The organism is Ruegeria sp. N11 (assembly GCF_056531525.1).
The window spans coordinates 1-56847 of the sequence record NZ_JBQFLX010000007.1; the positions used below are offsets into that span (position 1 = coordinate 1).

The 56847-nt window shown below is 60.3% G+C and carries 55 protein-coding genes; 24 read left to right on the forward strand and 31 right to left on the reverse strand.

Annotated elements, in window-relative coordinates; translation table 11 throughout:
* Nucleotides 1-241: 241 nt before the first annotated feature.
* A complete protein-coding gene (locus ACR0J8_RS08910; protein WP_480524735.1) occupies nucleotides 242-988 on the reverse strand; it encodes an outer membrane protein in 747 nt (248 codons plus the stop codon).
* Between the two features lie 793 nt (nucleotides 989-1781).
* Between ACR0J8_RS08910 and ACR0J8_RS08915 the strand changes: the two genes are divergently transcribed.
* Nucleotides 1782-2462, forward strand: coding sequence for a hypothetical protein (locus ACR0J8_RS08915; RefSeq protein WP_480889762.1), 681 nt, complete (start codon nucleotides 1782-1784; stop codon nucleotides 2460-2462).
* Nucleotides 2463-2515: 53 nt separating this feature from the next.
* Here the strand turns inward: ACR0J8_RS08915 and ACR0J8_RS08920 are convergent, their stop codons facing one another.
* Nucleotides 2516-3592, reverse strand: a complete 1077-nt coding sequence (locus ACR0J8_RS08920; RefSeq protein WP_170678056.1) for a T6SS phospholipase effector Tle1-like catalytic domain-containing protein — start codon at nucleotides 3590-3592, stop codon at nucleotides 2516-2518.
* On the reverse strand, nucleotides 3570-5861 hold the full coding sequence (locus tag ACR0J8_RS08925) for a xanthine dehydrogenase family protein molybdopterin-binding subunit (protein WP_480524739.1): 2292 nt from the start codon (nucleotides 5859-5861) through the stop codon (nucleotides 3570-3572). The genes ACR0J8_RS08920 and ACR0J8_RS08925 overlap by 23 nt, the downstream gene beginning before the upstream one ends.
* Before the next feature lie 115 nt (nucleotides 5862-5976).
* Between ACR0J8_RS08925 and ACR0J8_RS08930 the strand changes: the two genes are divergently transcribed.
* From ACR0J8_RS08930 to ACR0J8_RS08945, 4 genes are all read left to right on the forward strand, one after another.
* Nucleotides 5977-6708, forward strand: a complete 732-nt coding sequence (locus ACR0J8_RS08930) for a dienelactone hydrolase family protein (RefSeq protein WP_480524742.1) — start codon at nucleotides 5977-5979, stop codon at nucleotides 6706-6708.
* 78 nt (nucleotides 6709-6786) lie between these two features.
* Nucleotides 6787-9948 (forward strand): valine--tRNA ligase, encoded by a 3162-nt coding sequence (locus ACR0J8_RS08935; RefSeq protein ID WP_480889765.1) that lies wholly within the window; start codon nucleotides 6787-6789, stop codon nucleotides 9946-9948.
* 137 nt (nucleotides 9949-10085) lie between these two features.
* Nucleotides 10086-11249, forward strand: coding sequence for a benzoate/H(+) symporter BenE family transporter (locus tag ACR0J8_RS08940; protein WP_480524746.1), 1164 nt, complete (start codon nucleotides 10086-10088; stop codon nucleotides 11247-11249).
* A 39-nt stretch (nucleotides 11250-11288) separates the two neighbouring features.
* Entirely contained in the window at nucleotides 11289-11621 is a 333-nt protein-coding gene (locus ACR0J8_RS08945) for a DnaJ family domain-containing protein (protein WP_480524747.1), read from the forward strand.
* Here the strand turns inward: ACR0J8_RS08945 and ACR0J8_RS08950 are convergent, their stop codons facing one another.
* Nucleotides 11622-12404 (reverse strand): crotonase/enoyl-CoA hydratase family protein, encoded by a 783-nt coding sequence (locus ACR0J8_RS08950; protein ID WP_170678068.1) that lies wholly within the window; start codon nucleotides 12402-12404, stop codon nucleotides 11622-11624. It lies immediately after the preceding gene.
* Nucleotides 12405-12531: 127 nt separating this feature from the next.
* Here ACR0J8_RS08950 and ACR0J8_RS08955 point away from each other — a divergent pair, with 127 nt between their 5' ends.
* Nucleotides 12532-13647 (forward strand): pyridoxal phosphate-dependent aminotransferase, encoded by a 1116-nt coding sequence (locus ACR0J8_RS08955; protein WP_480525020.1) that lies wholly within the window; start codon nucleotides 12532-12534, stop codon nucleotides 13645-13647.
* A gap of 98 nt (nucleotides 13648-13745) precedes the next feature.
* On the opposite strand, the gene ACR0J8_RS08960 is transcribed toward ACR0J8_RS08955, so the two are convergent.
* The 6 genes from ACR0J8_RS08960 to ACR0J8_RS08985 all read right to left on the reverse strand — a co-directional run bounded on the left by ACR0J8_RS08960 (nucleotide 13746) and on the right by ACR0J8_RS08985 (nucleotide 22527).
* Complete coding sequence (locus ACR0J8_RS08960; protein ID WP_480524749.1) at nucleotides 13746-14936, reverse strand: pyridoxal-phosphate-dependent aminotransferase family protein; 1191 nt, start codon at nucleotides 14934-14936, stop codon at nucleotides 13746-13748.
* A gap of 50 nt (nucleotides 14937-14986) precedes the next feature.
* The gene (locus ACR0J8_RS08965; protein ID WP_480524751.1) at nucleotides 14987-15622 is read right to left on the reverse strand and encodes a bifunctional 4-hydroxy-2-oxoglutarate aldolase/2-dehydro-3-deoxy-phosphogluconate aldolase; all 636 of its coding nucleotides are present in this window, start codon (nucleotides 15620-15622) and stop codon (nucleotides 14987-14989) included.
* A 3-nt stretch (nucleotides 15623-15625) separates the two neighbouring features.
* A complete protein-coding gene (edd, locus tag ACR0J8_RS08970; protein ID WP_480524753.1) occupies nucleotides 15626-17431 on the reverse strand; it encodes a phosphogluconate dehydratase in 1806 nt (601 codons plus the stop codon).
* Between the two features lie 2 nt (nucleotides 17432-17433).
* Nucleotides 17434-18879 carry a glucose-6-phosphate dehydrogenase gene (gene zwf, locus ACR0J8_RS08975; RefSeq protein WP_480524755.1) on the reverse strand — a complete coding sequence of 482 codons (1446 nt, stop codon included), beginning with the start codon at nucleotides 18877-18879 and terminating at the stop codon, nucleotides 17434-17436.
* Between the two features lie 119 nt (nucleotides 18880-18998).
* Entirely contained in the window at nucleotides 18999-21242 is a 2244-nt protein-coding gene (gene ptsP, locus ACR0J8_RS08980) for a phosphoenolpyruvate--protein phosphotransferase (protein ID WP_480889770.1), read from the reverse strand.
* Between the two features lie 46 nt (nucleotides 21243-21288).
* A complete protein-coding gene (locus ACR0J8_RS08985) occupies nucleotides 21289-22527 on the reverse strand; it encodes an aspartate kinase (protein WP_480889773.1) in 1239 nt (412 codons plus the stop codon).
* A 166-nt stretch (nucleotides 22528-22693) separates the two neighbouring features.
* On the opposite strand from ACR0J8_RS08985, the gene ACR0J8_RS08990 reads away from it, so the two are divergent.
* Nucleotides 22694-23050: a hypothetical protein gene (locus ACR0J8_RS08990; RefSeq protein ID WP_170613206.1), complete on the forward strand. Its 357-nt coding sequence runs from the start codon at nucleotides 22694-22696 to the stop codon at nucleotides 23048-23050.
* On the opposite strand, the gene ACR0J8_RS08995 is transcribed toward ACR0J8_RS08990, so the two are convergent.
* From ACR0J8_RS08995 to ACR0J8_RS09015, 5 genes are all read right to left on the reverse strand, one after another.
* Nucleotides 23044-23682 carry an SDR family oxidoreductase gene (locus ACR0J8_RS08995; protein WP_480889776.1) on the reverse strand — a complete coding sequence of 213 codons (639 nt, stop codon included), beginning with the start codon at nucleotides 23680-23682 and terminating at the stop codon, nucleotides 23044-23046. The genes ACR0J8_RS08990 and ACR0J8_RS08995 overlap by 7 nt on opposite strands.
* A 3-nt stretch (nucleotides 23683-23685) precedes the next feature.
* A complete protein-coding gene (locus ACR0J8_RS09000) occupies nucleotides 23686-24141 on the reverse strand; it encodes a DUF1178 family protein (protein WP_170807785.1) in 456 nt (151 codons plus the stop codon).
* A 51-nt stretch (nucleotides 24142-24192) separates the two neighbouring features.
* Nucleotides 24193-24678, reverse strand: a complete 486-nt coding sequence (locus tag ACR0J8_RS09005) for an NUDIX hydrolase (protein ID WP_170807784.1) — start codon at nucleotides 24676-24678, stop codon at nucleotides 24193-24195.
* A gap of 128 nt (nucleotides 24679-24806) precedes the next feature.
* Nucleotides 24807-25553: an EcsC family protein gene (locus ACR0J8_RS09010; protein WP_170613214.1), complete on the reverse strand. Its 747-nt coding sequence runs from the start codon at nucleotides 25551-25553 to the stop codon at nucleotides 24807-24809.
* 53 nt (nucleotides 25554-25606) lie between these two features.
* The gene (locus ACR0J8_RS09015; RefSeq protein WP_170816797.1) at nucleotides 25607-26101 is read right to left on the reverse strand and encodes a GNAT family N-acetyltransferase; all 495 of its coding nucleotides are present in this window, start codon (nucleotides 26099-26101) and stop codon (nucleotides 25607-25609) included.
* Nucleotides 26102-26174: 73 nt separating this feature from the next.
* Between ACR0J8_RS09015 and ACR0J8_RS09020 the strand changes: the two genes are divergently transcribed.
* On the forward strand, nucleotides 26175-26780 hold the full coding sequence (locus ACR0J8_RS09020) for a flavin reductase family protein (protein WP_480889782.1): 606 nt from the start codon (nucleotides 26175-26177) through the stop codon (nucleotides 26778-26780).
* A gap of 140 nt (nucleotides 26781-26920) precedes the next feature.
* Here ACR0J8_RS09020 and ACR0J8_RS09025 read toward each other — a convergent pair whose 3' ends face one another.
* Complete coding sequence (locus tag ACR0J8_RS09025; RefSeq protein ID WP_480524766.1) at nucleotides 26921-28555, reverse strand: SulP family inorganic anion transporter; 1635 nt, start codon at nucleotides 28553-28555, stop codon at nucleotides 26921-26923.
* A 219-nt stretch (nucleotides 28556-28774) separates the two neighbouring features.
* Between ACR0J8_RS09025 and ACR0J8_RS09030 the strand changes: the two genes are divergently transcribed.
* Nucleotides 28775-29647 (forward strand): S-methyl-5'-thioadenosine phosphorylase, encoded by an 873-nt coding sequence (locus tag ACR0J8_RS09030; RefSeq protein WP_480524768.1) that lies wholly within the window; start codon nucleotides 28775-28777, stop codon nucleotides 29645-29647.
* Between the two features lie 2 nt (nucleotides 29648-29649).
* Here ACR0J8_RS09030 and ACR0J8_RS09035 read toward each other — a convergent pair whose 3' ends face one another.
* A complete protein-coding gene (locus ACR0J8_RS09035) occupies nucleotides 29650-30510 on the reverse strand; it encodes an alpha/beta hydrolase (protein WP_480524770.1) in 861 nt (286 codons plus the stop codon).
* Between the two features lie 222 nt (nucleotides 30511-30732).
* Here ACR0J8_RS09035 and ACR0J8_RS09040 point away from each other — a divergent pair, with 222 nt between their 5' ends.
* Nucleotides 30733-31749 (forward strand): DUF418 domain-containing protein, encoded by a 1017-nt coding sequence (locus ACR0J8_RS09040; RefSeq protein WP_480524772.1) that lies wholly within the window; start codon nucleotides 30733-30735, stop codon nucleotides 31747-31749.
* 50 nt (nucleotides 31750-31799) lie between these two features.
* Complete coding sequence (locus ACR0J8_RS09045; RefSeq protein ID WP_480524773.1) at nucleotides 31800-32429, forward strand: LysE family translocator; 630 nt, start codon at nucleotides 31800-31802, stop codon at nucleotides 32427-32429.
* A gap of 2 nt (nucleotides 32430-32431) precedes the next feature.
* Here the strand turns inward: ACR0J8_RS09045 and ACR0J8_RS09050 are convergent, their stop codons facing one another.
* Nucleotides 32432-32605 (reverse strand): hypothetical protein, encoded by a 174-nt coding sequence (locus ACR0J8_RS09050; RefSeq protein WP_480524775.1) that lies wholly within the window; start codon nucleotides 32603-32605, stop codon nucleotides 32432-32434.
* Between the two features lie 107 nt (nucleotides 32606-32712).
* Here ACR0J8_RS09050 and ACR0J8_RS09055 point away from each other — a divergent pair, with 107 nt between their 5' ends.
* From ACR0J8_RS09055 to ACR0J8_RS09065, 3 genes are all read left to right on the forward strand, one after another.
* Entirely contained in the window at nucleotides 32713-32847 is a 135-nt protein-coding gene (locus ACR0J8_RS09055; protein ID WP_321251533.1) for a hypothetical protein, read from the forward strand.
* Between the two features lie 80 nt (nucleotides 32848-32927).
* On the forward strand, nucleotides 32928-33467 hold the full coding sequence (locus ACR0J8_RS09060; RefSeq protein WP_170619414.1) for an adenine phosphoribosyltransferase: 540 nt from the start codon (nucleotides 32928-32930) through the stop codon (nucleotides 33465-33467).
* A 170-nt stretch (nucleotides 33468-33637) separates the two neighbouring features.
* Nucleotides 33638-34120, forward strand: a complete 483-nt coding sequence (locus ACR0J8_RS09065) for a fasciclin domain-containing protein (protein ID WP_480524777.1) — start codon at nucleotides 33638-33640, stop codon at nucleotides 34118-34120.
* A gap of 34 nt (nucleotides 34121-34154) precedes the next feature.
* Here the strand turns inward: ACR0J8_RS09065 and ACR0J8_RS09070 are convergent, their stop codons facing one another.
* The 11 genes from ACR0J8_RS09070 to coxB all read right to left on the reverse strand — a co-directional run bounded on the left by ACR0J8_RS09070 (nucleotide 34155) and on the right by coxB (nucleotide 44138).
* Entirely contained in the window at nucleotides 34155-35570 is a 1416-nt protein-coding gene (locus ACR0J8_RS09070; protein ID WP_480889788.1) for an FAD-binding oxidoreductase, read from the reverse strand.
* Nucleotides 35571-35608: 38 nt separating this feature from the next.
* Nucleotides 35609-36427 (reverse strand): MBL fold metallo-hydrolase, encoded by an 819-nt coding sequence (locus tag ACR0J8_RS09075; RefSeq protein ID WP_480524781.1) that lies wholly within the window; start codon nucleotides 36425-36427, stop codon nucleotides 35609-35611.
* 125 nt (nucleotides 36428-36552) lie between these two features.
* Complete coding sequence (locus ACR0J8_RS09080) at nucleotides 36553-37137, reverse strand: GNAT family N-acetyltransferase (protein ID WP_170613774.1); 585 nt, start codon at nucleotides 37135-37137, stop codon at nucleotides 36553-36555.
* A complete protein-coding gene (locus ACR0J8_RS09085; protein WP_480889791.1) occupies nucleotides 37137-38399 on the reverse strand; it encodes a M16 family metallopeptidase in 1263 nt (420 codons plus the stop codon). The genes ACR0J8_RS09080 and ACR0J8_RS09085 overlap by 1 nt, the downstream gene beginning before the upstream one ends.
* Nucleotides 38396-39784: a threonine synthase gene (thrC, locus tag ACR0J8_RS09090; protein ID WP_480524785.1), complete on the reverse strand. Its 1389-nt coding sequence runs from the start codon at nucleotides 39782-39784 to the stop codon at nucleotides 38396-38398. The genes ACR0J8_RS09085 and thrC overlap by 4 nt, the downstream gene beginning before the upstream one ends.
* On the reverse strand, nucleotides 39781-40458 hold the full coding sequence (locus tag ACR0J8_RS09095) for an SURF1 family protein (protein WP_480525022.1): 678 nt from the start codon (nucleotides 40456-40458) through the stop codon (nucleotides 39781-39783). The genes thrC and ACR0J8_RS09095 overlap by 4 nt, the downstream gene beginning before the upstream one ends.
* Before the next feature lie 156 nt (nucleotides 40459-40614).
* Nucleotides 40615-41430 (reverse strand): cytochrome c oxidase subunit 3, encoded by an 816-nt coding sequence (locus tag ACR0J8_RS09100; protein ID WP_170613246.1) that lies wholly within the window; start codon nucleotides 41428-41430, stop codon nucleotides 40615-40617.
* A 22-nt stretch (nucleotides 41431-41452) separates the two neighbouring features.
* Entirely contained in the window at nucleotides 41453-42028 is a 576-nt protein-coding gene (locus ACR0J8_RS09105) for a cytochrome c oxidase assembly protein (RefSeq protein WP_480524788.1), read from the reverse strand.
* Nucleotides 42028-42189, reverse strand: a complete 162-nt coding sequence (locus tag ACR0J8_RS09110) for a hypothetical protein (RefSeq protein WP_170613250.1) — start codon at nucleotides 42187-42189, stop codon at nucleotides 42028-42030. Before ACR0J8_RS09110 ends, ACR0J8_RS09105 begins: the two co-directional genes overlap by 1 nt.
* Nucleotides 42186-43142, reverse strand: a complete 957-nt coding sequence (gene cyoE / locus ACR0J8_RS09115; RefSeq protein ID WP_170613252.1) for a heme o synthase — start codon at nucleotides 43140-43142, stop codon at nucleotides 42186-42188. Before cyoE ends, ACR0J8_RS09110 begins: the two co-directional genes overlap by 4 nt.
* Nucleotides 43143-43226: 84 nt before the next feature.
* Nucleotides 43227-44138, reverse strand: coding sequence for a cytochrome c oxidase subunit II (coxB, locus tag ACR0J8_RS09120; RefSeq protein ID WP_480524791.1), 912 nt, complete (start codon nucleotides 44136-44138; stop codon nucleotides 43227-43229).
* 176 nt (nucleotides 44139-44314) lie between these two features.
* On the opposite strand from coxB, the gene tldD reads away from it, so the two are divergent.
* From tldD to ACR0J8_RS09145, 5 genes are all read left to right on the forward strand, one after another.
* Nucleotides 44315-45736 (forward strand): metalloprotease TldD, encoded by a 1422-nt coding sequence (tldD, locus tag ACR0J8_RS09125; protein WP_480524792.1) that lies wholly within the window; start codon nucleotides 44315-44317, stop codon nucleotides 45734-45736.
* A gap of 240 nt (nucleotides 45737-45976) precedes the next feature.
* On the forward strand, nucleotides 45977-47119 hold the full coding sequence (dprA, locus tag ACR0J8_RS09130; RefSeq protein ID WP_480524794.1) for a DNA-processing protein DprA: 1143 nt from the start codon (nucleotides 45977-45979) through the stop codon (nucleotides 47117-47119).
* Between the two features lie 172 nt (nucleotides 47120-47291).
* Nucleotides 47292-49913 (forward strand): type I DNA topoisomerase, encoded by a 2622-nt coding sequence (topA, locus tag ACR0J8_RS09135; protein ID WP_480524796.1) that lies wholly within the window; start codon nucleotides 47292-47294, stop codon nucleotides 49911-49913.
* Between the two features lie 102 nt (nucleotides 49914-50015).
* A complete protein-coding gene (locus ACR0J8_RS09140; RefSeq protein ID WP_170613262.1) occupies nucleotides 50016-50720 on the forward strand; it encodes a CoA transferase subunit A in 705 nt (234 codons plus the stop codon).
* A complete protein-coding gene (locus ACR0J8_RS09145; RefSeq protein WP_480889798.1) occupies nucleotides 50720-51346 on the forward strand; it encodes a 3-oxoacid CoA-transferase subunit B in 627 nt (208 codons plus the stop codon). Before ACR0J8_RS09140 ends, ACR0J8_RS09145 begins: the two co-directional genes overlap by 1 nt.
* A 41-nt stretch (nucleotides 51347-51387) precedes the next feature.
* Here the strand turns inward: ACR0J8_RS09145 and ACR0J8_RS09150 are convergent, their stop codons facing one another.
* Complete coding sequence (locus ACR0J8_RS09150) at nucleotides 51388-52254, reverse strand: lytic transglycosylase domain-containing protein (RefSeq protein ID WP_480524799.1); 867 nt, start codon at nucleotides 52252-52254, stop codon at nucleotides 51388-51390.
* Nucleotides 52255-52604: 350 nt separating this feature from the next.
* Between ACR0J8_RS09150 and ACR0J8_RS09155 the strand changes: the two genes are divergently transcribed.
* Entirely contained in the window at nucleotides 52605-52838 is a 234-nt protein-coding gene (locus tag ACR0J8_RS09155; protein ID WP_480490470.1) for a Flp family type IVb pilin, read from the forward strand.
* Between the two features lie 71 nt (nucleotides 52839-52909).
* Here the strand turns inward: ACR0J8_RS09155 and ACR0J8_RS09160 are convergent, their stop codons facing one another.
* On the reverse strand, nucleotides 52910-53155 hold the full coding sequence (locus ACR0J8_RS09160; RefSeq protein WP_480490471.1) for a hypothetical protein: 246 nt from the start codon (nucleotides 53153-53155) through the stop codon (nucleotides 52910-52912).
* Here ACR0J8_RS09160 and ACR0J8_RS09165 point away from each other — a divergent pair.
* The 4 genes from ACR0J8_RS09165 to ACR0J8_RS09180 all read left to right on the forward strand — a co-directional run bounded on the left by ACR0J8_RS09165 (nucleotide 53142) and on the right by ACR0J8_RS09180 (nucleotide 56759).
* Nucleotides 53142-53381: a hypothetical protein gene (locus ACR0J8_RS09165; protein ID WP_480524801.1), complete on the forward strand. Its 240-nt coding sequence runs from the start codon at nucleotides 53142-53144 to the stop codon at nucleotides 53379-53381. The genes ACR0J8_RS09160 and ACR0J8_RS09165 overlap by 14 nt on opposite strands.
* Before the next feature lie 250 nt (nucleotides 53382-53631).
* A complete protein-coding gene (gene cpaB, locus ACR0J8_RS09170; protein ID WP_480524802.1) occupies nucleotides 53632-54513 on the forward strand; it encodes a Flp pilus assembly protein CpaB in 882 nt (293 codons plus the stop codon).
* Between the two features lie 192 nt (nucleotides 54514-54705).
* The gene (locus tag ACR0J8_RS09175; protein ID WP_480490474.1) at nucleotides 54706-56112 is read left to right on the forward strand and encodes a type II and III secretion system protein family protein; all 1407 of its coding nucleotides are present in this window, start codon (nucleotides 54706-54708) and stop codon (nucleotides 56110-56112) included.
* A 17-nt stretch (nucleotides 56113-56129) separates the two neighbouring features.
* On the forward strand, nucleotides 56130-56759 hold the full coding sequence (locus ACR0J8_RS09180) for an OmpA family protein (protein WP_170678138.1): 630 nt from the start codon (nucleotides 56130-56132) through the stop codon (nucleotides 56757-56759).
* The last annotated feature ends 88 nt before the right edge of the window (nucleotides 56760-56847 follow it).

Here is a 56847-nt window from a genome sequence, read left to right on the forward strand (position 1 = left end):
CCATCTGCGCATCCGTCAGCCAAAAAAGATCAGACATGGTCACCGCCCGATTTTCGAACCGTGACTCACGCAGCCACGCGGAAATCAATGGTTCCTGACCCTAGCGGGATAAATAGGGGCGCACGTCTTTTCGACGCTATCGGCAGCAACTCCACCAACTTCGAAGCCAATGGCCGAGTTTTGCGTGTCAAAGTATGAAACACTATTGAGAGCGAAACTTATCCACCCCACACAGAAACACTTAATTGAAAGCGTATGTCGCGCCGATCAGCAGGCCGGACTGGCTGAAGTCAAAGTCGTTACCATTCACTTCGTGATCAAACGAAATATGGCGGTATCCGCCTCTGATCATCCATCGGTCGTTTATGGCATAGTCTGCCGTCAACAAAATCTGCCAGGTCTCGCTGCCACTTCGGAACCCTCCGTAGTCCAGAAAGGCCGTACCGGACCAGCGATCAGAAATCGCATAGCGGGCGCGGAGGCCTATGACAGGGTCTGTCCAACTGGCGTCTACGGTACTGGTCGTCCCAGGCAATGCCCCTGGGGACCGCGTGAATTCGGTTTCCGTGTTGAACCACCTGAACCCTCCTGCCAGGTCCAGTTTCAAAGTTGGGTCTTCGTAGACGCGGTAACCAACGTAGCCGCTCAGGAACTGCGTCTTGAGGGACGTTTCCACGCCGGAGAACGCAGGCCCGGACAGGTCGTTGTCAATGGAAAGCTTGGTGTAGTTGTAATCGGTCAACAGGCTCCACCGGCCGTTACTGGCCGCGAAGGCACCCATGAAGGCGAGGTCCAGCTTGCTGAGCGCGTCCGAAAAACTCAGCGTTGCGTCGATGTTGCCGTTCGGGGAATCCAGTGACGTCTTGGTCTCAGGCATGAACAGATAAATCGTAGCTTCGTAGTTCCAGTCGCTCGACTGTGCCGCGACGGGAAGCGCGGAGACTGCCAGACTGAGGATCGCGGCTGTCCATGTGGGTAATCTGTTCATAAATTCCTCCTATCACATGCCGACTGCATGAACTTTCACAGCAGGGAGGGGCCAAAATCGCATTCTGGTATTCTTATGTGAATGATGGCGATGGCGGTGATCCGAGTCAAAAGGATTATCTGATCGTGCTTCGTTCAATCAGCATTTCAACCAATGGCTTATCTGGCGAGCTACTCTTTAACCTGCCTATCTGAGCGGACCCACGGTTATGCTGAAGAAACGGAGAACCAAGAGGGACGTCTAGTGCCCGGAAAGATTCTTTCTGAGCGCTGAGGTTGAAGCTCGAAAGTGTCCGGGATGTTTCGATCGGGCGCAACCTGCAACCGGACGTCCGATGCCTGGCATATACACTTTGGCTTTGGGAAAGGGTTGAGGGGCTGGCATGAGTGAGGGGGTCTATTCGGCCAGCCCCCCGTGTAGTGTTGGACGGAGGTGTGTGTGTGGTTGCTCCGTTGTCTGATAACTAACAAATCGAGCGGGGCTGCGGTATTGGGGGTTCCCCGTAGTTGGGCAATTTAATCCTTCCGACATAATTCAGACAGAGCGCGCGGCTAATCGGCAGATGTGGCGCGTCTTGGTGTGTTCTGCGATTGCTGGTGGGTACGAGTTTGGCGCGTCACACCGCAGCTCCCAGGGCGACATGACACAGCGTGGCAAATTCGCGCGGAAGCCGGAACAGGTCAGCTCTTGGGCGGCGTTGGGCGGGTCGATGCTGGTTGTGGTATTCTGAAGGCATCCACCGGCGGCATTGTATTGAGTCCGTTTGGGATCCGTTCTTGTTTCGGAGTGTCCTATGAAATTTATCAATTCTTCCACACTCATTCTTTGCGCCGCCCTTCTGCCGACATCTTGCAGCACCATTTTTCACGCGGATTTCGAGAGCGGGACACCCGGACAGTCGCCACTGTCCAACCCGCCAGGGCCACCCGCCGGCGACAGTATCAGTGTCGGATCAGAAGAGTTCTTCTTCGTATCCGCCGAAGACGCCATTGCCGGCGATCTTTCCCTGAGTATCCGTGAGCGGCCACCGGCAACAGAGACGTCCGGCGACCATATCACTTTCCGGACGTCACCGATCAGCGACGAAACCGCGCCAATCTACATCACGTGGCAGGGGCAGATTCTGGATGATGGCGGAATGATCGTCGATAGCGGTGTTTTGGGGCGGTATTTCGGCCGGGTCGTTTTCAACAATGGCCAGATTTCCATGTTTGATACACCGGTGGGCAGCTACAGCATCGGCGACAGGCACACGGTTCTGATCTCGATGTTTCCGGACAACATGGTTTATCGCCTCGCCGTCTTTGGTGATGCTTCATTGGAGGCGCCATTTGCCGAGGCGAACCTGCGCGACCTTGACGGCACCCCTGACAACGAAGGGTTCGTCGATGTTTCCGTCAGCGCCTCGGCAGATCAGAACAGGTTCTATGTCATGGATGACGTGACAGTGTCGCTGCGTGATCCAGGCGATTGATTAGGGGCATTCAACATTTTGTAGCGCCGACGGCGGTGGATGGCCGGTCGCGGTTATTGCGCCGGATGAGAAGGCAAGTTGGGCATGGGCACCCAGCCCGGCAGATCATCCGGTGAAACCGACACGTGCAGATGTTCCGAGCGGTCCCGACCGACTTTGCGATGCTTGCGCAGAAGGAAGATCTTGCCCCAGCCCCTCCATGTCCCGACTGATCTGGCGGACGCATCGACCGGGAAACGCTCGCGCCAACCGTCCGGCAAGGGCAGACCATGCAGTTCTGCCTTGTCCAGCATCCAGATCAGGGAGATGTTGCTGAGTGGGCGCGCCTCTTCAAAGCCGTTCAGTTGCCCGCCGACATCGCCATGGGTGCCGCGGAACCAGACCTGTTCGACATGGCCGCGGAACTCGGGCGTACATTTCCACAGGACCGGTTCGAACACTTCGCGCGTCTCATCCAGCGCCAGGGCGTGATAGCCGTGGCGGGTCGAGGGACCAAGCTTGTGGTGGTGAAAGGCATGCCGATCCTCGGCCCAACGCCACAGCATGGGCAGGCGCAGGCCCAGCGCCTTGACCGTATCCCAGACGCCAACCATTTCTATCGCAATTTCGTCATGGCAGAACTTGCGCCGGAAATCACCTGCCGCTGCTCCGCCTGGATTGCATTCATAATGGCGATAAGCCTGTTTGATGTTGCGTTCGGTGGCATGCTCGGCCTTGAGTAGGCCAATCATGTCGATGACACCGGCAAGACTACGCACACCGTACGCGCCACGGGAATATCCGATGAAGTAGATCCGGTCGCCGGGCTTGTACCGCGAGGCAAGATAGCCGTAGGCACGCCTGATCTGGCGATTGATGCCGCGCCCCATCATCACATCCAGCGAGGACTTCCAGCTTTCCCATTGCACACCGGATTCGTAAAAGACCGAGACTTGGCTGCCCATTTCCCGACACAGGCGATAGGTCTGACCGGCATGTGTCTCAAGGCCCGGCTCCAGCGTGGACATGGTGCCGTCCAGAATGATGACATGGCTGATTGGCTCGCGGTGCAGCGCCTCGGCCGAGTGCTCGGAGCGAAGCGGCCGTCCGAGCCATCCCAGAACCTTTCTACTCAGCCGCGACAGAACCATGTGTCAGTATCTCCCATACTCTGTGAGGTGTGAAAGGCATGTCCGCCTGCCGTACCCCATGATCCCAGAGCGCATCCTGAACCGCGTTTGCAACAGCGGCCAGCGCGCCCACGGTCCCGGCCTCACCGCATCCTTTCATCCCCATCGGGTTGGAGGTTGACGGAACCGGCGCCGAGGTAAACTTAATCATGGGTATCCCGGCGGCACGGGGCAAGGCGTAATCCATCAACGAAGCCGTGAGCAGTTGCCCCTGCGCATCATGCACCACACGTTCGTTCAGTGCCTGGCCAATGCCCTGCACCACCCCGCCATGCACCTGCCCCTCGGCCAGCATCGGATTGATAAGGTTTCCGAAATCATCAACCACCGTATAGCGGTCGACCCAGGTTTCCCCGGTGAAAGAATCGATCACGACTTCGGCAACATGTGCGCCGTTGGGATAGCTGCGCGCTTCCAGATCGGCGCGTGCCGTGTGTTGCAACAGGTCGGTACGGCCATCGGCGCGGGCCATCTCGGCGGCCTCGATCAGGGTGGGTGTCAGGTTGGACCCCGGCGCCCGAAAGGTTTCGTGGTCAAAAATCACTTGGGTTTCCTCGACCCCCATCTTACCGGCCAGATAAGGCGTGAATGCGGCGATCATGACGTCGATTGTGGCCAGCGTTGCCGTGTTTTGCACCGTCACCGAGCGGGATCCGCCCGTCCCGCCGCCATGCGCCAGACGGTCGGTATCGCCCTGGACCACCACGATCCGGTCCATTGGTATCCCAGTCTGATCAGACAGGAAGTGAGTGTAGGCCGTCTCGTGCCCTTGCCCATTCGATTGAGTGCCAACGCACATGTTCACCATTCCATCCTCGCGGAACTCGATCTTCGCGTTTTCGGAAGGGTCGCCCAGAATGCTTTCGATATAGTAACAAAGCCCCTGCCCCCGGATCAGGCCGCGTTCAGCATCGGCGGCCTTTCGGGCGGCAAAGCCACTGGTCTGCTCGCCGGCGCGGCTGAGGACCATATCGAAATCACCGACGTCATAGGTTTCCCCTGTTGCGGTTTTGTAGGGGAAGTCCGCAGGTTTGATGAAGTTCCTACGCCGCAGTTCCCACGGATCGACACCCAGTTCGCGCGCGGCGCGGTCCATGACCCGTTCAAGGACATAGATCGCCTCGGGCCGGCCCGCGCCGCGATAGGCGTCGACCTGCGTGGTGTTGGTGTAGAACCCTTCGACCCGCAGATATGTGGTCTGAACATCATAGACACCCATCAGCACCTTGCTGAACAGGCTGGTCTGGATGGCCTGCCCGAAATGACTGTTATGGGCGCCAAGGTTGACCTTGCTGTGGACCCGGTAAGCCGTGATCCTGAGATTGTCGTCGAAAGCCAGTTCGGCCAAAGACGTCAGATCGCGGCCATGATGATCGGACAGCATCGCTTCGGACCGGTCGGACATCCAATGCACGGGTTGCCCCAATTTCATGGCGGCAACGCAGACACAGAAATATTCGGGATAGGGCATCACCTTCATGCCAAACCCGCCACCCACATCCGGCGTGGTGACACGGATCGCCTCGGTTTCAAGCTTCAGTTTCTGCGCCAACTGCGCCCGCATCGCCCAGACACCCTGACCGCCATAGGCGAAGTGCAGCCGGCCGTCCGACCAGCTGGCCTGACAGCCGCGCGGCTCGATCGAGTTGATGATGACCCGGTTGTCCGCCACATTCAGCGCCACGGTATGGGCGGCGGACTGAAAGGCGGCTTCGGTCGCGGTTTCATCGCCCAGCCCCCAGTCAAATGCGCGGTTGTCCGGGGCTTCGGGGTGCAGCGGCTCTCCGCCCGCATCCACATCCAGCTTGGCGGGCAGATCATCGGTCTCCATCCAGATCAGCTCAACCGCGTTCTGCGCCTGAAGCTGCGTCTCGGCAATCACTGCAACAACGGGCTCACCCACAAAGCGCACACGGTCTTTGGCAAGCATGTGCCGCTGTGGCGCCGCGCCTTGCGAGCCATCCCGGTTGGGCATGATCGCCGCGTTCATCACAGTGTCGATCCCGGTTGCGGCCAGATCGTCCAGCGTCATGACTAGGCGGACCCCATCCGCCTGCCGCGCAGCATCCAGATCCAGCGCTATGATCCGCGCATGCGCAACCGGGCTGCGGAAGAAGGCCGCATACATGGCATTGTCCGGCACGGCATCGTCCATGTAGCGCCCCTGCCCGGTCAGAAAGCGGTGATCTTCGGTCCGTTTGACCGGCTGGCTTTTGCCGAACTTTTCCATTGCTGTCCCTTTCAGGCTGCTGTGGCTGCGAGGTTAGCCCCCGCATATGCGATGTCCAGTCGATCGCGAAGAAATTCGATTTCCAGCGGCATCCCAATGGTATAGCGTCGGCGCCATGACCTGGACACATGACGCCGTATTCCCGTTCACCGCCCCGCTCAGCACCGGCACAGAAACCACGCATGACGTTTATGTCGGGGGCGAAGGTCCACCGATCATGATCCTGCAGGAACTGCCGGGGATAGGGCCGGAAACGCTGGAACTGGCGCGGCGGCTGAACGCCTCGGGGTTTCGGGTGTATCTGCCGCACCTGTTCGGTACGTTCGGCAAAACTCAGACGGGCAGGAACTTTGCACGGCTGTTCTGCGTCCGGCGCGAGATCAACATGTTCATGAAAGGGCGTCAAAGCCCGGTTGCGGGCTGGATGCGGGCGCTGGCGGGTCATATCCGGGATCAGGAAGGCAGCGCGGGCGTTGGTGTCATCGGCATGTGCCTGACCGGCAGCTTTGCTCTGACCTTGATGGCCGACGACGCGGTTCTTGGAGGCGTGGCCAGTCAGCCCGCATTGCCGATCTTTGGCGGCGACAAGCTGCATATGAGCGCGCAGGACATTTCGGATGCACGTTTGGGCATGGAACAAAAAGGCCCCGGTCTGGCGATGCGGTACGCCAAAGACAACCTGTCGCCCCAAAAACTGATGCGGGCGCTGAAAAACGCCTTTGGCGAAAACCTCGAAACGATTGAGTATCCGGGCAAGGACCATTCGCTGCTGACGCTGGATTTCCACGATCCAGCCTATCAGCGCGTTGATACCTATTTCAAAGACCGATTTGGGATGGCCGGTTAGCACAGACGCCCTTCCCCTTCCTGCGTGCATTCGCTATTGCAAGCGCTGACCCGATTTTGTTGACGCAGGACGCATCCCATGGCGATGGAAAAGACATTCAACGCGGCCGAGGCCGAGGCCCGCATCTACAAGGCCTGGGAACAGGCCGGAGCCTTCAAGGCAGGCGCGAACCGCTCGCGCGACGAAAGCTTTACCATCATGATCCCGCCGCCCAATGTCACCGGCGCGCTGCATGTGGGCCATGCGTTCAACAACACGCTCCAGGATATTTTGACCCGCTGGCACCGGATGCGTGGCTTTGACACGCTGTGGCAGCCCGGTCAGGACCACGCCGGTATCGCCACGCAGATGCAGGTGGAAAAGATGCTGGCCGCCACGCAGCAGCCGGGTCGCCGCGAGCTGGGGCGTGAAGCATTTCTGGACAAGGTCTGGGAATGGAAGGGCGAATATGGGGGCACGATCATCGAGCAGCTGAAGCGCTTGGGATCATCCTGCGACTGGTCGCGCAATGCCTTCACCATGGCAGGCGCGCCGCGCGACCCGCGCACGGGGCACGAAAACTCTGCGAATTTTCACGACGCGGTGATCAAAGTCTTTGTCGACATGTACGAAAAGGGCCTGATCTATCGCGGCAAGCGGCTGGTCAACTGGGACCCGCATTTCGAGACCGCGATCTCGGACCTTGAGGTCGAGAACATCGAGGTCGCGGGTCATATGTGGCACTTCAAATACCCGCTCGCCGGTGGCGAGACATATGAGTATTTGGAAAAAGATGAAGAGGGGAATGTGATCCTCCGCGAGGAGCGGGATTACATTTCAATCGCGACGACCCGGCCTGAGACCATGCTGGGCGATGGTGCGGTTGCGGTTCATCCCTCGGACGAGCGGTATGCACCCATCGTTGGCAAGCTATGCGAAATCCCGGTTGGCCCGAAAGAGCACCGCCGCCAGATCCCGATCATCACCGATGACTACCCCGACCCCGATTTCGGCTCGGGCGCGGTCAAGATCACCGGTGCGCATGACTTCAACGACAACTTGGTCGCCAAGCGCGGCGGGATTCCGATGTATCGCCTGATGGACACCAAAGGCGCGATGCGGGCCGATGGGGCTCCTTACGCCGAAGAGGCAGACAAGGCGCAGGAATATGCGCGCGGGCGTGTGTTTACCGAGAACGAGATCGACGCGATCAACCTGATCCCCGATCACCTGCGCGGGCTCGACCGGTTCGAGGCGCGCGCGAAAGTGGTGGAAGAGATCACCAACGACGGTCTGGCGGTGATGACCCGCGCAGATGACCCGCGTCTGGGCTCGACGGCGCTGAAGCCCGAGCACGAAGGCGCGGACAAGCTGGTGCCGCTGGTCGAGAGCAAGCCGATCATGCAGCCCTTCGGCGACCGCTCGAAAGTGGTCATTGAGCCGATGTTCACCGACCAGTGGTTCGTCGACGCCGCCAAGGTCGTTGGCCCCGCGCTGGATGCGGTCAAGGACGGCACGGTCAAGATCATCCCAGAGTCTGGCGAGAAGACTTATTACCACTGGCTGGAAAACATCGAGCCTTGGTGCATCTCGCGCCAGCTGTGGTGGGGGCATCAGATTCCGGTTTGGTATGGTCTCGATCTGTCCGCCGAAGACTTCATTGACGACGAGAACGACGGCAACCTTGATCTGGTCGAGATGGGCCGTTTGCTGAACGAAGGCGGCATGCTGCACCGTGGCAACGTTATGGAATGTGCATCCAGCCTTGAAGCGGTAACCGAGAAATTCCTGGACGACAATGCCAACATCCCCAGCCCTCTGAGCCACGCGGCAGTTATTGAAGCCGCCGACAAACAGGAGGCGATTCATCAATTCGCCGAAAGTCTTGCACAATATGCAGTCGAACAGGACCCGACCAAGCTGGTTTACCCGGTTTGGCGCGATCCCGATGTCCTCGACACGTGGTTCTCCTCCGGCCTCTGGCCCATCGGCACACTGGGCTGGCCCGAGCAGACCGAGGAACTGGAACGCTACTTCCCGACGGACGTTCTGATCACCGGCTTCGACATCCTGTTCTTCTGGGTCGCCCGGATGATGATGATGCAACTGGCCGTGGTCGATCAGATCCCGTTCCACACCGTCTACCTGCACCAGCTCGTCCGCGACGAGAAGGGCAAGAAGATGTCCAAGACCACCGGCAACGTCATTGACCCGCTGGAAATCGTGGACGAATTCGGCGCCGACGCGCTGCGCTTTACCAACGCCTCGATGGCGGCGATTGGCGGTGTACTGAAACTGTCGCGCGAGCGCATCACCGGCTACCGCAATTTCGGCACCAAACTTTGGAACGCCGTCCGCTTTGCCGAGATGAACGAAGTCTTCACCGACGCCGTCCCGCAACTGGACGTGGCCGACCTGAAACCCAAGGCCGCCGTGAACCGCTGGATCATCGGCGAAACCGCCCGCGTACGCGAAGAGGTTGACGCGGCGCTGGAAAGCTACCGCTTCAACGATGCGGCCAACGGGCTTTATGCCTTTGTCTGGGGCAAGGTCTGCGACTGGTATGTGGAACTATCCAAACCGTTGCTGCAGGGTGATGATGCTGAGGCTCAGGCCGAAACCCGCGCCACCATGCGCTGGGTTCTGGATCAGTGCATGGTTCTGCTGCACCCGATCATGCCCTTCATCACCGAGGAACTCTGGGGTCTGACAGGCAACCGTGCCAAGATGGTGGTCCACGCCGACTGGCCGACCTATTATGCGGCCGACCTGATCGACGCGGATGCGGATCGTGAGATGAACTGGGTGATCTCGGTGATCGAAAACACCCGCTCAGCCCGTGCTCAGATGCGGGTGCCTGCTGGTCTGTACGTGCCGATGCTGGTGACCGTGATCGACGCGAATGGCCAAGCCGCGTGGGACCGCAACGAAGCGCTGATCAAACGACTGGCCCGCATCGACAGCCTGACCAAGGCAGATGAGCTGCCCAAAGGCACCATCTCGATTGCCGCCCCCGGCGCGTCCTTCGGCCTGCCGCTGGCGGATATCATCGATATCGGCGCGGAAAAGGAACGGCTTGAGAAAGCTAAGGGCAAGCTGGCCAAGGAACTGGGCGGCCTGCGTGGGCGCCTTAACAACCCCAAATTCGTGGCTTCGGCCCCGGAAGAAGTGGTTGAGGAAGCCAAAGCCAACCTCGCCGCCCGCGAAGAAGAAGAAGCAAAGCTGAACGAGGCCCTTGCCCGTTTGGCAGAAATCGCCTGATCTTCATCTTTTCCCAAATACTCAAATCCCGAACCCCGCCACCTGTCGGCGGGGTTTTCTTTTGGTGACACGGCTTTCCCCTTGTTCCCGACTGCTTGCAATTGTTAGCAATTTGCCCAAACAACCCCGAGGCAGAAATGGCGCATTCCCATCCCCCCGTGCAGACGATTTCGACCGGCCTGGTGGTGGCGGTGGTTGGGTTTTTCAGCTCATTCCCGATTGTTTTACAGGGCCTTGCCGCCATGGGTGCCTCGGCAACTGAGGCTGCGTCCGGCCTTATGATGGCTGCGGTTGCGATGGGGCTGGCAGCCATAGTCCTCAGCTTCTGGTATCGGCAGCCGATCAGCGTGGCCTGGTCCACGCCCGGCGCTGCGTTGCTGGCGGTTTCTGCCACCCCTGCCGCCGGTTTTTCAGGGGCTGTCGGCGCGTTTCTGTGCGCCGGAGCGCTGACCGTTCTGGCAGGCCTGTGGCGTCCTTTGGGGCGGTTGGCGGCTGCGATCCCGACAACGCTGGCCCAAGCCATGCTGGGTGGGGTTCTGCTGCCGCTGTGTATTGTGCCATTCAAGGCGGCGGTTGAGCTGCCCTGGCAGGCATTGCCGGTCATCGTAACGTGGTTTGTCGCCGGCCGGATCAATCGGTTGATCGCAGTTCCTGCTGCGGTTATTGCGGCGGCGATTGTCGTTTTTCTGAACGCGGGCGACAGCTCGGTCCGGCCCGAGCATCTGGTGGCTGCCCCTGTTTGGACAATGCCGACGTTCTCAGGGGCCTCGGCCATAGGCATAGGCCTTCCGCTGTTCATCGTGACCATGGCCACGCAGAATATCCCCGGCATCGCGGTGATGCGCAGTTTTGGTTATGCACCCGAAGCTGGCAGGCTGTTCTCGGCCGTCGGCGGGGCCAGTATTCTTTCCGCGCCATTCGGAGCCCCTGCCACCTGTCTGGCCGCCATCACCGCCGCCATGTGTTCGAACGAGGACAGCCATCCGGACCGGGACCTGCGCTACTGGTCTGCGGTCATGGCAGGCTTATTCTACTGTCTGCTTGGCGTTTTTGCCGTGGCGATCACCGGGTTTGCCGCCCATGCCGACCCGCTGCTGATGGGAACGCTGACCGGGGTTGCGTTGATCGGTGTCATGGCAAACGCGACGTTTGCGGCGCTGGAAGTTCCTGCCGAACGGGAAGCGGCGATCCTGACATTTGCGATCACTGCTTCCGGTATCACCGTGTTCGGCTTGGGCGCGGCGGTCTGGGGTCTGGCGGCAGGCGGCATTGCTTATCTGGTTACGAAACGGACCCGGTGAACGCTTTCGTCTGCATCAATGGTCGCGTATAATCCTGCCATGCTTGGATCACTTGGAAAACTGGTGGAACGCCAGATCAAAAAGGCGCAGGCGGAAGGTCAGTTAGAGGGGCTGGACGGCGAAGGTCAGCCCTTGCCCGATCGTTCGACCGAGGCCCAGAGCGATCCGGCCATTGCGGCCGGGCACCGGATCATGGCGCAGGCCGGTGTTCTGCCCGAAGAATTCAGTCTCAGGAAAGAGCTGGACGCGGCCCGACAGGCCTATGCCGGTCTGACCGATGCCGCAGACCGCAAAGCGGCCATGGCGCGCATCGCCGATCTTGAGATGCGCTACAACATGGCCCGCGATGCGCGCCGGGCGTTCATGCGGTGATCACTTGAACTCGGGCTTGCGGCCCTGCATCTGGGCCGAGATGACCTCGATCTGATCCGGTTTGCCGATCAGTTCCACCTGTTCCGCCGATTCCTCCAGCAGCACCTCGGCGCGGGCCTTGCATTCGGCAACTTCGATCAGTCGCTTGGCGGCACGGATGGCCGAGGGGCTTTTGCCAGCGATATTTTCGGCCAGAGCCAGCGCCTCGGTCATTGGATCATCCGACAGTCTGGTAACAAGCCCCCAATCGGCGGCTTGCTGGGCCCCGATGGGGCGGGCTGTATAGGTCAGCAGGCGCAACACGTCCGAGCGGACGAGTTGCGGCAACAGGACCATCCCGCCCATGTCGGGGATAATGCCCCATTTCATCTCCATCACGGCCAGCTTGCTTTCGGGATGGGCGATACGGATATCCGCGCCCAGGGCGATTTGTAAACCGCCGCCATAGGCCACGCCCTGAATGGCGCAGATCACCGGCACCGGCACCCGCCGCCAGATCAGCGCAAGCTCCTGCATCTCGTTGGCGTCATGGTGGCTGCGCGTCATCAGCCATTCAGTCGGGTCCATATGGGCCATCTTGGCAAAGCTTGCCATGTCGAGACCTGCGCAGAAGCTTTTGCCTTCGCCCGACAGAACAACGGCCCTTGCGTCAGAGGCCGCGACTTCCTGACCGGCGGCCAGGATCGCCTTGATCATCGCATCATCCAGCGCGTTCATCTTGTCGCCCCGGGTCAGCGTGACGTGGGCAATGTGGTCTTTGTATTCAACGGATACGCGCGCCATGCGAGGCCTCCCAGATCCTGTTTCGCCGATCATGCCCTGAAAGGCATGGCCAGTTCCACCACGACGTGAGGGCAGATCATCTGACCTGATGCTTGCCCAACCCGCCGCCCTGCGCTTATCTGCGCATATGACTGATCCGCGCTACACCCCGCTTGCCCGATCCCTGCCTGCCACCGTCCCGTTTGTCGGGCCCGAAACGCAGGAGCGTGATCGCGGTGCCCCGTTCGTGGCCCGACTGGGCGCGAATGAGAGCGTGTTTGGTCCCTCGCCCCGCGCCATTGAGGCGATGCAACGGGCCGCGAGCGAGATCTGGATGTATGGCGATCCCGAAAACCACGATCTGCGCCACGCCCTGGCCGATCATCACGCCGTGTCCGTGAAGAATATCGTGGTGGGTGAAGGGATCGACGGGCTATTGGGCTATCTGGTTCGGCTGCTTGTCGAGCCGGGGGATGCGGTTGTGACCTCGGACGGGGCCTATCCGACCTTCAATTACCATGTCGCAGGCTTTGGCGGCGTGCTTCACAAGGTGCCTTATGCAAAGGATCAAGAAGATCCGGTGGCGCTGTTTGCCAAGGCGGCAGAAGTGGATGCCAAGCTGGTCTACCTGGCCAATCCCGACAATCCGATGGGAAGCTGGCATGCGGGTGCCGATATCGTGACCGCGCTGGACGAATTGCCCGATGGCTGCCTGCTGGTGCTTGACGAGGCCTATGTCGAATGTGCGCCGGAAGGAACAGGGGCACCGGTCGCGGCGGACGATCCGCGCGTGATCCGGATGCGGACTTTTTCCAAGGGGTATGGAATGGCCGGGGCACGGGTCGGTTACGCCATTGCAGCACCGGGGCTGATAGCAGCCTTCAACAAGGTGCGCAATCACTTCGGAATGAACCGGGCGGCGCAGGCCGGGGCGCTGGCGGCATTGCAAGATGACGCATGGCTGTCCGACGTTCAGGGGCGGATTGCCGAGGCGCGCGATAGGATTGACGCAATCGCGCGGGAGAACGGGTTGGTGCCCCTGCCATCGGCCACCAATTTTGTTGCCATCGATTGCGGGCGGGATGGGGTTTTTGCCAAAGCGGTTCTGGATGCGCTGGTGGCGCAAGGTATCTTTGTGCGGATGCCCTTTGCCGCACCACAGAACCGCTGCATTCGGGTTAGTTGCGGCGCGGCGGCCGATCTGGATGCCTTTGCGGCCGCGCTGCCCGGGGCGCTTGCAGCGGCTAGGGCGGAACCGGCCTGAAGCGCTGTGCCGGGGGGCTGTCTGCCCCCCAATCGCGCCCTAGGCGCGATCCCCCCCGAGGATATTTTTGGCCAGATGAAGAGACGGTTCTTTTCGGACTAGCCCGCCAGCGTTGCTGCCGCAGCTTCGAGCGCCCCTTTGCCGCGCGGGATATTCAGGGCGGCCATGGCGGTTTCCATTCCGCCCAGCATTGCCATAACCATCTGAGCGTTCACATGGCCCATGTGGCCAAGCCGGAAACAGCCGTCCCAGTCCTCCATCCCCAGACCGATTCCCAAGGTCAAACCCAGCTCTCGCTCGGTAAAGCTGCGCAGCGGCGTGCCCTGACCGTCGGTCAGGCGCAGGGCCGTCACGGCGTGGCTGCGAAAGGCGCGGTCGGCGACATTGAGCTGCAGCGCACCGCCCTGCGCCCAAATCTCACAAGTGCTCCAGATCGCGTGTGCAAGGCGTTCATGGCGGGCCCACACCTGGTCGAGCCCTTCGGCATGGATCAGGTCCAGCGCGGCGCGCAGACCGTAAAGGTGATGCGTCGGCGCAGTGCCGTTGAAATACTGGTAGAACAGGTCGGGGTTGGCCCGCGGCTGCCAGTCCCAGTATTGCGACACGCGAGGCATGGCTGCGCGTTTGGCTTGTGCTTTTTCATTAAAGAAAACAAAACCCGTACCTGCGGGGGTCATCAGGCCCTTCTGGCAGGCCGTGACCATGACATCGACCCCCCAGTGATCCATCTCGAACCGTTCGCAGCCCAGCGAGGCGATGCAATCGGCCATAAGCAGCGCGGGGTGTTCAAGTTCGTCCAGCAGGGCGCGTAGGGCCGGGATGTCGTTGCGCACCGAACTGGAGGTATCGACATGAACCGCCAGCAACGCCTTGTAGCGGTGTTCTTTATCGGCGCGCAGGGCCTCGGCGATCCGGTCAAAATCCCACGGCGAGGCGGTTCCGAAATCGATCAGGTCGACCTGCGCTCCGATGCCCTCGGCCATTTCGGCCCAGCCATGGGTAAACCGGCCCGACGCAGGGGCCAGAACGGTTTCTCCCGATGCGATCACATTGGACAGCGCGGCCTCCCACGTGCCGTGGCCGTTGGCGATATAGATGGCCACGTCATGCTGCGTGCGCGCGACGCGGCGCAGGTCGGCGGTCAGCGCCGGCATCATGTCGATCAGCTCGCCGTCGTAGATATTGGGCGATGGGCGATGCATGGCCTGCAGCACCGCATCGGGCATGACCGAGGGGCCGGGAATGGCCAGATATTCGCGCCCCCGCGCGAGGGAAACTTGCTGTGTCATGGGTCGCCTTGCCTGAATTGGCGCCTAACCTAACGCAGGTTGCGGCCGCGTCAATCCACCAGTTGCGAGGCCTCGCGCGCAAGTGACTCGATACCTGCCCAGTCGCGATTCAGCACCATTTGCTTTGGCGCAACCCAACTGCCGCCAGCGCAGACAACGTTGGACAGCGACAGGTAATCGCGCGCATTCGTGGGCGAGACGCCACCGGTCGGGCAGAAGCTTATCTGCGGCAGGGGCGCACCGATGGCTTTCAGCGCAGGCGCGCCTCCCGAGGCCTCGGCCGGGAAGAATTTCAGCATGTCATAGCCCTGTTCCAGCAGGCGCATCGCTTCGCTGGCGGTGGCAGCGCCGGGCAGCAGGGGCAGACCCTCGACCTCGCAGGCGGCAATCAGGGCGTCGGTTGCACCGGGTGAGACGCCGAACTGCGCGCCCGCCTCTTTCGCCGCCCGCACATCATCAGGCGTGACCAGCGTACCCGCGCCAACAACACCGCCGGGCACCTGCGCCATGGCGCGGATGGCGTCCAATGCGGCAGGCGTACGCAAGGTAACCTCGAGCGCGGGCAGACCACCGGCCACGAGCGCTTCGGCTAGCGGGCCGGCCTGTGCCGCATCGTCGATCACAAGTACCGGGACAATGGGTGCCAGGGCGCAGATTTCGCGGGTACGTTGGGTTTTGGATGTCATGGCTCAGGCTCCGAAAATACTGGCGCCAGCATCGGCTGAGCCGACGTTACCGCGGAACGCCGCAAACAGGTCCCGCCCGGTGCCGTGTTGGTTGGCCGAAAGGTCGGCGGTGACTGGTGTGCGGTCCAGAACGCCGGGCGTCAGAATCTCCAACTCCCCCTTCACGGCATCGACGCGCAGCAGGTCGCCGTCCTGCAGATACGCGATGGCACCGCCATCCAGCGCCTCGGGGCAGACATGGATCGCAGCGGGGACTTTGCCGGACGCACCGGACATGCGGCCATCGGTGACCAGCGCCACCTTTTGTCCCCTGCCCTGCAGGATCGACAGGATCGGCGTCAGCGAGTGCAGTTCGGGCATGCCGTTGGCCTTTGGACCCTGAAAGCGGACGACGACAATGACGTCACCGGTGAATTCTCCGGCCTTGAAGGCGGCTTTGACCTTGTCCTGATCGTGGAACACGCGGACCGGGGCCTCGACCACCTGGTGTTCAGGGGCGACGGCGGAGACCTTCATGACGGCGGTACCCAGATTGCCGGTCAGGCGGGACAGGCCGCCAGTGGGCTGGAACGGGTCTTTGGCCGGGCGCACGATCTTTTCGTTCAGGCTGTGGCCCGCGCCGTCTTCCCAGATCAGTTCGCCACCGACCAGCTTGGGTTCTTTGGTGTAGTTGTGCAGGCCGTGCCCCGCAACGGTCAGCGTATCGGGATGCAGCAGGCCGTCTTCCAACAGGGTTCCGATGCAATAGCCCAGACCGCCTGCGGCGTGGAAATGGTTTACGTCGGCCAGGCCGTTTGGATAGACCCGCGCAACCAGGGGAACGACGGCAGAAATGTCGGAAAAATCCTGCCAATCCAGAACTATACCGCCTGCCCGCGCCATCGCGATCAGGTGGATCAGCAGGTTGGTCGAGCCGCCGGTGGCCATCAGCCCGACGATGCCGTTCACAAAGGCGCGCTCGTCCAGGATCTGATAGACCGGCGTGTAGTTGTTGCCCAACGCACTCAGCGACAGGGCGCGACGGGCGCCTTCTTCGGTCAGGGCGTCGCGCAAGGGTGTGTTGGGATTGACGAAGCTGGAGCCCGGCAGATGCAGGCCCATGAACTCCATCAGCATCTGGTTGGTGTTGGCGGTGCCATAGAAGGTGCAGGTGCCGGGGCCGTGATAAGCGGCCATCTCAGCGGCCATGAGCGCATCGCGCCCGACCTCGCCGGCGGCGAATTGTTGGCGGACCCTGGCTTTTTCGTCGTTGGGCAACCCGCTGGTCATGGGACCGGCTGGCAGGAAGACCGCCGGCAGGTGGCCGAATGACTGCGCACCGATCACCAGACCGGGGACGATCTTGTCACAGACACCCAGAAAGACGGCAGCGTCAAACGTGTTGTGGCTGAGGGCCACACCTGTGGCCAGCGCGATGACATCGCGGGAAAACAGCGACAGCTCCATTCCGGCCTCGCCCTGCGTGACGCCGTCGCACATGGCCGGTACACCGCCCGCGACCTGCGCCGTGCCACCCGCCGCGCGGATCGCATCGCGGATCAGGGCCGGGTAGCGTTCGAACGGCTGATGGGCGGAAAGCATGTCGTTATAGGCCGTAACGATCCCCAGATTCCCGGCGGTTCCGGTGACCATGGCCTGTTGATCCGGTCCCGCGCCCGCATAGGCGTGGGCCTGACCGCTGCAGGACAGGTGTGCGCGGGCCGCGCCTTTTGATCTTGCCTGCTCCATCCGATCCAGATGAGGACCGCGCAGGGGCGCGCTGCGATCAATGATCCGTTGGGTGACATCGGTGATGACAGAGTGAACCATGTTTAACCTCCGATCTGACGCCAGCGGCGACCATCGCGATGCATCAGCATCAATGCTTCCTCGGGGCCAGAGCTGCCCTGATCGTAACGCGCCGGGCGGTCACCGCGGTTTTCCCAGCCCTGAATGATCGGGTCGACCCAGGCCCAGGCGGCCTCGGCCTCGTCCCCGCGCATGAACAGGGTCTGGTCGCCTCGGATGACGTCCATCACCAGACGCTCGTACGCGTCCGGCGCTTGTGCTTCGGCGCCCAGGGCGTCAGCAAAGCTCATGTCCAGCGCCACATCCGACAGGCGGAAACCGCCCGGACCGGGATCCTTGATGGTGGTTCGCAGTGTGATGCCTTCGTCCGGTTGCAGGCGGATCACCAATACGTTGCCGCGCAAGTGACCGACATTGGGGAAAATCGTGTGTGGCGGGTCACGGAAAAACACCGCGATCTCGGATTCTCGGGCGCGCAGGCGTTTTCCGGTGCGCAGATAGAACGGCACGCCCGCCCAGCGCCAGTTGCCCAGATGGACCTTCAGCGCGATGAAGCTTTCGGTGCGGCTGGCGGGGTTGCCGACATGATCGACATAGCCGCCTTTGCCATGAACCGCCCGGTATTGACCGCGGGCAATGTCCGCCGGTGCGACGGGTTCCAGCGCCTCGATCACCTTTACCTTTTCGTCACGTACCGAATTGGGCGAGAATTTCGAGGGCGGCTCCATCGCGGTCAGGCACAGAAGCTGGACCAGGTGGTTCTGGATCATGTCCCGCATGGCGCCGGACTGATCGTAGTACGCACCGCGCCCCTCGACCCCTACCGTTTCGGCCACGGTGATCTGAACGTGATCGATATGGGTGGAGTTCCAAAGCGGCTCGAACAGGGAATTGGCAAAGCGCAGAGCCATCAGGTTCTGCACGGTTTCCTTGCCCAGATAATGGTCGATCCGATAAATCTGATGTTCCTCGAAACAGGCGCGCAGCCCCTCATTCAGGGCGCGGGCCGAGGCCAGATCGTGGCCAAAGGGTTTTTCCACCACGATACGGCTGTCCGGCGTGGCCAGGCCGGTATCCTGCAGCCGCTGCGCAATCCCGGCAAACAGGCTGGGCCCCACCGACAGATAGAACGCCCGGACAACATCGTCGCGCAGGACCTTGCCGAGCTTGTCCCAGCCCTTTTCGCCCAGCGCGTCGACAGGTACGTATTCCACCCGCTCGAGAAAACGATCCAGCGTTTCTGCTTTGAACTCGGGCGCGAATTCCTGCATCGATGCGCGCACCTGATCGCGGAAACCGTCGCTGTCCATTTCCGTGCGGGCGGTGCCGATGATCCGCGCCTCGTCCGGCATCTGCCCGACTTCGAAACGGTGATAAAGGCCCGGAAGGATCTTGCGCTGCGCCAGATCGCCTGATGCACCAAACAGAACAAGGTCGAACGGGTTGACGGGAATTACGCGTGAAACCATGACCGGGCTCCTTCAGAACACATTCGGATCACCTTAGCACCAGATCGCTGCAATACCGGTATCGTAGGTTATGTTATCGCTAACACTCGTGAGGTGAATAGGCAAAATGGGCTCAAAGATCAACCCTGATTTCGCAACCACTCCATAACCGAGGGCCGCACCGACTGTTCGCCGCGATGCCGGGCATCGGCGATGATCTTGCGCACTTCCTGCAGGTTTGCCCGAAGCAGAACGCTTTTGACCGGGCCGATCGAGGCCGGACGCATCGACAGCGACCGGATGCCCATGGCCGCAAGGCACAGCGCCTCAACCGGGCGTCCGGCGTCCTCGCCGCAGAAACTGAGCGGTGTGTTCGAGATGTTGCAACGCTCGACAATACGTTCGATGAAGCTGAGGAAGCTGACGTTCAGCGTGTCATAACGGCGGCGCACAAGTTCGTTTTCGCGGTCGGCCGCAAAGAAGAACTGTTTCAGGTCGTTGCCGCCGATCGAAATGAAATCGACCTCGTCAAAGAATTTTTGCGGGGCGAAGGCCAGCGACGGCGTTTCAAGCATCGCGCCCACTTCAAGCGACTCGGGCAGGACATGGCCCAGACGTTTCTCCCGCTCGATGGTTTTGTTGACCTCCCAGCGGGCTTCGCGGAATTCGTCGGCCTGCGCCACGAACGGGAACATGATGGTTAGCGGGCGGCCGTTGGCAGCGCGCAGCAGCGCCTGCAACTGCATGCGCATCACGCCGCGCTTGTCCAGACCCACGCGGATCGCACGCCAACCCAAAGCCGGGTTCGGTTCGGCCACGTGCTTCATGTAAGGCAGAACCTTGTCGGACCCGATATCCAGCGTGCGGAACACCACGCGCTTTTCCCCCGCCGCATCCAGCACACGCTGATATTGAGTCACCAGTTCCGATCGTTTGGGCATCTGGTTGCGGATCAGGAATTGCAGCTCGGTCCGGAACAGTCCCACGCCTTCGGCCCCGGAGTTGCCCAGCGACGGCAGGTCGGCCATAAGGCCCGCGTTCATCACCAGATGGATCCGCTCTCCATCGCGGGTAACGGTCGGGGTATCGCGAATCGAGGCGTAGCGTTCCTGCGCCTTGGCCTGCATGGCGATCTTGTCGCGGAAGGCGCTGACTACTGTGTCTTCGGGGCGCAGATGCACGACGCCGTTGTCGCCGTCGACCAGAATGTGGTCTCCGTTCAGAGCCTCGGTCGTGATGCGACCGACATGCACCACAAGCGGAATCGCCAGTGCCCGGGCGACGATGGTGGCGTGGCTGCCGACAGAGCCTTCCTCGAGAACGATGCCTTTCAGCGACCGCCCGTATTCCAGAAGATCGCCTGGACCGATATTGCGGGCAATCAGGATCGGATCGGGCGGCAGATCCGCCCCGTTGGTGTTGCCCTGCCCGGTCAGAATGCGCAGCAGCCGATTGCTGAGATCGTCAAGGTCGGCCAGCCGTTCACGCAGGTACGGATCTGTCACCTGCTCCATCCGCGCGCGGGCCTGAGACTGTTCCTTTTCCACCGCAGCTTCGGCGCTGAGACCGCGGGCGATGTCTTCCTCCATCCGGCGCATCCAGCCCTTGGAGTTGGCAAACATGCGATAGGCTTCCAGAACCTGCAGCTGCTCCTTGTCGCCGCCCTGCGAGATTTCGAGCATCTTGTCGACGCCCACGCGCAATTCATCGACCGCTTCGGTCAGGCGCTCGCGTTCGCGGTGGGGATCGTCCGCGATCGGGTTTGTCACGACAACGCGCGGTTCATGCAGCCAGACATGGCCTTCGGCAGATCCTTCCTGCGCCGGACCACCGGTCAGCTGGACCGATTGCTGGTGCAGCGGCGACAGGGCCGCGCCCTCGCCGACAAAGGCGCCAAGCTCGGCCATCTCGGCCAGAACCATCGCGACCACTTCCAGCGCATAAATCTCGTCGGCGGAAAACTCGCGCGCCTCGCGTGATTGCACGACCAGCACACCCAGTTTTTCGCCAAGCCTTTGCACCGGAACGCCCAGGAAGGACGAAAACCGCTCCTCACCCGTTTCCGGCATATAGCGGAAGCCCTTCGCCGAAGGAGCGTTTGCAGTGTTGACCACCTTGCCCGATTTCGCCACCCGGCCCACCAGACCTTCACCCATGCGCATGCGGGTCTTGTGCACCGCCTCGGGCGACAGCCCTTCGGTGGCGCACAGCTCCAGCGTTTCCTGATCGCGGAACAGGTAGATCGAGCAGACCTCGGCCCGGATACTGTCGGCGATCAGATGCGTGATCCGGTCAAGTCGTTCCTGACCGGCGGCCTCGCTCGCCATTTCTTCGCGCAGCCGCCCCAGCAGCTTGCGGGATTCAGTTTCGGTGCCGTCCGCCATGGCCAAACCAATTTACGGTGTCAGGCAAAACCCTTGGCTGAAATGCTCAGGCCGCCTTGTCCAGTTCAAAGGCATCATGCAGTGCCTGAACAGCAAGTTCCATGTATTTCCGGTCGACCAGAACAGAAATCTTGATCTCGGAGGTTGTAATGACCTTAATGTTGATCCCCTCTTCCGAGAGTACCTTGAACATTTTCGCAGCCACACCCGATTGCGAACGCATACCGATACCGACAACCGATACCTTGCAGACGTCATTGTCGGTGACTAACTCAGCGTAGTTCAACTCGCCCTTTTCCTTGATGGCATGCAATGCCTTTTCGGCGCGGGCAACCTGGTCGGTCGGGCAAGAGAACGTCATGTCGGTCCGGCCTTCGTCCGAAATGTTCTGAACGATCATGTCGACATTCACGCCTTCGTCGCTGAGCGCGGTGAAGATGGTCGTGGCGATGCCGGGGCGGTCGGCCACGGACACCACGGTCATTTTGGCTTCGTCGCGGGAATAGGCCACACCGGCCACAACATTGGATTCCATGATATCCTCCTCGTCGCAGACCAGAGTGCCGGCCTCGTCGGATTGTTCTTCGAAACTTGAAAGAACGCGCAGTTTCACCTTGTAACGCATGGCCAGTTCGACCGAACGGGTCTGCAAGACCTTCGCCCCCAGCGAGGCCAGTTCCAGCATCTCTTCGAACGCGATCCGGTCCAGCTTGCGCGCTTTTTCACAGATGCGCGGATCCGTGGTGTAGACCCCGTCCACGTCCGTATAAATGTCGCAGCGTTCGGCATCGAAGGCTGCGGCAAAGGCCACTGCCGTGGTGTCCGAACCACCCCGGCCCAGCGTGGTGATCCGACCCTCGGGGCTGATGCCCTGAAAGCCTGCAACCACAGCAACCTTCATGCCTTCGGCGAATTTCTGGTTGATGTTGCCGGTCGGAATGTCTTCGATCCGGGCCTGACTGTGTGCGCTTGTGGTCAGCAGCGGAACCTGCCAGCCCTGCCAGCTGCGCGCGGGCACGTCCATTTCCTGCAGTGTCAGCGCCATCAGGCCAGCAGTAACGTTTTCCCCTGAAGATACGACCGCATCATATTCGCGCGCATCGTACAACGGCGATGTTTCGTCGACCCAGCCCACCAGTTCGTTGGTCTTGCCCGACATGGCCGAGACAATGACGATCACGTCATAGCCCTTTGCCACTTCAACGCCCACGCGCTTGGCCGCGCGGCGGATGCGGTCGAGATTGGCAACCGAAGTGCCACCGAATTTCATCACGAGTACGGGCATGGGGGCAGGTGTCTCCGCGCCTTTTATTTCTGGTCCCGAGCCTCATAAGCGAGGGGGGGCGCAAGGGCAAGGGCGCAAAGATGTCCTGATTGGCGCGCAGGCCGACTTTACAATGGGTTCCTGCGGTGCCAGCCTGCGTCTGACACATCCTTCACGAGGTTTTTTCATGTACCGTCTTGCTGCTGCCTTTGCCCTTTTGTCCTCGTCCGCTCTTGCTCAATCCGCGACACTGGCCGGAACCGATGGCAAGAACGCACTGGGTACCGTTCCCTGCGCCGCCATTGCCGGTGAACCTCTGCGCTCGTGCAATGCCGAGCTGCGTCGCCGCGACGATGGAACCGCGACACTGGCCGTGCAACTGAGCACCGGCGAAGTGCGGCAGATCTATTTCACCAATGGCGAGCCGGAATCCAGCAGCTCGACATCGAAAATCACCTCCGAAACGCGTGGCGACATGATGGTGATCTTCATCGACCCCGGCGAGGTTTACGAGATTCCCAAGGCGGCACTGGCCACTCAGTAAGGGTGCGCCTGACCGTCATAGGTTTCAAAACACCCTGAACTGTCCAGGTTCAGCGTGTCGAAACGTTCGAGCAGGCCCTCAACGGCCTGATCCACGGTGATGGCGGCCGCCGAGCCACCCATATCGGTCTGCACCCAGCCGGGGTGATAGATGCCGACGGCAATGCCCTCACCCTGCAGATCTGCCGCCAGATTCCGCCCCAGATTCAGCGCGGCGGCCTTGGACGCACGGTAGATGTAGCTGCCACCGGGCGCGCGCGTGTGCGAAGCCATTTGCGAGGACAGAATTGCGATCCTGCCTCTGGCCGCACGCAGGTTCGGCAACAGGGACTGGACCGTCAGAAAGACGCCGGTGACATTGGTCGCGAATGTCTGCGCCCACATGTCTGCCGGATATTTTTCGATGCCATGTCCTTTGTCGAGATAGACGCCTGCATTGCAGATCAGCAGATCAACAGGTTGACCAATCAGCCGTTCAGCCATGGCAGCGTGATGAGCGGGTTCTGCGACGTCCAGCTTAATCTGCGCACTGTCATCGCGCGCGGTTCCGATGACGTCATCACCCCTGTTCCGGTACCTTTCGGCCAGCGCCTTTCCAATACCGCGATTGGCCCCGGTGATCACAACGCGCACCGGTCAGTTCGTCTTTCGGCTGGGAACGAATGGCAGCGGGGCGACCGGAACACCGTCCTCGATCAGGGCCTTGGCCTCTTCCGCCTTGGCCTCGCCATAGATGGCACGGTCGGGCGCTTCGCCGAGGTGGATCTTGCGGGCCTCGGATGCGAAGTCCTTACCGACGTAATCCGAATTCTCTTCTACCTGGCGGCGCAGTTGCGTCAGGATCTTTTCGATCTCAAGCGATGGTTTTGCAACATTGATCGGCGCGGGCTCGGCCGGCGCGGGTTCCGGGCGCGCCACGGCATTGCGGGCGGGCCGGACACGGGGGGTCATGATCGCCTTTTCCACCTGCACACAGCCGCAAACCGCGCATGTCACCATGCCCGCAGCTGCAAGTTTGTCGTAGGCGGCGGCCGATTGAAACCAACTTTCAAATGTATGGCCGTTGCTGCATTTCAATGCGTACTGAATCATGTTTCGCCCAAAATACGTGTTACAAAATAGATACCGACCAATACCGTAATATCAAGCCCTTCCGGCCAGAAGTTGGCAGGGATATTGCCCAAAATCCCGCAACAATACGGAAAGTTCCGGCGAATTGACCCTTAAAGCAGCCTTTTCCGGAACGCACCATTCCCGCTTGCGCTCGTCGCTTTCCGGGAAATCCGAAGCCAGTGAGCTTACCAGCATCGCGAACACATCAACTTCGCACAGAAGTGTCCGTTTCTTGGAACGGTGCTTGATGTAAGTATACCGCCCCATCGCCTTTTTGTCGCACCGACCGACGGCGCCCGCTTCTTCCCACGCCTCCCGCTCGGCGGTTTCTGACGGGCTGAGCCCCAGGATAGGCCAGCCTTTGGGTATGATCCAGCGCCCGGAACGGCGGGTGGTAATCAAAAGGATCTCGGGCCGGTTTTGATGAATCCGGTAGCACAGCGCTGCCGCCTGTGAATGCACAGGACAAGCCCCGGCCTTGCGCCGAGAAGTTGGCGAATGCTTCGCGTTGTTCACGCTACCGCCTTTCAAATGGTATTAACGCCTGTTTTTCAGACCGAATTTCTGCTCTTATTTTGGGTCTGCTGAGGGTAAACATACCACATGATGCGGTACTTACCAAGCGGGACTGCAAAAGTCGGGCGTTATTTCATTCGCGAAGCCAAGCGGCGCACAAGTTCGTCATGCGGGATGTCAGCATCCACCGCCAGTCGGCGCAATCCGAAATGGACACGGGCAATCTGTTGATAGTAACGGGAATAGACATAGTTCGTGCTGCCTCCGGCCAAAGCACCCAGAACCGGAATGGACTGGGCCGCCAGTTTCTGGCCCAGAACCACCGACAGGCGCGGTGCAACCGCCGCGATCAGGCGCTGCATGGCCGGTCCGGTCAACGTCAGGCGCACGGAATAGAACCCCAGATCAGCCCCGTCATCATCTGACAGGGGCCCTGCGGCAGACAGGACCCGGACGCAATCGAATTTCACACCTTCTTCGGACGGGTCAAATCCTTCTCGGGCAGCGGCCCCCTGAATGGCACGCAGCAGCATGGCCGTTGTCGCGGGCAGCTCCATCAGGGCCGTCGACAGACCGCCCATACCACCTGCCGCTCCCATGGCCGTGCTGACGACGGTATTCACCCAAGGTTGCTGGTCGGGTATCGCCCGGCGCGATCCTTCTGCGGCATGCATGGCAATCCAAAGCGCCTGCTCCGTCGCGCCGGTCAGACCCAGACGCACGGGCTCAGGCAACTGATCCAGCAGAGATTCTGCTGATCCGCCAAGCGCATTAAGCAGTTTCACCCCCGCGCCACCGGCGGACCGGTAATGCCCTGCAAGCCGATCCAGTTCAGCGTCGGCATCCAGTTCTTCAACAAGAACCACGTTCTGCATCTGCCTCCTCCTCAGTCAGAAAGATCGGCACTCAGCAGGGCAGTTTCAATAGTTCAGCGGGTCCAGCGTGATACGAGGCCCTGCACCCCGCCCCATTTGCCGGGCACAAGTTCCAGCCCCAAAACACGGTCAGGATTGGTTGGCGGCGGCATTTCCACATGCTTCAGCAGCGAAAAACCAAACCGCGAGTAATAGGGCGCGTCCCCCACCAGCATGACCCGCGCCCAGCCTTTCTCGCGCCCGGCCAGCAACCCCTCGTGGATCAGGAAACCGCCAAGACCCTCGCCCTGATGGGTCGGGTGAACCGCCACCGGACCCAGCAACAATGCATCATGATCGCCGACATGGACCGGCCAGAACCGGATCGCACCGGCCAGAATACCCTGCCCGTCGCGGGCAACAAGCGACAGGCCCGCCACCGGTGGCACATCATCGCGCAGACGATAGGAAGACAGAGCCTCGCGACCGGGGGCAAAGCACAGGTCATAAAGCGCCTCGACCTCCCACCAGTCATCCGGCTGTTCCGGCCTGATCTTGAATTGCTGCACGCGCGCCCTCTTTTCCTTGCTGGAATTCGCCCTAGCACTTCGATACGCCTTGGGCAAACGCTTGGAGACCTTGATGTTCTATCGCCCCGAAGACGGCCACGGCCTGCCGCACAACCCCTTCAACGCCATCATCACCCCCCGCCCGATCGGCTGGATTTCGACGCGCGATGCGGAAGGGGTCAACAACCTGGCGCCTTATTCTTTCTTCAACGGGGTCGCCTATACGCCGCCTCAGGTAATGTTTGCCACAACCGGCACCAAGCACGATCAGGACGGCGGCAAGGACACTATTGCCAATATCGAGGCCACCGGCGTTTTCTGCGTGAACGTCGTGGCGCATGCCGATCAGGATGCCATGAATGCCAGTTCGGCAGGTCTGCCGAAGGAAATTGACGAATTCGCCCATGCCGGGCTGACACCGATCAAGTGTGAAACCATCCCCTGCGCCCGGATCAAGGGCGCGCCTGCGGCTCTGGAATGCCGATTGACAAAGATCGTGACCCTGCCCGGAGAGGCCAACCGGGTGGTGTTCGGAGAAGTCATCGGTGTTCATCTCGATGACGCGCATATCCGCGACGGGCGATTTGACGTCACCTCGTTCAAACCGCTGGCCCGTCTGGGATATCGGGACTACTCGGTTGTTACTGAGCTGTTCGCGCTCGAACGCCCGGACGATTGAGGGCGCAGAACAAGGGGGGCGCTGCCCCCGCCGCGGCAAGCCGCGACTCCCCCGGGGATATTTTCGGCCAGATGAAGAAACGGATCCTTCATTCATCTGGCCCCAAATATCCCGGAGCGCGAGGCAGAGCCTCGCAAAAATTAGTGGCCGCCCAATATGCCGGTACGGACCGAATAGTCGACCGCCAGTTCATAATCCGGGTCGTCGTCGCTATCGACCATCAGATGTCCGGCTTTGTTGAGCAATTTGTGGCAATCCCGGCTCAGGTGGCGCAGCATGACCCGCTTGTCTGCCGCCTCGTATTTGGCCGCGATATTCTCGATGGCCTGCAAGGCGGACTGATCTACAACCCGGCTTGCGGCGAAATCGATAATCACGGTTTCGGGGTCGTTCGGCACGTCGAAGATTTCGAGGAAGCCCTCCGACGACCCAAAGAACAGCGGCCCCTGAATTTCATAGACCTTGGCGCCTTTTTCAGTCTCGGAATCGCGGGTGACCGCGTGGATGCGTTTGGCGTTGTTCCAGGCATAGGCCAGCGCCGAGACAATCACGCCGACGACAACGGCGACCGCGAGGTCCTCCATGACCGTCACGACGGTGACCAGAACGATCACAAACGCGTCTGTCAGAGGCACTTTGCGCATGATGTTGAACGAGTTCCACGCGAAGGTGCCGATCACGACCATGAACATCACACCCACCAGTGCCGCCAGCGGGATCTGTTCGATCAGGGGGGCGGCAAACAGGATGAACACCAGCAGGAACAGGGCGGCCGCGATCCCCGCGACACGTGTACGCCCTCCAGATTTCACGTTGATCATCGACTGGCCGATCATTGCACAGCCACCCATGCCGCCGAAGAATCCGGTCACGACGTTGGCTGCGCCCTGCGCGATACATTCCTGCGATGCGCCACCGCGTTTGCCTGTTATCTCGCCCACGAGGTTCAGGGTCAGAAGGGATTCGATCAATCCGATCGCGGCCAGAATGACTGCATAAGGCAGAATGATCTCGAAGGTTTCCCAGTTCAACGGCACCATCGGGATGTGGAAGGCGGGCAAGCCGCCTTCGATCGAGGCCAGATCGCCGACGCGCGGCACGTCCAGCCCAAAGCCGATCACCAGTGCGGCGACAACCACGATGCCAGCCAGCGGGGCCGGCACAATACGCGTGATACGTGGCATCACCCAGATGACCGCCATGGTCAGAGCAACAAGACCCAGCATGGTATAAAGTTGCATGCCCGACAGCCATTCACCGCCGCCCATGCCGTGACCGGTGTTTTCCATGGTTCCCGGCACCTTGAACTGCCCCATCTGGGCCAGAAAAATCACAATCGCCAGTCCGTTCACGAAGCCCAGCATCACCGGATGCGGCACCAGTCGGATAAACCGCCCCCAATGCATCGCCCCCGCAATGACTTGCAGGATACCCATCAGAACAACCGTGGCGAACAGATACTCAACCCCGTGCTCCGCCACCAGCGCGACCATGACCACAGCCAGAGCGCCGGTTGCACCCGAGATCATGCCGGGACGACCGCCGATCAGAGCGGTGATCAGACCGACAAGGAACGCGGCATACAACCCGACCAGGGGGTGTACGCCAGCAACGAAGGCAAAAGCCACGGCCTCGGGCACCAGTGCCAGGGCGACGGTCAGCCCCGAAAGCAGCTCGATCCGGATACGCGACAGGGTGAAGCCTTCGTCCGGCATCCAGCGCAGATCGGGTATGGCAAGGCGATTGGCAAAACTTGCCAGCAAGGCTCGGGGCATTGGACGGTCCTGTCGGTTTTGATTGGTTCGCGCGAAGCGCGCCTTGTACCCGCCATTTCCCCCGCGAGGTACAGCATCTGGCGGGAACCTGCCATGCGCTGAGCACATAGCGAGATCACGGTCCACAGGGTCAGGCGCACAATCGGTTGAAACCACTTGTCAAATGGCCGCTGGCGGCTCAGAAATTTCAGGAAAGAAATTTTGGATCGGAGAAACGACGTGACCCAGACAAAGATAGCCGTCATTGGCGGATCGGGCATTTATGACATTGACGGGCTGGAAAATGCACAATGGGTCAGTGTCGAAACGCCGTGGGGGGCACCGTCGGACCAGATTCTGACCGGATCGCTTGAGGGGATAGAGATGGCGTTCCTGCCCCGGCACGGACGGGGGCATGTGCATTCGCCGACCGAGGTGCCCTATCGCGCCAATATCGACGCGCTCAAGCGGCTGGGTGTAACGGATGTGATCTCGGTTTCGGCCTGCGGTTCGTTTCGCGAACACATGGCACCTGGCGACTTTGTTATTGTAGATCAGTTCATTGACCGAACTTTTGCGCGCGAGAAGAGCTTTTTCGGAACCGGCTGCGTGGCCCATGTCAGCGTAGCCCATCCCACCTGCCCGCGTCTGGGCGATGCGTGCGAGACCGCAGGCAAATCGGCAGGCATCACCGTGCATCGCGGCGGCACCTATCTGGCGATGGAGGGGCCGCAGTTCTCCTCGCTGGCGGAATCGAAGATGTATCGCGAGCACTGGGGCTGTGATGTCATCGGCATGACCAACATGCCCGAGGCCAAACTGGCCCGCGAGGCCGAGCTTTGTTACGCATCCGTTGCCATGGTCACGGACTATGACAGCTGGCATCCGGATCACGGCGAGGTGGACGTGACCACGATTATCGCCACCCTGACCGGCAATGCGGAAAAGGGCCGCGCGCTGGTCAAGGGGTTGCCGGCCTTGCTGGGGGCCGAGCGTGCGCCCTGCCCGCATGGCTGTGACCGGGCGTTGGAGTTTGCGATTCTGACCGCAACGGAAAAGCGCGACCCGGCCTTGCTGGCCAAACTGGATGCGGTCGCCGGGCGGATCCTCTGACGTCAGTTTTTTGTCAGGCTCTGTTCGACCACGTCCCAAAGGCCGCGCGACCAGAGATCGTTATGTGTACCGTCGGGGATCACATGAAGCTGCGCCGTACCCCCGGCCAGAGCCGCCAATGCCTGGGCGTGATTCAACGGGATGGTTTCGTCCATCGTGCCGTGGAAGATCAGGGTCGGCACAGTAACATCGTCGATGATGTCCCGCGTCGCGAACTGATCTTTCATCAGGGTTGAGACCGGCAGCCAGGGATACCGCTCGGCCGCGACGTCGACCGTTGCAGTAAACGGCGCCTCAAGCACGAGCAGTCTGGCATCCGGGCGTTGTTCGGCCACCGCGGCCGCGACCCCGGTTCCAAGGCTTTGGCCGTGCAGGACAACGGTCTCGCCAGCGCTGCTCAGCCTGTCGAACAGGTGCACCCCGTCGGAAATCAGCGCCCGTTCGGATGGCTCGCCCCCGCTTCCGGGAAACCCGCGATAGCTGGGCGCAAGCAGCCCGTATCCGCTGTTCAGGATTGCGCGAAACCGTTCGGACCGGTCACCAAGGTTCCCGGACTGGCCGTGAAAGAACAGAACGGTCGGCGCGCCGTCGATGGCCGGAGGCGCGGACCAGGCCGTCAATACCGTGCCGTCGGACATCGGCAGCGAGATCACATCAACATCCGCCAGCCCGATCTCAGCAGGTTCGGGCAGTTCGCCCTCGGGCTTGAACAGCAGTGACTTCTGGTTGAGGTACATGTAGCTGACCGCGCCGATATACAGAACGGCCCCGGCCAGAACGAGCCCGGTCAACGCGCGCCGGATCCGGACGATACCCGGTCCGGCGACCTTCCCATCTGGTTTTGCGTGTTGCGTCTCTACCATTGGCCCCTCCGACACTCAGGCTTGCATTACAGGTCTGACGCTTTGAGCCGTATTTCAAGGCTCGGGTACAGTGCTTTATTGAATCTTAATCTGTTGCCACGAAGTCAGCCAGCGCAGGTTTCGCACTTTACATGGTTGAAACGCACGGCGAGCTCTCCATGTTGACGAAGATTATCGAGTGGCGGCAAATATTTAGCCAGCCACCACCAAATGTGAGGACCGATGACACGTCTCAAGGCGCTGGATGCCGCCCGCTACTTGGCCTTTTGCGGCATGGTGCTGGTCAATTTCCGAATTGCAGCCGGCGTGGAACCGGGCCGTGACTGGGCCTCGGCTCTGGTCGACGCGCTTGAGGGGCGCGCGGCTGCGCTGTTTGTGGTGCTGGCCGGGGTCGGCATCGGGTTGTCACAAATTTCTTCCAGTAGGCTGTTGCGCCGCGCCGCATTTCTGTTCGGGCTGGGCCTGATCAACATGACCGTGTTCGACGCGGACATCCTGCATTTCTACGCGCTGTATTTTGTTGTCGGCGCGGCGTTCCTGACCGCCACGACGCGCGGCTTGTGGCTGGGCGCGTTGGGGATTGTCGCACTGTCGGTGCTTGCGATGCTCAGTTTCGACTATGACCGGGGCTGGGACTGGACCACCCTGACCTACACCGACCTGTGGACCTTGCCCGGGTTCCTGCGCAACGCGCTGTTTAATGGCTGGCATCCGGTCCTGCCGTGGGCCGCGTTTTTGCTGATCGGGATGGCGATCGGGAGGACACAGTTGCAAACTCTGTGCATTCAACACCGCCTGATCATCTGGGGTTTCGCCGCCGCCGTTCTGGCGCAATGTCCGCAAATGCTGATCCACGACCCCGAACTGAAGGCCTGGCTGGGCACCGAATCCATCCCGCCCGGTCCGTTCTATATAATGGCGGGCACGGGGACGGCATGTCTGATTATCGGGCTGTCACTCAAACTATGGCCCGTGATCGAGCGTTCAAAACTGGCCCCTGCCCTGGTGGCGCCGGGCAGGCAGAGCCTGACCCTGTACATGGCGCATATCCTGGTCGGGATGGGCATTCTTGATGAGGCCGGATTGCTGGACGGTTCCCTGACCGCGCCGCAGATCGTGGGGTACACACTGCTGTTCTGCGCCGCATCGTCGCTTTTTGCCCTGATGTGGTTCCGCCGCTTCAAGCGGGGCCCGCTTGAGGCGCTTATGCGATGGGCAACCGAACCACGTAAGGCTTGACGGCAACCGCGCGGCAAGTCTTTCTGTGAGACAAAATTACAGGATGCCTCATGTCGACAGATCTATGGCTGGCCTTTGTTGCCGCTTCCACCGCCCTGCTGCTGATCCCCGGGCCGACGGTTTTGCTGATACTCAGCTACGCCTTGTCGAAAGGGCGCAGTGTCGCCGTCGCCTCGGCCACCGGCGTGGCGCTTGGCGATCTGCTGGCGATGACGGCATCCCTGCTGGGACTTGGGGCACTGGTTCTCGCCTCGGCCACCTTGTTTTCCGTTCTGAAATGGGTCGGGGCGGCCTATCTGGTCTGGCTGGGTATCAAACTTCTGCGCAGCGCCCCGTCAGGCGGGCTGAACACCGTCCGCACCGAACGCGAGGTGACGGCGCGCGGCGTTTTTGGCCATGCGGCGGCCGTGACGGCGCTGAACCCCAAGTCCATCGCCTTTTTCATCGCTTTTGTACCGCAGTTCCTGCGCCCGGATGACCCGCTGGGCCCGCAGTTCACGATCCTGATTGCTACATTTGTCGGGCTGGCCTGGCTGAACGCGCTGGCCTATGCGCTGCTGGCCGACCGACTGCGCCTGATGATCGGACGTGCCAATGTCATCACCGCCATGACCCGGTTCGGCGGATTGGCGTTGATCGGAATGGGATTTGCAACCGCCATTCTGCGCCGCCCTGCCTGACGCTACCCCTCGGCGTGTTCCTTCATGAACCCACGAATGAAGCGTCGGATTTCGCGCGCCGCCGAGGTGTCCAGCTCTTTGCATAACTCGACAAAAGCGTCACGCTCATCTCTGTCCAGCCGCAGGACCAACTGACTGTTTTTCCTGGCAGAACCTTTACCGATTTTCTGTGTCACGCCTCTGGACCCCGTCAAATTCTCGATTCCTTTAGCTGCGCATTGTATATACATTGCATAGAGAATGTAGATATCGTGTGCATAACAATAAAGTAGGGCTTGTAGCAATGGACCTTAACGTCGCTCAGGCGTTTCTCCTGAAAGATCAGCGCAACTGGCGCAAGCCGCATCTGTCGTGGCTGCCTGTGGGACGTTACTGCTACTACGGCCTTCCCATGGCGCTGCCAAAGCGCCGCAGGTGAGCCCGAAAAGCCAAACTTTGCTTGCGTGAAAGGCATGGATAGGCCAAACACCCCGCGTAGCACGAGGCAAGGGGTCGCGCATGCCCAAACACACTACGGTCAAGGATTATATCCGCACCATCGTTGATTTCCCCCATGAAGGGATCATGTTCCGGGACGTCACCACCCTGTTTGCAGACCCGCGTGGGTTTCGCATGGCCATCGACCAGATGCTGCACCCTTATGCGGGCGAACAGATCGACAAGGTCGTGGGACTTGAGGCGCGCGGATTCATCCTGGGCGGAGCGATAGCGCATCAGCTGAGCGTCGGGTTTGTCCCGATCCGCAAGAAAGGCAAGCTGCCCGGTACCACGATCAGCCAGGACTACAAACTGGAATACGGCGAGGCGATCGTCGAAATCCATGACGACGCCATTCAGCCCGGTGAAAAGATCCTTGTCGTCGATGACCTGCTGGCCACCGGTGGCACCGCCGCTGCCGGCATCAAGCTGATCGAACGGCTGGGCGGCGAGATCGTGTCATGCTCGTTCATCATCGACCTGCCCGATCTGGGCGGCCGCAAGGTGCTGGAAGGCATGGGCATGGATGTCCACGTCCTGTGTGAATTCGAGGGGCTGTGAGCCTCGATTCAATCACAAATCCGTGAATGGAAATATGCGACCGCGCCGGCTTAGCGCGGTTCACATTGTGTTCAACCCAAACTTATCGACATATTCAGTGATCTCTTCTTGAGAGCGGCGCGTAGCCCGGTAGATGCCAACAACGGCATTCCATCAAGGGATTACAGACCATGTTTTGCAAACTCGCAATCGCCGGTGCAGCAAGCCTTTTCGTCGGAACAGCTGCTTACGCTGACGGCCATTCCAAGGACATCGTTGACACAGCGGTCGGCGCCGGAAGCTTTGAAACCCTCGTTGCAGCCGTTCAGGCCGCCGAACTTGTCGACACGTTGAAAGGTGAAGGGCCGTTCACCGTATTCGCCCCCACAGACGAGGCGTTTGCTGCCCTGCCCGAAGGCACGGTTGAGACCCTGCTAAAGCCCGAGAACAAGGACCAGCTTGTCGCCGTTCTGACCTACCACGTGGTGCCCGGCAAGGTGATGTCCGGTGACCTGTCCGACGACATGAAAGCCGCAACCGTTCAGGGTGGCGAGGTCACGATCGATCTGGACAATGGCGTGATGATCAACGATGCGAATGTTGTTCAGGCCGATATCGAGACGTCCAATGGCGTCATCCACGTTATCGACAAGGTGATCCTGCCTGGCTCATAAGTGCAGTGCGCGGCCCGTATCACACGGGCCGCAGTTATGTCTTCAGGACAGCGCCCGGATTCATGATCCCCTTGAGGTCAAGTGCCGCTTTGATTGCCCGCATTGCTGACAGCTTTGCTGGGTCTCCATAGCGTTCAAGATCACCCGTTTTTAGTCGACCCACCCCGTGTTCAGCGCTGACGGATCCTTCGAATTCGTGCACTAGCTCATGCACCGCATGCTTGACCTCGGCCCGTTGGGCGTCGAAGTCGGACCTGTCTCGGCCCTTTGGCGGGAACACGTTATAGTGCAGGTTCCCGTCCCCGAGATGTCCAAAACAATTGATCCGGTACGGCCCAAGCCCGGCCACAATCTCCGCGCCGCGCCGAATGAACTCGGGGACACGCGAAATCGGGATCGAGATATCGTGGCTGGAGACCGAGCCGATCATCCGGTTCGCCTCGGGGATGTCTTCGCGCACTGACCACAACTCGTGACGCTGTGTTTCGTTCTGGGCAATCACACCATCGCTGACCAAGCCGCGCTGACTTGCCTGTTCGAAAAGGTCCGCAAGCGTGTCTGTCGGAGAAAGCCCGCGCGACAAGCCCAGTTCGATCAGCACACACCATTCCGGCGGCACCGCAAAGGGTTGCCGGATGGCGGGCAGAACTTCGGACAGAAACTCCAGCCCCTGCCGGTGGATCAGTTCGAACGTCGATACCGCTTCGCCGACCTGGTCCCGCGCAAGCGCCAGAAGATCGATGGCGGCCTGCGCAGACGTCACTTGAAACATCGCGGTTCCAATACCGGCCGGGCGCGGAAACAGCTTCAGTGCGGCCGCCGTGATGATCCCCAGCGTCCCTTCCGACCCAATCAACAGGTTGCGCAGATCATAGCCGGTGTTGTCCTTGCGCAACCGGCTGAGCCCGTTCCAGATGTTGCCATTCGGCAGCACCGCCTCAAGACCCAGGCACAGATCACGCGCATTGCCGTAACGCAGTACGTTCACCCCGCCTGCATTGGTGGCGAGATTCCCGCCGATGCGACAAGACCCCTGCGCGGCAAGGGACAGAGGGAACAGGCGGTCGGTGCTTTCGGCAGCTGCCTGTACATCGGCCAGAATCGCCCCAGCCTCGGCCACCAGCACGTTCTCGGACGGATAGACCGCCCTGATGGCCGTCATCCGCTCAAGAGATATGACCAGCGGTGGCGGTCCGTCCGGCATCACTTGCCCGCCGACCAGTCCCGTTCCGCCGCCATAAGGGACAACCGACACCCGTGCGTCGGATGCGATGCGGATCAGGCCCGCCACCTCGTGAACCGTGCGCGGCGCGGCCAGCAGGCCGACATGCCCGGCAAACCGGCGGCGCGGTTCTTCCAGATATCGCGCTGCGACGGGGCGCAGGATCGCGTCACCCAGTTCAGCCTTGATCCTTCGGGCAAGGGTTTCATCGGCGGGATAAAGTGTCATGCCCCTTCCTTGCCCAACTCACGCGGCTGCAACAAGTCTTATTCCAGATCAGTCAGGTATTGCGGCTCCAGCACCACGACAGTTGGCCGGTCTGGCAGCGTCTTGAGCGACACCGTGACCTCGGAAACTCCGTCACGCTCCACCGGGAATGTATCCCGGATGTCGACCAGGAACCGATCCAGCGAAAAGCCCGAGAACCAGTGCATCGGTATGATAACCGAGCTTTTGAGGCGCTTCAGAACAGTGATCATCTCGGGCAGGGGCATGGTCGTGCCTCCATCCACGGCCGCCATCACCACATCCAAACGTCCCAACGCGGCAAACTGCTCGTCCGAGGGGACATGGTGCAGATGCCCCAGATGGCCGATGCACAGGCCTTCGACCTCGAATACGAAAATAGAATTGCCCTTGGTCTCGACCCCACCCAGGGTCGATCGGATATCGGTCGACACGTTGCGCACCACCAATTCACCAAGATCAAGATAGTGTTCGATCCCCTGCCCGAATTCGCCCCAACCCGGCAGGACATGGGGGATGGCAGGATCCGGATGCGCCGTCCAGTGCGTGTTGTGGGCGTGGTTCATCGTCACCACGTCGGGAATCAGATCGGCGCCGCCGATGAAACCGGTGAAATCGGTGACCGAGTTCAAACCGCCCCGCGTCTGGATCAGAAAGGATGCGTGGGCAATGTAACTGATGCGCACCGAAAACTCGGGCACCGGGTCGGTCCACGCCGCCTTGTGCAGATACTCAATGCCCGGTGCCGCGTCTGCAATGGCAATACAATGGCTCGGCCGCCGCTCCTGCGCCGACACCGCTCCCGAGATTACCATCAATGCCAGAACCACCCAGCGCATGAGGAGAGTGTAGCGCAGAACGCCACCAAGTCATGCCCCTTGTTCATCTGGCCAAAAATATCTCCGGGGGAGACGCGGCTTGCCGCGGCCGGGGGCAGAGCCCCCGATGGCCCCTGTGGGGCCACCTACCCGGCGTCGGTCTTGCCGCGCCGGTCCGAACGCAGGCTGGCATAAAGAACATGCGTCCGCCAGCGCCCGTTGATCTGCAGATACGACTGCGCCACGCCTTCGTATTTGAACCCCGAGCTTTCCAGCAACCCGCGCGAGGCATTGTTTTCAGGAAGGCAGGCAGCCTCGATCCGGCTCAGGTCAAGGCGGGTAAAGGCGTGGTGCACAACCGCGCCGATGGCCTCCCGCATGTACCCCTGCCGGGCAAACGCTTGACCCGTCCAATAGCCAAGCGTTCCGGCCTGCGCCGGGCCACGTCGGATGTTGTCCAGCGTGATCGCCCCCAGCAGTACGTTGTCGCTGCGGCGAAACAGGAACAACGGGATCGCCGTACTGCTGCCGACCGAGCGCTGCGCCCAGTAGACCCGGTTGGTGAAGGATTTGCGGCTCAGGTGATCCTGGGCCCAGATCGGCTCCCACGGGGTCAGATAATCTCGCGACGCCCGCCGCAACGCGGCCCAGTCATTGAAATCGGAATGCACAGGCGGACGCAGGCTCAGCCGCTCGGTTTCGAGTTTCAGCTTGCGTCTGCCCAACAGCATCACGCCGCACGCCTCTCCTGCAATTGCGCCAGCGTGGGCGCGCCCGAGACAGGGCCATAGAGCGCCAGCGCTGCCGGGGCCTGTACGGCCATCTGCTCGGCAAAGACGCGGACGTCCTCGGTGCTGACGGCGTCGATCATGGCGACGGTATCCTCGAGCGAGGGCACCCTGCCCCAGATCTGTACCAGCCGCGCCAAGCGTTCGGCCCGGTTCGACGGGCTTTCCAGCCCCATCAGCATGCCCGCCTTCATCTGCGCACGGGCACGGGCGACCTCTTCCTCGCTCATGTCTTCGGCGGCGCGCTTCATCTCGTCGATGGTGATCGTTGCCAGTTCGCCAACCTGATCGGCCGATGTTCCGGCATAAATCGTGGTTGTCCCGGTATCGGCATAGGCACCTGTCTGCGCGAAAATCGTGTAGCAAAGCCCGCGCGTCTCGCGCACTTCCTGAAACAGACGCGAGGACATGCCGCCACCCAGTGCGGTCGAGTAGATCTGTGCGGTATAGATCGCATCTTCACGATAGCCTGGGCTTTCCAGCGCCAGTGCGATATGGGCCTGTTCCAGCTCTTTTTCCTGCCGCGCCTCACCGCCGGTGAACTGCGCAGGCTCGGCGATCAGGCCGGTTCTGGGTGTCAGATGGCCAAACATCTCCTCTGCCAGTTTCATCAGCGCATCGTGATCCACAGCGCCGGCGGCGGACAGGATCATCTGATCCGGGCCGTAATGCTCTGCCACGAAGCCCGACAGATCCTCGCGCGAGAACGAACTGACCCTCTCGGTGGGACCGAGAATGGTCCGACCCAGGGGCTGGTCGTGATAGCTCTGCTCTTGCAGCCAGTCAAAGATCACGTCGTCGGGCGTGTCATAGGCCTGGCCGATCTCCTGCAGGATGACGCCGCGCTCGACCTCGATCTCGCGCGGGTCGAAAACTGGGTTCAGAACGATATCGCCGATCACGTCCATGGCGAGCGCCACGTCATCCTTCAGGACACGCGCGTAATAGGCCGTCACCTCGCGCGAAGTGTAGGCATTGATATAGCCGCCCACGTCCTCGATCGCCTCGGCGATCTGCAGTGCGGAACGCCGCTTGGTTCCCTTGAACGCCATGTGTTCAAGGAAATGGGCGATGCCGTTCTGCTCGATCCGCTCGTGCCGCCCGCCGGCGGTTACCCAGATACCGATGGCCGCCGATTGCAGCCCCGGCATATGTTCACTGACGATACGAAACCCGTTCTTCAGTTGGTCCTGTCTGACAGTCACTCAGCAATATGCCTTCTGATATGATCCTCGAGGGCACCCAGATCGTTGGCAATGCGGGTCACCCGTTCCGGACGTTCATACAGATCAGACATGCGGGATGGAAGAGGCGGATGCACGCCGCTCGCCTTCTCGACCGCCGCCGGGAATTTCGCCGGGTGCGCGGTGGCCAGTGTGATCATCGGCACGTCCGCCGTGCGGTGCGCTTCAGCGACCTTGATACCGACGGCGGTATGCGGGCAAACCAGCTCGGCACTGTGGGCGAGCGTGTTCTTGATCGTCGCAAGCGTTTCGTCTTCGGACACGCGACCGGAGTCGAAGCTTTCACGCAAGGCCTCCATCGCGCCCTGGCTGACGTTGAAGCCGCCCGTCTTTAGTTCGTCCATCAATTGGGCCACTGCGGCGCCGTCCTCGCCATAGGCATAATACAGCGCGCGTTCGAAGTTCGAGCTGACCTGAATATCCATCGACGGGCTGATCGAGGGGATCGTGTCGCCTTTGAAGTATCCCTCACCCGACAGGCAGCGGTGCAGAATGTCGTTCTGGTTCGTGGCCACGACCAGACGGTCGATTGGAAGCCCCATGCGCTTGGCCAGATAGCCCGCGAAGATGTCACCGAAATTGCCGGTGGGGACGGTAAAGCTGACCTTGCGGTGCGGGGCTCCGAGGCTGACAGCTGCCGAAAAGTAATAGACGATCTGCGCCAGAACACGGGCAAAGTTGATCGAGTTCACGCCCGCCAGTTTCACACCATCGCGGAAGTCGAAATCGTTGAACATATCCTTCAGCGCGGCCTGGCAATCGTCGAAATCCCCATCCACGGCAAGCGCATGAACGTTGCCATCGGCGGGTGTGGTCATCTGACGGCGCTGCACCTCGGACACGCGGCCATGCGGATACAAGATGAATACGTCCACGGCATCCAGACCCCGGAACGCCTCGATGGCCGCCGAACCGGTGTCGCCGCTGGTCGCGCCCACGATGGTCACGCGATCGCCCCGCCGTTTCAGAGCGACCTGGAACAGCTGACCGATCAGCTGCATCGCGAAATCCTTGAACGCCAGCGTCGGGCCGTGGAACAATTCCAGCAGGAAATGGTTTTCGTTTAGCTGCTTCAATGGTGCCCGGGCATCATGGCCGAAACCTTCGTAAGCACGGGCGATGATTTCCTTGAACTCATCTTCGGCAAACGAGCCGCTGACATAGGGCCACATCACGCGGAACGCGATTTCTTCATAGGACAGACCGGCCAGAGCGGCGATCCCGTCCTGTGACATTACCGGAATTTCGGCAGGCAGGTACAGGCCGCCATCGCGGGCCAGTCCGGTCAGCATCGCCTCTTCAAAGGTCAGTTCGGGCGCCCGCCCACGGGTCGAGATGTATTTCATGTCGCGTCACTCTCAGTATTGGCACGGCTGCGCCACAGGAAGGACCCGGTCATCGCGGCCCAGACCAGAGCCAGACCAAACCAGGTGATTGCATATTGCAAATGATCGTTCGGGATACCCGCCGCATCCACCGGCAAAGGCGTTACATTCGGGTCGGTTTTCGTACGGGCAATCAACAGCACCGGCTCCGCTCCCAGCGCTGCGGCCAGATTTGGCACATCCCGGGCAAACCAGATGTTGTCATCGATGTCCGGATCGGGCGTATAGCTGTCGATCTCATCGGGCCAGTGCAGATTGCCGGTGATCTCCATAGGCCCGGTCGAACGCTCCGCCTGCTTGGCAGTGGTCCGGACGAAACCCCGGTCCACCAAAATTGTCCGATCCGCGGTACTGAAGGACTGGATGATGCGATACCCGGCCCCAACCTGCTTGACCGAAACCAGAACATGGATTTCGCCCGGTTCCATTTCGCCAGAGACAGTGACCGGCAGGTACTTGTCGGCATCCTCCGAAACCTGCGGAGGCAAAGAAACGGGCTCGGCTGAGATCCGGCTTTCGATCTCGGCCAGGATCCCCTGTTTCCACGCAAGTCTCTGCACCTGCCAGACGCCCAGCGACACCAGCACGCCCAGACCGGCAAGGCCGAAGATCAGCAGAAACAGAAAGCGGCGCATGGCTTGGGCAAACCTCATTGCAGGAACCGGCGTCTTGTTAAGGGCCGTGCGACCCGAATTGCAACCACGCAATTGTATGGGGCGCAATCTTGCGCCCCGGATAGAGAAAAAGCCGCCCCAAAGGGCGGCTTTTGCAATTGGATCACCAAAGCGGAGTTACATCAGCGGGGCCTGCCCCCAGATGTAAACGGCGAAGAACAGGAACAGCCAGACGACGTCCACGAAGTGCCAATACCAGGCGGCCGCTTCGAAACCGACGTGTTTCTCCGGAGTGAAATCACCTTTCAGTGCACGGATCAGACAGACCGTCAGGAAGATGGTGCCGATGATCACGTGTGCGCCATGGAACCCGGTTGCCATGAAGAAGTTCGAATAGAACTGATCGCCGCCGAATTCCCAACCACCGTGGGCCAGCAGTTCGTAGTATTCGAAACCCTGCAGGAAGGTAAACGCAATACCCAGCGCGATACCGATTGCCAGACCCTGCACCAGTGCCTTTCGGTCATTGCCGTGCACAAGCGCGTGGTGCGCCCAGGTGATCGCGCAGCCCGACAGCAGCAGAACCAGCGTGTTGATCAGCGGCAGGTGGAACGGGTCAACCGCGTGGATGTCCGGCTGGATGTATTCGGTGCCGGCATAGTCGTACATCGGGTACATGCGATGTTTGAAGAACGACCAGAACCAGGCGAAGAAGAACATCACCTCGGACATCACGAACAGGATGAAGCCATAGCGCAGGCCGATACGGACAACCGGCGTGTGGTCGCCCTGACGGCTTTCGACCACCACTTCGGACCACCAGGCAAACATGGTGTAGAGAACGGCCACCAGACCGGCCCAGAATATCCACGGAGTGATTCCGTGCATCCACAGGACGGCTCCGAACAGCATCACAAAACCACCGACGGCGCCAACAAGCGGCCAGATCGAGGGGTTCAGAATGTGGTAGTCATGGTCTTTAGCGTGTGCCATCAGTGTCCCTCACCTTAAGGCGTTAGTTCGTGTTTGTGTCTTCCTGCACGTCGAGGGCGGCATAGCCCTCGGGCAGGTCGATTTCGTAGAATGTATACGACAGAGTGATCGTATGAACATACTGTGCTTCGGGGTCTTCGACGATTTCGGGGTCGACAAAGAAGGTCACGGGCATCTCGACCCGCTCGCCCGGCTGCAATACCTGCTCGTCAAAGCAGAAGCAGGCGATCTTCTGGAAATACCCGCCCGCCGAGTACGGCGTCACGTTATAGGACGCCTGCCCGGCAATGGGTTTGTCGGTCGGGTTATATGCCTCGTAAAAGGCCAGCCCGGTTTCGCCGATGCGGACCTTCATCTCGCGTTCGACGGGCTTGAACTCCCACGGCATGCCCTTGGCCTTGGAGCCGTCGAAACGGATCGTGACCATGCGGTCGAGAATGTCATCAGGGGCTTGCTGAGCGACGCCGGTGGTGCCGCCAAAGCCGGTGACCCGGCAGAACCAGTTGTAAAACGGCACCGCAGCCCAGGCCAAACCGCCCATCAGGACGACCACACCGACCAGTTGCACAACCGTTTTTTGAGGACCCGACATCGCCATCAGTTCTGCACCTCGACAGCGGGACCCGTGAAGGAACTGCTGGAAACCTTGGCGATGGTCAGGCCGAAGATGATCACGATGAATGCGGCGAGGGTCAGCCCCACGCCCAGATTGCGGCTGAAACGGCGGTGGTGCAGTTCGTGGCTCTTGCGCAGGCTCATGACCAGCCTCCCAGCCCATAGGGCTTCAGCAGCGCTTCCACGAGAATGGCGCCGAAATGCAGGAACAGATACAGCAGCGACAGTTTGAAAAAGCCACGCTCGACCTTGAAATTGTCCGCCTCGGCATCGTCTTCGGTGCGGCGGGAAATCCGCCATGCGCCGCGCAGGAACAGCGCATTCAGAACAAGGGCGACGGTCAGATAGACCGGGCCGCCAATGCCCGAGAAGGCCGTGCCAACCGCTAGAATGGCCAGCAGCGCAGTATAGATCAGGATATGCACACGGGTCGCGCGTCGCCCATGAGTGACCGTCAGCATCGGAACACCGGCATCGTCGTAATCCGTGCGCATGAACAGGGCAAGCGCCCAGAAATGCGGCGGCGTCCACATGAAGGTCAGAGCGAACATCAGCCACGGCTCAAGCGTCATGGAGCCTGTGGCGGCAACCCAGCCGATCACCGGCGGGAACGCTCCGGCCGCGCCGCCGATCACGATGTTCTGCGGCGTCAGGCGCTTCAGCCACATCGTGTAGATCACGACATAGAAAAAGATGGTAAAGGCCAGAAACGCACCGGCAAAGATGTTCGTAGCCAGCGCCAGCATGATGACCGACATGCCCGACAACGCTAAGCCAAGCGCCATCGCCTCGCCCGGTTCAACCTTGCCGGACGGGATGGGGCGACCCTTGGTGCGTTTCATCACCTTGTCGATATCCGCATCCCACCACATGTTCAGCGCGCCGGAGGCACCGCCACCGATGGCAATGAACAGAATGGCGCAAAAACCGACCACGGGATTCACGGAAACCGGAGCCGCCAGCAGACCGACCAGCGCGGTGAACACGACCAGAGACATCACACGCGGCTTCAGCAGGGCGAAATAATCGCCAAAGCTGGCCTCGTCCGCGTATCCCTTCGCGGTCACGGTGCTGGCATTGAAGCTTGCGTCGCTCATTTCCGGTCCTTTGTGGGCGAAAGCTGCGCGATTAACGCGCAGCCTGCATGTTGTTTCAGGCGGGGCCAGCCCGCCCTGTCGCGTTTACTTGGCAGCAATCTGATAGGATTGCGGCAGGCCTGCATATTCGTCGATCGCACTCTTCAGCCATTCATCATAGGCTTCCTGGCTGACGACCTTGACGGTGATCGGCATATAGGCGTGGTCTTTGCCGCACAGTTCCGAACACTGGCCGAAATAGATGCCTTCCTTGTCGGCCTCGAACCACAGCTCGGCCAGACGACCGGGTACACCGTCCTGCTTCACGCCGAAGGACGGGATCGTCCACGAGTGGATCACATCGGATGCGGTCACCTGCATGACTACGACCTTGTTCACCGGAACGACAACCGCAGTATCGGTGGCCAACAGCCATTCATCGTCGCTGTAGCCTGCATCGGCCAGCTTGGCGCGCATCGCGTCGTCCAGAACAAACGGCGTCACATCCGCGTCAGCCGGGCGCGCGCCTTCGTCCAGTGTCGCCGGGTGGCCCAGCAGGTAGCTGTCGAACGCAAAGTCGTGATCGACGTATTCATAAGTCCAGTACCACTGGTTCCCAACAACCTTGATAACCACGTCGCCTTCGGGAATCTCCTGCTGCTTGAACAGAACCGGCAGCGAGAAGGCGCCAATGAAGACCAGAATCAGGATCGGGCCAAGCGTCCAGGCGATCTCGACCGGGGTGTAGTGAGAGAAACCGGCTGGCTTCGGGTTAACACGCTGATTGTAGCGCACGATGCAATAAAGCAGCAGGCCACCAACCAGCAAGCAAACGGCGGTGATGATGACCAGAATCATCCCATCCAGATCCCGAATCCCTTCGGCCAGGCTCGTGGCGGGGGGCTGGAAACCCATGCCACCATCGACCGGCTTGCCGATAATCTCAAGCTCCTGAGCCATGGCGGGAAGGCTGGAGAGGGCTGTCATAAACCCCGAAAGCATCAAAGCATTCTTCATTTTCTGTCCTGATCGTTTGATCTTTGCGTCCCTGGCGAAAAGGTGTGAATCGGCCACACCTCTCCCGTTGTCTTTGGCCGCGTTAAAAACCATATTCCTGCGGGTAGATAAAGCAAAATGCTTGCGTCAAACAGACGCTATTTTTGATCTGGATCAAACCGGAAAGGTCCCAAGCCATGTCAAACGACCCGTTTCGCCCCTTTGAAACCGCAATTCCGCATGATGAAGCGCTTGCGGTGCTGCAATCGGCAACGGCGGGCGCCGAGGATGGCGAGCTGTTCGTGGAACGCCGCAAATCCGAATCTCTGGTCTTTGATGACGGTCGCCTGCGCACCGCGTCTTATGATGCGTCCGAAGGATTCGGACTGCGCGCCGTGCAGGGCGAAGTTGCCGGATATGCGCATTCCACGGACGTTTCGATCCCCGCGCTGAAACGGGCGGCCGAGACCGCGCGGCTGGCGGTCGGGGATGGCGGTGGCACGCTGGCCGAGGCACCGCGGGCGACCAACAAGCGGCTTTACACAGATGAGGATCCGATCGAAACCGCCAGCTTTCCGGTCAAAATCGAGACGCTGCGCGAGATTGATGCGTTTTCCCGCGATCTCGATCCCCGGGTGGTTCAGGTCAGCGCAACCATCGCAGCCGCAGTGCAGGAGGTTGAGATTCTGCGCCCTGATGGCGTTCTGGTGCGCGACGTGCGCCCGATGACCCGTCTGAACATCTCGGTCATCGTGGAGCAGAACGGACGCCGCGAAAGCGGTTCAGCCGGTGGCGGTGGCCGTATCGGTCTGGATGGGCTGATCGATCCGGCGGACTGGCAGGACAAGGCGCGCGAGGCATTGCGGATCGCTCTGGTCAACCTGGACGCAGTCCCTGCCCCGGCCGGTGTGATGGAAGTGGCCCTTGGCCCCGGCTGGCCCGGTATCCTGCTGCACGAGGCGATTGGGCACGGGCTTGAAGGGGATTTCAATCGCAAGGGCAGTTCGGCCTTTGCCGGGCTGATGGGGCAACAGATCGCGTCCAGGGGTGTGACTGTGGTCGATGACGGCAGCATCGCGGACCGGCGTGGCTCGATCACTGTGGACGACGAAGGCACGCCCAGTTCCCGCACGGTGCTGATCGAAGACGGAATACTGACGGGGTATATGCAGGACCGCCAGAACGCACGGCTGATGAATGTTGCGCCCACCGGCAACGGGCGGCGGCAAAGCTATGCGCACAAGCCAATGCCACGCATGACCAACACGATCATGCTGGGAGGCGATGCGGACCCTGCTGCCCTGGTTGCGGACATCAAGGACGGAATCTGGGCCGTGGGCTTCGGCGGTGGTCAGGTGGATATCACCAACGGCAAGTTCGTTTTCTCCTGCACCGAGGCGTATCGGGTCGAGAACGGCAAGATCGGTGCACCGGTCAAGGGCGCGACGCTGATCGGGGATGGTCCTTCGGCCCTGAAGCGCATTCGCGGGCTTGGGAATGACATGGAGCTGGACCCGGGCATGGGAACCTGCGGCAAGGACGGGCAATGGGTGCCTGTGGGGGTCGGCCAACCAACCGTTCTGATGGATGGCCTGACCGTGGGCGGATCGGCCGCCTGAGCGGGAATCAATTGGAAACTCAAGGGCGCAGGGTTAACACTGCGCCTGATTTTTTGATTTCTGCATTGGAATGACCGCGAACTGCGCAAGGAAAGATATCTCGGATTTTCTTTTTACTTTCCAATTGTTATTCCGCAACCAAAGTACACCACCTGTGAAAATGGCATCTAATTTTCAACGATTCACAGGCTGTTAACCCCGCATCCCGTAAACCAGTTCTGCAATCAGGCGGAGCAACGGATGACTGAAGAGCAGCTTTCTTCCTATCACCCCCCACTCCCACCCACCACGGAAGAGGACCGGTTTTCCTGGCTCCGTCTGTTGCGCTCACGCAAGGTTGGCCCGGCAACATTCCGGCGACTGTTGTGCGAACATGGCTCGGCGCAGAATGCGCTGGCCGCGTTGCCGGAAATGGCACGCGCCGCCGGGATCGAAGACTATGAAATATGCCCACCCGGCGTGATTGAGGCGGAGCTCAGGGCTGCAAAAGCCGCAAAAGCGCGGCTTCTGTGCCTTGGGGCCGCTGACTTCCCCGCTTCCCTGTCGACCCTGTCTGACGCACCCCCGATGCTGTGGGCCATCGGTGACATCAGCGTACTGGCAAAACCGGCAATTGCTTTGGTCGGCGCGCGCAACTGCTCGTCCCTCGGGGGGCGCATGGCCCGGAACCTGGCGAAAGAGCTTGGGGCGTGCGGTTATACGGTCGTCTCAGGCATGGCGCGCGGCATCGACACATCCGCGCACATCGCGTCGCTGGACACCGGAACGGTGGCTGTTCTGGCAGGCGGGGTCGACGTTGTTTATCCGGCGGAAAATACCGATCTTGCGAACGATATTGCACGCAAGGGCCTGCGATTGTCCGAACAGCCGATGGGGGTGACGCCGCAGGCACGGCATTTCCCGCGGCGCAACCGCATCATCTCGGGCCTCGCGCAGGCGGTTGTGGTGGTCGAGGCGGCGGCAAAATCCGGCAGTCTGATCACGGCGCGGGACGCGCTGGATCAGGGGCGCGAGGTTCTGGCCGTACCCGGCCACCCGTTCGATGCCCGCGCCGCCGGGTGCAACCTGCTGATCCGCGATGGCGCCACGCTGGTCCGTTCTGCGCAAGACGTGATTGACGCACTGCCGCCGCAACAATCTGTGGCAGAGGCGCCGGAACTTCCGCTAAGCCTTCAACCTTCGTCTGACGCCCCTGCAATGCCAGAGGCGTCAGTCTTGCAGGCCGAAATTTTGGCGCGGCTGGGTCCTTCGCCGGTGGCCGAAGACCAGTTGATCCGGGACATTGCCGCCTCGGCCGAGGCCATCGCCCCGGCCTTGCTGGATCTGGAACTGGACGGACGAATCCAGCGGCAGGCGGGCGGCCTGCTTTCGCGAGTAGCCTGATCACCGGCTTTTGCGCGGCCCCGTCTGTTTGAAGAAATTTGGCCCGGCCAGAGCGCTGAAATTGCGGGAAAAACAAGATGCGGCAAGGTACGCATTGACAATTCGATCTTGCCGCACACATTTTGCACCGCCATACAAAGCGCAAAGCCTGTCGAGCAAGGATTCATCTTAAATGCCTGTAGTTGTTGTAGAATCTCCGGCCAAAGCAAAAACAATCAACAAATATCTGGGCCCCGACTACACCGTTCTGGCCTCGTACGGCCATGTACGCGACTTGCCGCCGAAGGACGGATCGGTTGATCCAGAGCATGAATTCTCGATGAAATGGGAAGTCGGCAATGACAGCCGCAAGCACGTCAAGGCCATCGCCGACGCGCTTAAAGACGACAATGCGCTGATCCTGGCCACTGACCCCGATCGCGAGGGCGAAGCAATCAGCTGGCATCTGCAGGAAGCGCTGACCAAGCGGCGCTCGATCAAGAAAGACACACCGGTCAGCCGGGTTACATTCAACGCCATCACAAAAGAGGCTGTGACTCAGGCGATGCAGAACCCACGTCAGGTGGACATGCCGCTGGTCGAGGCTTATCTGGCCCGCCGTGCGCTGGATTACCTGGTGGGGTTCAACCTGTCACCCGTTCTGTGGCGCAAGCTGCCCGGCGCGCGGTCGGCTGGCCGGGTGCAGTCGGTCTGTCTGCGGTTGATCGTCGAGCGCGAGATGGAGATCGAGGCGTTCAAGCCGGTCGAATACTGGTCGGTGCGGGCCTTGTTCGAAACGCCCCGCGGCCAGACCTACGAGGCCCGGCTGGTCACGCTGGCCGGAAAAAAGCTGGACAAGCACGATCTGACCAATTCGACTCAGGCCGAATTGGCAGTTCAGGCCATCACCAGCCGCGCGCTGAGCGTGACATCAGTCGAGGCCAAGCCTGCCGCCCGGAATCCAAGCGCGCCGTTCATGACATCCACGCTGCAGCAGGAGGCCAGCCGCAAGTTCGGCATGGGAGCCCGCCACGCGATGCAGGTGGCGCAGCGGCTGTATGAGGCGGGTTACATTACTTATATGCGGACTGACGGCATCGACATGGCGCCCGAAGCTGTGACTGCCACCCGCGACGCTATCGCCGACCGATATGGCGCGGAATACGTGCCAGACAGCCCGCGCATGTATAAGAACAAGGCCAAGAACGCTCAGGAAGCGCATGAATGTATCCGCCCGACGGATATGTCGCGCGATGCCAAGGCGCTGAAGGTCACGGATGAGGATCAGCGCAAGCTTTATGATCTGATCTGGAAACGCACCATTGCCTGCCAGATGGCGGCCGCCCGGATGGAGCGGACCACGGTCGAGATCGGCAGCGCCGACGGTCAGGTCGGTCTGCGCGCCACCGGGCAGGTGGTATTGTTCGACGGTTTCATGCGCGTCTATGAAGAGGGCCGCGATGACGTCACGGATGACGACGAAAAGCGCCTGCCCCAGATCATGAAGGGGGACCCTGCCCCGTTTGCCAAGACCTCATTGCTGGATCAGCACACCAAGGCCACGAGCGATGACAAGGCCGCCATCCTGTCCGAGAACGAAGCCGTTCTGGCCCTGCAACATCACACCCAGCCGCCCCCGCGCTATACCGAGGCCACTTTGGTCAAACGGATGGAGGAGCTGGGGATCGGGCGCCCTTCAACCTACGCCAGCATTGTGACGACGATCCAGGACCGGGAATATGTGCGCAAGGACAAGAACCGGCTGATCCCTGAAGAAAAGGGCCGCATCGTCACCATCTTCCTGCTGAATTTCTTCCGACAATACGTGGGCTATGAGTTCACCGCCAATCTGGAAGAACAGCTGGACGACGTCAGCGCCGGGGATCGCGACTACAAGGATCTGTTGGGCAAGTTTTGGCGCGAGTTTTCGGCTGCAATCGGCGAGACCTCGGAGCTGCGCATTTCGGAAGTGCTGGACAAGCTGGACGAAGCGCTGGCACCGCAGCTTTATCCGCCGCGCGAGGACGGGTCGGATCCGCGGATCTGCCCGAAATGCGGCGTGGGGCAATTGCACCTGAAGACGTCGCGCACCGGCGGATTCGTCGGGTGCGGCAACTACCCGGAATGCACGTATACCCGTCCGATCGCCGGTGAAGGCGCGGAAGGCGACGAACGTCTTCTGGGCGAGGACGCGGGTGATGAGATCTGGCTGAAGTCCGGCCGCTTTGGTCCTTATGTCCAGCGTGGCGAGCCGACGCCGGAGAACAAGAAACCCCCCCGTGCGTCGCTGCCGCGCGGCTGGAGCAAGGATGACATGGATCTGGACAAGGCGCTGACCCTTCTCAGCCTGCCCCGCCAGATCGGCGAACACCCCGAAGGTGGAATGATCAGCGCGAATTTCGGTCGCTTCGGGCCTTACCTGATGCATCAACTGGCCGATGAAGCCAAACCGGTTTATGCCAACCTCAAAGACCCTAATGACGTGTTCGAGATCGGGATGAACCGGGCCGTGGAACTGCTGGCCGAAAAACGGGCCAACCCCGGTCGGGGCCGTAGTGCGGCAGCCAAACCGCTGAAGGAACTGGGCGAGCATCCCGATGGCGGCGCGATGCAGGTTCTGGACGGGCGCTACGGGCCTTATGTGAAATGGGAAAAGGTCAATGCGACCATTCCCAAGGACGTAAAACCCGAAGACGTGACGCAGGAAATGGCCGTTGAACTGGTCAACGAGCGGGCGGCCAAGAAGGGCACCAAGAAAAAAGCTGCGCCAAAGAAGAAGGCCGCTGCCAAGAAGACAGCCAAGAAGGCGGGCTGAGACGGGGCTAGGTAGAAATACCATTGCCCTCTGGTTTCATTGACTTCCCCGTGACGTGGCGGCACAACCTGCCGCATCACCATGTCATTGGGGGAGTTTTCCATGAAGAAAATCTATGCCAATGCCACTGAAGCGCTCGATGGGGTGCTGTCGGATGGCATGCTGATTGCGGCGGGCGGTTTCGGCCTGTGCGGTATTCCCGAACTGCTGCTTGAGGCGATCCGGGAATCGGGCGCCAAGGATCTGACTTTTGCCAGCAACAACGCCGGGGTCGACGATTTCGGTATCGGCATCCTGCTGCAGACGAAGCAGGTCAAAAAGATGATCAGCTCGTATGTCGGTGAAAACGCCGAATTCATGCGCCAGTACCTGAGCGGCGAGTTGGAGCTGGAGTTCAACCCGCAAGGCACTCTGGCCGAGCGTATGCGAGCCGGCGGCGCGGGCATCCCCGGCTTTTACACCAAGACCGGCGTGGGCACCGTGATTGCCGACGGCAAGGAACACAAGGACTTCAACGGCGAGACCTACATCATGGAGGAAGGCATTTTTGCCGATCTCGCCATCGTCAAGGCCTGGAAGGCCGATGACACCGGCAACCTGATTTTCCGCAAGACTGCACGCAACTTCAATGTACCTGCCGCGACCTGCGGCAAGATCTGCATCGCTGAAGTTGAAGAGATCGTGCCGCGCGGCTCGCTCGACCCGGATGGGATCCATCTGCCCGGCATCTACGTGCACCGCATCATTCAGGGTAGCCACGAAAAGCGCATCGAACAGCGCACCACCCGCAAGAAGGAGGACGCATAATGCCCTGGGACCGCAATCAGATGGCCGCACGCGCGGCGGAAGAGCTGGAAGACGGCATGTATGTGAACCTCGGCATCGGCATTCCGACGCTGGTGGCGAACTACGTGGGTGACAAGGACATCACTCTGCAATCCGAGAACGGCATGCTGGGCATGGGTCCATTCCCGTTCGAGGGTGAAGAAGACCCCGACCTGATCAACGCGGGCAAGCAGACGATCACCGAGCTGTCCCGCACGTCCTACTTCGACAGCGCCACGTCCTTTGCCATGATCCGGGGCGGCAAGATCGCTGCGGCGATTCTGGGTGCCATGGAAGTGGACGAAAAGGGCGATCTGGCCAACTGGATGATCCCCGGCAAGCTGGTCAAGGGTATGGGCGGCGCGATGGATCTGGTCGCCGGCGTCGGTCGTGTGATCGTGGTCATGGATCACACCAACAAGCATGGCGACTCAAAAGTGCTGAAGGAATGCACCTTGCCGCTGACAGGTAAGAGCGTAGTGGATCGCATCATCACCAATCTGGGCGTGCTGGATGTGGTTGAAGGCGGCCTGAAGATTGTCGAACTGGCCGACGGTGTCAGCGAAGACGATATGCGGGCCTCGACCCAGGCCACGATCGTCGGCTGATTGACCTGATATTGAATGGCCCGCCGACTCGCGGGCCATTTTCAGTTTAGCGTTTGAAAAACGCAGCCATCCGAGATCAGTTCCGGCGGGGTCGAGCACAACGCGCGCGCCACCTGAAACGCTGCAAGCACTTTTGGCACGTAATCGCGGGTTTCCGCATAAGGCGGCACACCACTGTGTTTGCGAACGGCCCCTTCGCCCGCATTATATCCGGCCAGCACCAAAATCGGGTCGTTTTTGAATTCCCCCATCAGCCAGTTCAGGTATTTCACACCACCCGCGATATTCTGCGAGGGCTGAAAACTGTCCTCAACACCGAACCTTTCGGCCGTGGCGGGCATCAGTTGCATCAGTCCTTGCGCACCGGCTGAACTGACAGCATCCGCCCGGCCGGCCGATTCCACGGAAATCACCGCAAGGACAAGTGCCGGGGAAACCTTGGTTCCCACTGTCGAGCGCAGAATGTCGATCCCCTGAAGCTGCGCGATGTTTTGAAGGGTCTGCAAACGTGGTGAAGCAACATTTGTGGATGAAAGCGCATTGATCGCCATATCCAGCCGCCCTGCCCCGGCTTCAGCCAGCTCCGGCGAGATCTTGTCCCAGAAGGCTGTGTAGGAACCGACGGGCTTTTCTGGGCTGTTCGTCCCCGGCAGGTTCTCAGGCGGAAGCGCGGTGCGCTTGACCACTTCAGGCGTTTCAAGCTCGGCCCCGGTGCTGGGGGCAAAAGGCTGGGATGCATGTTCTTCAGCCGTGATCTGAACGGTGATGCGCGGGCGTGTTCCGGGCTTTGGCGCCTTGATCCTTTTATAGACGCCTCTCGGCTCGATATCGGCGGCGATCACCGGAACCGTGCCCGATATCAGAAATGCCGACACGCCGGCGCATGTGATTGCGTACCGGAGATTCATTTTTTGCCTGCCTCTTGTTTTCTTTTGACGAATTTGAACCTCGAATCCGGCCGCAAGGCCAGAAAAACAAAGCGAATTGGGGCAATTTCGCCTCATTTGGCGCAATTTTGCATCTCTTGCGAAGGTCAATACCGTCACGTTGAAAATTTTTTTTGTTCTTTTTCAATTAGATATCGAATTCGTGACCAAAAAGTTAAGACGAAGCGCAAAAAAACTGTGTTTGGCCCAATTCCTGCCACGCACAACAGTCAAACATATATCCATACCGAGACGGTCATGAGCGGACTGAGAGAGAAAGCTCTGAAAGACGCCAAGGTTAATTGACTTAGATCCTTTAGGAGGGACGTAACATGATCAAGTTCATCAAGAACTTCCGCAAAGACGAAGACGGCGCCGTGACAGTTGACTGGGTCGTTCTGACCGCAGCAGTCATCGGCCTGGGCACCGTGGCCTACCAGCAGATCGCCAACGGCGCACAGGGCATGGCAACCGACGTGAACGCCGCGCTGAGCAGCGCAACCATTAACACCGGCACCAGCGATGGTACCGTTTCAGGTGGTATCACCGGTTCGGGCACCAACTAAACCAGACAATTCCCAGAACTGGAAACAGGCCGCGCCAACACTGGCGCGGCTTTTCTTTTGGAACCGTGAACTCAAGAACCGGCCAGGCAAGGCATCGGCGATTTGGCAACCGAGCGAAAATCAGGCGCGGTCACGGCCATGCGCACCTCAAAGAAATCCAAATACGTCATATTATTCAATGTTTTGCCCAATTCACGCCATTCCGGCAAAGCAAAACATAATGTGTGCATCAGCAAAGGTTGTACATGAACAGATTCTATTGGTCGGTTCTGCCCCGACCCTGCTTTACTGGAGCGACCCGCAATGATCAGGTTCACGAAAACCTTTATCACCTCTGAAGACGGTGCTGTCACCGTCGACTGGGTCGTTCTGACTGCCATAATCATTGCGCTTGCGACACTGATTTACTTCGGTATCCAGACAGCAACCATCAGCCTGAGCGGGAACACCAGCTCGGCGATGTCCAGCGGGACCATCAGTACCGGATCCAACAACGCGCCTGGCGGGATCGTTGTTTCAGGGACCGCGGGCGGCGGTAGCTGAGCTACTGCCTAAGGTTTCCAAGCATAGTTCAGCCAACTCTGGGCTCTTCACGCTGGACGTTTGAAACGTAGCCCCCCGGGGCCTGCGCTTGACCTGAGTGTGTTGCCAACTCGCCCTACAATCGTGGAACAGTGATAGAAATGTCTTCTTTGTCCTACATTTCGACACAATTCCTGTTTAGGAAATAAGCTGTTTCAAAGTTTCCCACTGGCCGAAATGACTCTGGCCATCGAAAATATGAGGTGCGCGCATGCGAGCTGTGTTTGGTCTTGTTCTGATCGTCGGGGTGGCTCTGGCCGGCGGCGCGGTTTACATGGCGCGCAACTATATCGCCGCCTATCAGGATGCTCTCGCACGCGAGCGTTTGGCAGCCCAGGAAGCTTTGGCAAACGCGAACGTCAATGTAATTCCGACCGTCAGCGTCATCGTGTCCAACCGTTCGCTAAAGTATGGCGAACGCGTAAAGGAAGAAGATGTGCGTATCGTCGATTGGCCCGAAAACGCGATCCCCGAGGGCACATTCACGGAAATGACCGTCCTGTTCCCCGAGACCGGAGACAATGAGCGTTATGTCATGAGGGCCATGGAAAAAGACGAAGCTATCATGGAGGTCAAGATTACCCGGCCGGGCGAAGCCGCGGGTCTGACCTCGCGCCTGGAAAAAGGCAAGCGGGCCTTTGCCATCAGCGTTGATGTTGCGTCCGGCGTATCCGGATTTCTGCGCCCAGGAGACGACGTCGACATTATCTGGACCGGCTCGTTGCGAGGCACGGTCGAGGGTGCCAGCGGTGAACTCACACGTTTGATCCTTCCTAGTATCAGACTGGTTGCTATTGATCAGTCCGCAGGCTCGGACGTCACGGGCACAACGATTGCACGTACGGTCACGGTGGCCGTTACACCGGAACAGGCCATCTCGCTGGCCCAGGCCCAGAGTACCGGCCGCCTGTCCCTTGCCTTGGTTGGGGTCGAGGACGAGGCCATCACCGCGGCAATCGAAGTCGACCAGCGAAAACTGTTGGGTATTAAAGAGGCGGCGCCTGCTCCGAAAAAAGCCCAGGAAAGAGTGTGTACGATCCGGACTCGCCGCGGCGGAGAGATCGTCGAAACCCCAATTCCCTGCACAAACTGACGTTAAATCAGAGCGTTACGGACTTGAGTCGCGCAATCTGCGCGGCTCTTTCTATTTTGATTGTTGCCCATTCCCCACATAAGGAACAATCCAGAAACCATTGATTATTGCAATAAATTCTGAATTCGCGCAGTGTTTCGTATTAGAGGGCGATAGACCCAAAAACGAGGCGTGATCGGAGAGGCAGGTCACATGACAATACGTTCCTGGATCAGCGCAACCCTGCTGGGGTTGGCGCTTGTTGTGAGCCCGGTCGGCGATGCCGCCTGGGCACAAAATATTCGCGTGGTTAAAAAAGGCACAGCGGAAACGCTGGATGTCCCTATGAATCGCGCAATTGTTGTTGAGAGTGAAGAGCCGTTCGCAGAACTGAGCATCGCCAACGCGGGTATCGCCGACATCTCGTCGCTTTCGGACCGCACGATCTATGTTCTTGGTAAGGCTCCTGGCATCACAACGCTGACGTTGTTCGATGGCGTCGGCAATCTGATCACGAACGTTCGCGTTCGTGTGGCACCGGATGTGACCGAATTCAAGGAAAGGCTGCGCCAGATCCTGCCCGATGAGCGGGTCGAGGTGCGTACGGCAAATGACGGCATCGTGCTGTCCGGTACCGTGTCCAGCTCGGCAAAGCTGGCCCGCGCGCTGGAACTGGCGGAGCGTTATGCCCCGGAACGCGTTTCGAACCTTATGAGCGTTGGCGGCGTGCAGCAGGTCATGCTGAAAGTCCGGTTTGCAGAGATGAACCGCTCGGTCGCCAAGAGCCTGTCAGCATCGCTGGGCTTCGGTGGCGGCGATGTGACCGGCGGTATCAACACGCTGAACAACTCGCTGGCATTGCAGAACGCACTGAGCAACAACATTCCCGCCGTGCAGTCCAACACAGGTGCGATCCTGTTTGGATTTGGCGCAGGTTCGACCCAGGTTCGCCTGTTGCTGGAGGCCCTTGAGGCCAAAGGCCTGGCCCGCAGCCTGGCTGAACCCAACCTGTCAGCACTGTCCGGGCAAGAAGCGACATTCCTGGCCGGCGGCGAAGTACCCATCCCGGTTCCGCAGGACGATGGTGTCGTTACCATTGAATACAAGGCCTTCGGTGTCGAAATAGACTTCATCCCACGTGTTGTCGACGGCGATCTGATCAATCTGGAGATGGCCGCGTCTGTCTCGGCGATCGATAACAGCTCGAACTTCACGATCAATGGCGACAACGTTCCAAGCTTTATCACACGCCAGACCAGCACGACGGTTGAACTGCGCGACGGTGAGAGCTTTGCTATCGCCGGGCTGATCCAAGACAACTTTGCCGACCTGAACAACCAGATCCCGTGGCTTGGCGATGTGCCTGTCCTGGGTGCCCTGTTCCGGAGCGCCGAATACCAGCGCGAGCAAAGCGAACTGGTTATTATCATCACCGCACATCTTGTGTCGCCGACGCGGGGTGAGGCCCTAGCTCTGCCCACCGATCGGGTCAAACCGCCCAGCGAATTCGATCTGTTCGTGAATGGCAAGACCGCCCGGACAACACGTGCCGGTGCAGGCGCCGCAACAGAAGTGGCCAAACAGGGCTATGGCAGCTCTTACGGCTACGTCCTGGATTGATGAGGAGGATAGGACCCATGCAAAAGTGGATGATGACACTATGTCTGTCGGTCGCTGTCGCAGGCTGTACACGGGAAGCGGGCTACGAAATCGATTCGGGCGCTTTCGGCAACGCAACTCTCAACAATATCCAGGTGATGAATGGTGAGTTGTCCTATGCCCAGATCCTGGCTCAGCGGTTTGCGGCCGAGGTTCCAACCCAGATCAATTTTGCCTTCAACAGTTCGCAACTGGATGCTTCGGCACAGCGAATCCTGGCGCAGCAGGCGGATTGGATCAAGCAATTCCCTGAGGCTCGGTTCCGCGTGTACGGCCACACGGATGCTGTCGGCTCAACGGCCTATAACAAGGCTTTGGGTCAACGGCGCGCCAATGCTGCGGTTGCCTTCCTGATTCAGCAGGGCATCTCGCGATCGCGCCTAGAGGCCGTTGTGTCCTTTGGCAAAGCGCGCCCGCTGATCGACACGCCAAACCGGGATCGGCGCAACCGCCGTACCGTGACCGAGGTGTCGGGCTTCTTGGATCGCGATCCGCTGATTCTGGACGGCAAGTACGCCCAGGTCGTCTATCGCGAGTATGTTGCGAGCGCGACTTACGCAACACAACTGAGCAGCGCAACAAACCTTGGCGTTACATCCGAACAATAAACTGGTTTTGGGCGACATCGTCGCCCAATTCCCTACAATTTGTTCTTTTACGCCCAATTCTCGCCCAACTTCCAAGAGACGTTGTCAA

Coding starts and splice junctions, on each gene's coding strand:
- ACR0J8_RS08990 (WP_170613206.1), top strand. CDS start 22,694: ATGTACCGTCTTGCTGCTGCCTTTGCCCTTTTGTCCTCGTCCGCTCTT.
- zwf (WP_480524755.1), bottom strand. CDS start 18,879: ATGGTTTCACGCGTAATTCCCGTCAACCCGTTCGACCTTGTTCTGTTT.
- ACR0J8_RS08935 (WP_480889765.1), top strand. CDS start 6,787: ATGGCGATGGAAAAGACATTCAACGCGGCCGAGGCCGAGGCCCGCATC.
- ACR0J8_RS08910 (WP_480524735.1), bottom strand. CDS start 988: ATGAACAGATTACCCACATGGACAGCCGCGATCCTCAGTCTGGCAGTC.
- ACR0J8_RS09105 (WP_480524788.1), bottom strand. CDS start 42,028: ATGGCGATGTCGGGTCCTCAAAAAACGGTTGTGCAACTGGTCGGTGTG.
- ACR0J8_RS09100 (WP_170613246.1), bottom strand. CDS start 41,430: ATGGCACACGCTAAAGACCATGACTACCACATTCTGAACCCCTCGATC.
- ACR0J8_RS08960 (WP_480524749.1), bottom strand. CDS start 14,936: ATGACACAGCAAGTTTCCCTCGCGCGGGGGCGCGAATATCTGGCCATT.
- ACR0J8_RS08930 (WP_480524742.1), top strand. CDS start 5,977: ATGACCTGGACACATGACGCCGTATTCCCGTTCACCGCCCCGCTCAGC.
- ACR0J8_RS09075 (WP_480524781.1), bottom strand. CDS start 36,427: ATGCGCTGGGTGGTTCTGGCATTGATGGTAATCTCGGGAGCGGTGTCG.
- ACR0J8_RS08985 (WP_480889773.1), bottom strand. CDS start 22,527: ATGCCCGTACTCGTGATGAAATTCGGTGGCACTTCGGTTGCCAATCTC.
- ACR0J8_RS09155 (WP_480490470.1), top strand. CDS start 52,605: ATGATCAAGTTCATCAAGAACTTCCGCAAAGACGAAGACGGCGCCGTG.
- ACR0J8_RS09055 (WP_321251533.1), top strand. CDS start 32,713: ATGGACCTTAACGTCGCTCAGGCGTTTCTCCTGAAAGATCAGCGCAAC.
- ACR0J8_RS09145 (WP_480889798.1), top strand. CDS start 50,720: ATGCCCTGGGACCGCAATCAGATGGCCGCACGCGCGGCGGAAGAGCTG.
- ACR0J8_RS08965 (WP_480524751.1), bottom strand. CDS start 15,622: ATGACATCCAAAACCCAACGTACCCGCGAAATCTGCGCCCTGGCACCC.
- ACR0J8_RS08920 (WP_170678056.1), bottom strand. CDS start 3,592: ATGGTTCTGTCGCGGCTGAGTAGAAAGGTTCTGGGATGGCTCGGACGG.
- topA (WP_480524796.1), top strand. CDS start 47,292: ATGCCTGTAGTTGTTGTAGAATCTCCGGCCAAAGCAAAAACAATCAAC.
- edd (WP_480524753.1), bottom strand. CDS start 17,431: ATGGTTCACTCTGTCATCACCGATGTCACCCAACGGATCATTGATCGC.
- ACR0J8_RS08955 (WP_480525020.1), top strand. CDS start 12,532: ATGACTGATCCGCGCTACACCCCGCTTGCCCGATCCCTGCCTGCCACC.
- ACR0J8_RS09175 (WP_480490474.1), top strand. CDS start 54,706: ATGACAATACGTTCCTGGATCAGCGCAACCCTGCTGGGGTTGGCGCTT.
- ACR0J8_RS09095 (WP_480525022.1), bottom strand. CDS start 40,458: ATGCGCCGCTTTCTGTTTCTGCTGATCTTCGGCCTTGCCGGTCTGGGC.
- ACR0J8_RS09165 (WP_480524801.1), top strand. CDS start 53,142: ATGATCAGGTTCACGAAAACCTTTATCACCTCTGAAGACGGTGCTGTC.
- ACR0J8_RS08945 (WP_480524747.1), top strand. CDS start 11,289: ATGCTTGGATCACTTGGAAAACTGGTGGAACGCCAGATCAAAAAGGCG.
- ACR0J8_RS09000 (WP_170807785.1), bottom strand. CDS start 24,141: ATGATTCAGTACGCATTGAAATGCAGCAACGGCCATACATTTGAAAGT.
- ACR0J8_RS08915 (WP_480889762.1), top strand. CDS start 1,782: ATGAAATTTATCAATTCTTCCACACTCATTCTTTGCGCCGCCCTTCTG.
- tldD (WP_480524792.1), top strand. CDS start 44,315: ATGTCAAACGACCCGTTTCGCCCCTTTGAAACCGCAATTCCGCATGAT.
- ACR0J8_RS09140 (WP_170613262.1), top strand. CDS start 50,016: ATGAAGAAAATCTATGCCAATGCCACTGAAGCGCTCGATGGGGTGCTG.
- ACR0J8_RS09070 (WP_480889788.1), bottom strand. CDS start 35,570: ATGACACTTTATCCCGCCGATGAAACCCTTGCCCGAAGGATCAAGGCT.
- ACR0J8_RS08940 (WP_480524746.1), top strand. CDS start 10,086: ATGGCGCATTCCCATCCCCCCGTGCAGACGATTTCGACCGGCCTGGTG.
- thrC (WP_480524785.1), bottom strand. CDS start 39,784: ATGAAATACATCTCGACCCGTGGGCGGGCGCCCGAACTGACCTTTGAA.
- cpaB (WP_480524802.1), top strand. CDS start 53,632: ATGCGAGCTGTGTTTGGTCTTGTTCTGATCGTCGGGGTGGCTCTGGCC.
- ptsP (WP_480889770.1), bottom strand. CDS start 21,242: ATGGCGGACGGCACCGAAACTGAATCCCGCAAGCTGCTGGGGCGGCTG.
- cyoE (WP_170613252.1), bottom strand. CDS start 43,142: ATGAGCGACGCAAGCTTCAATGCCAGCACCGTGACCGCGAAGGGATAC.
- ACR0J8_RS09060 (WP_170619414.1), top strand. CDS start 32,928: ATGCCCAAACACACTACGGTCAAGGATTATATCCGCACCATCGTTGAT.
- ACR0J8_RS09110 (WP_170613250.1), bottom strand. CDS start 42,189: ATGAGCCTGCGCAAGAGCCACGAACTGCACCACCGCCGTTTCAGCCGC.
- dprA (WP_480524794.1), top strand. CDS start 45,977: ATGACTGAAGAGCAGCTTTCTTCCTATCACCCCCCACTCCCACCCACC.
- ACR0J8_RS08950 (WP_170678068.1), bottom strand. CDS start 12,404: ATGGCGCGCGTATCCGTTGAATACAAAGACCACATTGCCCACGTCACG.
- ACR0J8_RS09180 (WP_170678138.1), top strand. CDS start 56,130: ATGCAAAAGTGGATGATGACACTATGTCTGTCGGTCGCTGTCGCAGGC.
- ACR0J8_RS09025 (WP_480524766.1), bottom strand. CDS start 28,555: ATGCCCCGAGCCTTGCTGGCAAGTTTTGCCAATCGCCTTGCCATACCC.
- ACR0J8_RS09150 (WP_480524799.1), bottom strand. CDS start 52,254: ATGAATCTCCGGTACGCAATCACATGCGCCGGCGTGTCGGCATTTCTG.
- ACR0J8_RS09080 (WP_170613774.1), bottom strand. CDS start 37,137: ATGCTGTTGGGCAGACGCAAGCTGAAACTCGAAACCGAGCGGCTGAGC.
- ACR0J8_RS08925 (WP_480524739.1), bottom strand. CDS start 5,861: ATGGAAAAGTTCGGCAAAAGCCAGCCGGTCAAACGGACCGAAGATCAC.
- ACR0J8_RS09040 (WP_480524772.1), top strand. CDS start 30,733: ATGACACGTCTCAAGGCGCTGGATGCCGCCCGCTACTTGGCCTTTTGC.
- ACR0J8_RS09065 (WP_480524777.1), top strand. CDS start 33,638: ATGTTTTGCAAACTCGCAATCGCCGGTGCAGCAAGCCTTTTCGTCGGA.
- ACR0J8_RS09020 (WP_480889782.1), top strand. CDS start 26,175: ATGTTCTATCGCCCCGAAGACGGCCACGGCCTGCCGCACAACCCCTTC.
- ACR0J8_RS09035 (WP_480524770.1), bottom strand. CDS start 30,510: ATGGTAGAGACGCAACACGCAAAACCAGATGGGAAGGTCGCCGGACCG.
- ACR0J8_RS09045 (WP_480524773.1), top strand. CDS start 31,800: ATGTCGACAGATCTATGGCTGGCCTTTGTTGCCGCTTCCACCGCCCTG.
- ACR0J8_RS09010 (WP_170613214.1), bottom strand. CDS start 25,553: ATGCAGAACGTGGTTCTTGTTGAAGAACTGGATGCCGACGCTGAACTG.
- coxB (WP_480524791.1), bottom strand. CDS start 44,138: ATGAAGAATGCTTTGATGCTTTCGGGGTTTATGACAGCCCTCTCCAGC.